This window comes from Collinsella aerofaciens, assembly GCF_015554145.1.
Lineage (GTDB): Bacteria > Actinomycetota > Coriobacteriia > Coriobacteriales > Coriobacteriaceae > Collinsella > Collinsella aerofaciens_AA.
In genome coordinates, this window is sequence record NZ_JADNHZ010000018.1 from 1 (window position 1) to 56,856 (window position 56,856).

The 56,856-nt window shown below is 61.1% G+C and carries 43 protein-coding genes and 2 tRNA genes; 35 read left to right on the forward strand and 10 right to left on the reverse strand.

Annotated elements, in window-relative coordinates:
• Positions 1-158: 158 nt before the first annotated feature.
• The 10 genes from ftsE (at position 159) to I2E13_RS07830 (ending at position 11,126) form a co-directional block, all read left to right on the forward strand.
• A complete protein-coding gene (gene ftsE, locus I2E13_RS07785) occupies positions 159-1,379 on the forward strand; it encodes a cell division ATP-binding protein FtsE (protein ID WP_117797451.1) in 1,221 nt (406 codons plus the stop codon).
• Positions 1,366-2,286 (forward strand): permease-like cell division protein FtsX, encoded by a 921-nt coding sequence (gene ftsX, locus I2E13_RS07790; RefSeq protein WP_195404736.1) that lies wholly within the window; start codon positions 1,366-1,368, stop codon positions 2,284-2,286. Before ftsE ends, ftsX begins: the two co-directional genes overlap by 14 nt.
• Before the next feature lie 135 nt (positions 2,287-2,421).
• Positions 2,422-4,557, forward strand: a complete 2,136-nt coding sequence (locus I2E13_RS07795; protein WP_195404737.1) for a ribonuclease R family protein — start codon at positions 2,422-2,424, stop codon at positions 4,555-4,557.
• Between the two features lie 177 nt (positions 4,558-4,734).
• A complete protein-coding gene (locus I2E13_RS07800; protein ID WP_055310347.1) occupies positions 4,735-5,340 on the forward strand; it encodes a recombinase family protein in 606 nt (201 codons plus the stop codon).
• 104 nt (positions 5,341-5,444) lie between these two features.
• Entirely contained in the window at positions 5,445-6,026 is a 582-nt protein-coding gene (locus I2E13_RS07805; RefSeq protein WP_195404738.1) for a VanZ family protein, read from the forward strand.
• 204 nt (positions 6,027-6,230) lie between these two features.
• Complete coding sequence (locus tag I2E13_RS07810) at positions 6,231-7,082, forward strand: MurR/RpiR family transcriptional regulator (RefSeq protein ID WP_099432014.1); 852 nt, start codon at positions 6,231-6,233, stop codon at positions 7,080-7,082.
• A gap of 10 nt (positions 7,083-7,092) precedes the next feature.
• Positions 7,093-8,016 carry an N-acetylmuramic acid 6-phosphate etherase gene (gene murQ, locus I2E13_RS07815; protein ID WP_195404739.1) on the forward strand — a complete coding sequence of 308 codons (924 nt, stop codon included), beginning with the start codon at positions 7,093-7,095 and terminating at the stop codon, positions 8,014-8,016.
• A gap of 57 nt (positions 8,017-8,073) precedes the next feature.
• Positions 8,074-9,504: a PTS transporter subunit EIIC gene (locus I2E13_RS07820; RefSeq protein ID WP_117634809.1), complete on the forward strand. Its 1,431-nt coding sequence runs from the start codon at positions 8,074-8,076 to the stop codon at positions 9,502-9,504.
• Between the two features lie 117 nt (positions 9,505-9,621).
• A complete protein-coding gene (locus I2E13_RS11215) occupies positions 9,622-10,674 on the forward strand; it encodes a MupG family TIM beta-alpha barrel fold protein (RefSeq protein WP_195404740.1) in 1,053 nt (350 codons plus the stop codon).
• A 92-nt stretch (positions 10,675-10,766) separates the two neighbouring features.
• Complete coding sequence (locus I2E13_RS07830; RefSeq protein ID WP_117583016.1) at positions 10,767-11,126, forward strand: arsenate reductase family protein; 360 nt, start codon at positions 10,767-10,769, stop codon at positions 11,124-11,126.
• A gap of 72 nt (positions 11,127-11,198) precedes the next feature.
• Here the strand turns inward: I2E13_RS07830 and I2E13_RS07835 are convergent, their stop codons facing one another.
• On the reverse strand, positions 11,199-11,609 hold the full coding sequence (locus tag I2E13_RS07835; protein WP_117564211.1) for a hypothetical protein: 411 nt from the start codon (positions 11,607-11,609) through the stop codon (positions 11,199-11,201).
• 265 nt (positions 11,610-11,874) lie between these two features.
• Between I2E13_RS07835 and I2E13_RS07840 the strand changes: the two genes are divergently transcribed.
• The 6 genes from I2E13_RS07840 (at position 11,875) to I2E13_RS07865 (ending at position 14,462) form a co-directional block, all read left to right on the forward strand.
• Positions 11,875-11,948: transfer RNA gene (locus tag I2E13_RS07840), tRNA-Gln, on the forward strand.
• 17 nt (positions 11,949-11,965) lie between these two features.
• Positions 11,966-12,042 (forward strand) — tRNA-Glu (locus tag I2E13_RS07845).
• Between the two features lie 97 nt (positions 12,043-12,139).
• Entirely contained in the window at positions 12,140-13,057 is a 918-nt protein-coding gene (locus tag I2E13_RS07850; protein WP_195404741.1) for a tetratricopeptide repeat protein, read from the forward strand.
• The gene (gene smpB, locus I2E13_RS07855; RefSeq protein WP_006235325.1) at positions 13,047-13,517 is read left to right on the forward strand and encodes an SsrA-binding protein SmpB; all 471 of its coding nucleotides are present in this window, start codon (positions 13,047-13,049) and stop codon (positions 13,515-13,517) included. Before I2E13_RS07850 ends, smpB begins: the two co-directional genes overlap by 11 nt.
• Positions 13,518-13,725: 208 nt before the next feature.
• Entirely contained in the window at positions 13,726-14,229 is a 504-nt protein-coding gene (locus I2E13_RS07860) for a flavin reductase family protein (protein ID WP_055251877.1), read from the forward strand.
• Positions 14,230-14,318: 89 nt separating this feature from the next.
• Complete coding sequence (locus I2E13_RS07865) at positions 14,319-14,462, forward strand: rubredoxin-like domain-containing protein (protein WP_055251878.1); 144 nt, start codon at positions 14,319-14,321, stop codon at positions 14,460-14,462.
• 388 nt (positions 14,463-14,850) lie between these two features.
• Here I2E13_RS07865 and I2E13_RS07870 read toward each other — a convergent pair whose 3' ends face one another.
• Together I2E13_RS07870 and gpmA are read right to left on the reverse strand one after the other, a co-directional pair.
• Positions 14,851-16,107: an Nramp family divalent metal transporter gene (locus I2E13_RS07870; protein ID WP_195404742.1), complete on the reverse strand. Its 1,257-nt coding sequence runs from the start codon at positions 16,105-16,107 to the stop codon at positions 14,851-14,853.
• A 75-nt stretch (positions 16,108-16,182) separates the two neighbouring features.
• Positions 16,183-16,956 carry a 2,3-diphosphoglycerate-dependent phosphoglycerate mutase gene (gpmA, locus tag I2E13_RS07875; protein WP_229057890.1) on the reverse strand — a complete coding sequence of 258 codons (774 nt, stop codon included), beginning with the start codon at positions 16,954-16,956 and terminating at the stop codon, positions 16,183-16,185.
• Between the two features lie 541 nt (positions 16,957-17,497).
• Between gpmA and gltB the strand changes: the two genes are divergently transcribed.
• From gltB to I2E13_RS07900, 5 genes are all read left to right on the forward strand, one after another.
• Positions 17,498-22,195: a glutamate synthase large subunit gene (gene gltB / locus I2E13_RS07880; protein WP_195404743.1), complete on the forward strand. Its 4,698-nt coding sequence runs from the start codon at positions 17,498-17,500 to the stop codon at positions 22,193-22,195.
• A gap of 5 nt (positions 22,196-22,200) precedes the next feature.
• Complete coding sequence (locus I2E13_RS07885) at positions 22,201-23,682, forward strand: glutamate synthase subunit beta (protein ID WP_195404744.1); 1,482 nt, start codon at positions 22,201-22,203, stop codon at positions 23,680-23,682.
• A gap of 424 nt (positions 23,683-24,106) precedes the next feature.
• Positions 24,107-24,814 carry a hypothetical protein gene (locus tag I2E13_RS07890; RefSeq protein WP_195404745.1) on the forward strand — a complete coding sequence of 236 codons (708 nt, stop codon included), beginning with the start codon at positions 24,107-24,109 and terminating at the stop codon, positions 24,812-24,814.
• Positions 24,815-25,091: 277 nt separating this feature from the next.
• Positions 25,092-26,168, forward strand: coding sequence for a hypothetical protein (locus I2E13_RS07895; RefSeq protein ID WP_195404746.1), 1,077 nt, complete (start codon positions 25,092-25,094; stop codon positions 26,166-26,168).
• 490 nt (positions 26,169-26,658) lie between these two features.
• On the forward strand, positions 26,659-28,029 hold the full coding sequence (locus I2E13_RS07900; protein WP_229057891.1) for an amidohydrolase family protein: 1,371 nt from the start codon (positions 26,659-26,661) through the stop codon (positions 28,027-28,029).
• Between the two features lie 133 nt (positions 28,030-28,162).
• On the opposite strand, the gene I2E13_RS07905 is transcribed toward I2E13_RS07900, so the two are convergent.
• The 6 genes from I2E13_RS07905 to I2E13_RS11220 all read right to left on the reverse strand — a co-directional run bounded on the left by I2E13_RS07905 (position 28,163) and on the right by I2E13_RS11220 (position 35,521).
• Positions 28,163-28,636 carry a hypothetical protein gene (locus tag I2E13_RS07905; protein WP_117716904.1) on the reverse strand — a complete coding sequence of 158 codons (474 nt, stop codon included), beginning with the start codon at positions 28,634-28,636 and terminating at the stop codon, positions 28,163-28,165.
• A 146-nt stretch (positions 28,637-28,782) separates the two neighbouring features.
• Positions 28,783-29,055: a metal-sensing transcriptional repressor gene (locus I2E13_RS07910; protein WP_055285698.1), complete on the reverse strand. Its 273-nt coding sequence runs from the start codon at positions 29,053-29,055 to the stop codon at positions 28,783-28,785.
• Positions 29,056-29,103: 48 nt separating this feature from the next.
• Positions 29,104-29,325, reverse strand: a complete 222-nt coding sequence (locus I2E13_RS07915; protein ID WP_006235338.1) for a heavy-metal-associated domain-containing protein — start codon at positions 29,323-29,325, stop codon at positions 29,104-29,106.
• A 147-nt stretch (positions 29,326-29,472) separates the two neighbouring features.
• On the reverse strand, positions 29,473-31,812 hold the full coding sequence (locus I2E13_RS07920; protein ID WP_195404748.1) for a heavy metal translocating P-type ATPase: 2,340 nt from the start codon (positions 31,810-31,812) through the stop codon (positions 29,473-29,475).
• 490 nt (positions 31,813-32,302) lie between these two features.
• On the reverse strand, positions 32,303-34,387 hold the full coding sequence (locus I2E13_RS07925; protein WP_195404749.1) for a protein kinase domain-containing protein: 2,085 nt from the start codon (positions 34,385-34,387) through the stop codon (positions 32,303-32,305).
• A 171-nt stretch (positions 34,388-34,558) separates the two neighbouring features.
• A complete protein-coding gene (locus I2E13_RS11220; protein WP_152068322.1) occupies positions 34,559-35,521 on the reverse strand; it encodes an FHA domain-containing protein in 963 nt (320 codons plus the stop codon).
• Positions 35,522-36,120: 599 nt separating this feature from the next.
• On the opposite strand from I2E13_RS11220, the gene I2E13_RS07935 reads away from it, so the two are divergent.
• From I2E13_RS07935 to I2E13_RS07990, 12 genes are all read left to right on the forward strand, one after another.
• Positions 36,121-38,343 carry a DEAD/DEAH box helicase gene (locus I2E13_RS07935; protein WP_195404750.1) on the forward strand — a complete coding sequence of 741 codons (2,223 nt, stop codon included), beginning with the start codon at positions 36,121-36,123 and terminating at the stop codon, positions 38,341-38,343.
• 621 nt (positions 38,344-38,964) lie between these two features.
• The gene (locus I2E13_RS07940) at positions 38,965-39,726 is read left to right on the forward strand and encodes a 4Fe-4S dicluster domain-containing protein (protein WP_117786968.1); all 762 of its coding nucleotides are present in this window, start codon (positions 38,965-38,967) and stop codon (positions 39,724-39,726) included.
• A 343-nt stretch (positions 39,727-40,069) separates the two neighbouring features.
• A complete protein-coding gene (locus I2E13_RS07945) occupies positions 40,070-40,582 on the forward strand; it encodes a PTS sugar transporter subunit IIA (protein ID WP_158549283.1) in 513 nt (170 codons plus the stop codon).
• 18 nt (positions 40,583-40,600) lie between these two features.
• Entirely contained in the window at positions 40,601-41,455 is an 855-nt protein-coding gene (locus I2E13_RS11225; RefSeq protein ID WP_233544294.1) for a PRD domain-containing protein, read from the forward strand.
• A gap of 99 nt (positions 41,456-41,554) precedes the next feature.
• The gene (locus tag I2E13_RS07955) at positions 41,555-43,171 is read left to right on the forward strand and encodes a PTS transporter subunit EIIC (RefSeq protein WP_195404751.1); all 1,617 of its coding nucleotides are present in this window, start codon (positions 41,555-41,557) and stop codon (positions 43,169-43,171) included.
• A 3-nt stretch (positions 43,172-43,174) separates the two neighbouring features.
• On the forward strand, positions 43,175-44,557 hold the full coding sequence (locus tag I2E13_RS07960) for a 6-phospho-alpha-glucosidase (RefSeq protein WP_117655571.1): 1,383 nt from the start codon (positions 43,175-43,177) through the stop codon (positions 44,555-44,557).
• Positions 44,558-44,813: 256 nt separating this feature from the next.
• Positions 44,814-46,646, forward strand: coding sequence for an NAD(P)-binding protein (locus I2E13_RS07965; protein ID WP_195404752.1), 1,833 nt, complete (start codon positions 44,814-44,816; stop codon positions 46,644-46,646).
• On the forward strand, positions 46,640-48,451 hold the full coding sequence (locus I2E13_RS07970; protein WP_229057892.1) for a [FeFe] hydrogenase, group A: 1,812 nt from the start codon (positions 46,640-46,642) through the stop codon (positions 48,449-48,451). The genes I2E13_RS07965 and I2E13_RS07970 overlap by 7 nt, the downstream gene beginning before the upstream one ends.
• Before the next feature lie 2 nt (positions 48,452-48,453).
• Positions 48,454-49,512, forward strand: a complete 1,059-nt coding sequence (locus I2E13_RS07975; RefSeq protein ID WP_195404760.1) for an ABC transporter substrate-binding protein — start codon at positions 48,454-48,456, stop codon at positions 49,510-49,512.
• A 3-nt stretch (positions 49,513-49,515) separates the two neighbouring features.
• Complete coding sequence (locus I2E13_RS07980) at positions 49,516-50,892, forward strand: ATP-binding cassette domain-containing protein (protein WP_195404753.1); 1,377 nt, start codon at positions 49,516-49,518, stop codon at positions 50,890-50,892.
• A 214-nt stretch (positions 50,893-51,106) separates the two neighbouring features.
• Positions 51,107-51,310 carry a type II toxin-antitoxin system RelB/DinJ family antitoxin gene (locus I2E13_RS07985; protein WP_117734431.1) on the forward strand — a complete coding sequence of 68 codons (204 nt, stop codon included), beginning with the start codon at positions 51,107-51,109 and terminating at the stop codon, positions 51,308-51,310.
• Between the two features lie 34 nt (positions 51,311-51,344).
• Positions 51,345-52,256, forward strand: a complete 912-nt coding sequence (locus I2E13_RS07990) for a CPBP family intramembrane glutamic endopeptidase (RefSeq protein WP_195404754.1) — start codon at positions 51,345-51,347, stop codon at positions 52,254-52,256.
• Here I2E13_RS07990 and I2E13_RS07995 read toward each other — a convergent pair.
• On the reverse strand, positions 52,253-54,388 hold the full coding sequence (locus I2E13_RS07995; protein ID WP_271817626.1) for a YgiQ family radical SAM protein: 2,136 nt from the start codon (positions 54,386-54,388) through the stop codon (positions 52,253-52,255). The genes I2E13_RS07990 and I2E13_RS07995 overlap by 4 nt on opposite strands.
• Before the next feature lie 268 nt (positions 54,389-54,656).
• On the opposite strand from I2E13_RS07995, the gene I2E13_RS08000 reads away from it, so the two are divergent.
• Together I2E13_RS08000 and fucO are read left to right on the forward strand one after the other, a co-directional pair.
• Positions 54,657-55,373 carry a YoaK family protein gene (locus tag I2E13_RS08000; RefSeq protein WP_195404756.1) on the forward strand — a complete coding sequence of 239 codons (717 nt, stop codon included), beginning with the start codon at positions 54,657-54,659 and terminating at the stop codon, positions 55,371-55,373.
• A gap of 165 nt (positions 55,374-55,538) precedes the next feature.
• Positions 55,539-56,705, forward strand: coding sequence for a lactaldehyde reductase (fucO, locus tag I2E13_RS08005; protein ID WP_195404757.1), 1,167 nt, complete (start codon positions 55,539-55,541; stop codon positions 56,703-56,705).
• Positions 56,706-56,856 lie beyond the last annotated feature (151 nt).

Genomic DNA, 56,856 nt, shown 5'->3' on the forward strand with positions numbered 1-56,856 from the left:
GGATTCGCGCCTCAGGACTCAGCGCAACGCGTTGCGCTGAGTCCTGAGCCTGTTGCAATGAAGATGAGAATCAAGGTGCTTCTTATGTGCAGCAAAGCTAATGCTGCTAAAATGTAAAGCGCTCATGTAGTTTAAACGCACGACGATAAGGAGCACCAGTGGGTAACCACTTCCGTACCTCCGGTGCGGGCGATGATGCCCCCAAGACGCAGACAGGCGTCCAGGGCAGTCGTTTCGCCACTCCGGATTCAGAGGGCCAGCCTGTTGCTCAGGCCCCCGCTCAGCCGGCAGATCAGGCACAGCCGGCATCCGATCCCTTTGCCTACAATCCCACCAGCGATGTTGCGCTTTCCGGCACGGCGGGTTTTGAGCCCGTTCAGGCTGTGACCGCTCGCGTGGAGCAGCCTCAGGCTGGCGCCGCCGCGCCGCAGCCTAGCATGGCCGGCATTCCCGACCCCATGGCTCCTGCGACACCGGCTCCTCAGCCTGCGCAGTCTGGCCTCTTTGCCGCTATTCCCGATCCTACGCAGCCTGCTGCCCCGGTGGTCGAGAGCGATCAGGCAGCCGAGGTCGCAAGCCTCGATAACGCGCTCAACAACCCCGATTTTACGTCGGTGTTTGCGCCCATCGATCCGCAGGCCAGCCGCAAGAAGATGGCCAAGCAGGCCGGTGTCGAGCCCGTCATCCTTATGGAGCATGTCACCAAGATCTATCCGGCACAGCCCAACAAGCCTGCACTCGACGACATCAACATCGAGATCTATCCGGGCGAGTTCGTCTTCCTGGTCGGTCACTCCGGCTCGGGTAAGACCACGCTGCTGTCGACGCTCAACCGCGACGTCAAGCCGACGAGCGGTCGCATCCTGGTTGCCGGTCAGGACCTCATGAAGATCAAGAACCGCAAGGTCCCGTTCCTGCGCCGCCAGATTGGCGCCGTGTTCCAGGACTTTAAGCTCCTGCCGCAAAAAACCGCCTACGAAAACGTGGCGTTTGCCCTGCAGTGCATCGGCAAGCCCAAGGGCGTCATTCGCAGCCAGGTGCCCGAGGTGCTGCGTCTGGTCGGTCTGGCCGATCAGATGGACTCGCTACCCGACCAGCTTTCCGGTGGCGAGCAGCAGCGCGTTGCCGTCGCCCGCGCTATGGTCAACCGTCCGCCGCTGCTGATCTGCGACGAGCCCACGGGTAACCTCGACCCGGCGATCTCACTGGGCATCATGAAGCTGCTCGAGCGTATTAACCGCACCGGCACCACCGTGATCGTCGCCACGCACGACCGCGAGATGGTCGATAGCATGCACCGTCGCGTGATCGCCCTCGAGGGCGGCCACGTTATCCGCGACCAGGAGAGGGGAGGTTACGGCAACTATGGCACCAACTAACGTGGGCTACTCCTTCAAAGAGGCAATCAGCCACTTCTTCCGTAACTGGACTACCTCGCTCGGCGCCGTTATCACGATCTTCCTTTCGCTGTTTATCATCGGCCTGTTCATCATGGGCTCCGCGATGCTGAACTCCGTGATCGGCACCGTCGAGGATCAGGTTGTCATCAACGCGTTCATTAGTGATGACGCCGATCAGGCCGATGTTCAGGCTTTTGAGGCCGAGCTTAAGACGTGGAATAACGTCAAGTCCGTGACCTATAAGGACAAGGACGACGCGCTGGCCGAGTATACGAGCAAGATGTCGGGCAACGCCGACGCCACCATGAGCGCGCTCGATGGCCAGAATCCGCTGCCGGCTTCGTTTGCAATTGAGATGGACGATCCGTCCAAGGTCGAGAGCACGGCAGTGAAGCTCAAGAAGGATACCGATTTCCAGAAGATCGCGGATGACGGCGACGTCAACGCGAGCGTGCTGTACGGCCAGGAGGAAGTGAGCCGCCTGTTCCAGGTGACCAACTACATCCGCATCGCCGCCGTGGTGCTCGTTGGCCTTCTGACCTTTATCGCATTCATCTTCATCAACAACACGATTCGCCTGTCCATCACGGCGCGTCGTCGTGAGATTGCGATTATGCGTCTGGTCGGCGCCAGCAACGGCTTCATTCGCGGCCCGTTTATCACCGAGGGCGTACTGCAGGCTATTTTGGGCTCGCTGCTTTCCATCGGCGTTCTGGAGCTGCTGCGCAATCTGATGATTCCGCGTCTGCAGGAGAGCATCGGCTGGATGTCGTTTGCCCTGCCGATGCAGTACTACCTGGTGACCTATGCTGCGCTGATTCTGGTCGGTGTGATTATCGGTCTCTTTGGTTCTGCCATAGCCATGCGCCGCTACCTGCGCGTGTAGGCATGCCTGGAATTCATCCCTTCCAACGGGTCGTCTCTTATGGGGCGGCCCGTTTTTTGATCCCTAGGGGACGGCAGGAAAGCGAATCATTTGGGTAGACTCTTTGGAGTTCGTCATCGATAGCAAGGAGGCGCCATGGGGCGCAATAACAAGCATAAGCGCGGTGCCCGCAATAAGCGTGGGCCGGTGCGCAGCGAACGCCGTCCGAGCCTGACCGGGCGCGTGCAGCTCCATGAGCATGGCGCCTATGTCATAACCGAGAGCGGCGACTACAAGGTTATGGGCCGCGGTAAGCGTGAGATCATGGATGGCGATACCGTTGCCGTGAGCATTAAGAACAGCCCGCACGGTGAGCGGCGCGCCGTGATCGAAGGCGTGGTTGAGCGCGCAGCCATAAGCGTGGTGGGTACGTACCAGACCGCTGGACCGCTCGGTGTGATCGAGCCGCTCGATTCGCGCCTGAAGGCCGACTTCTTCATTCTGCCCGAGGATACCTCGGCGGATCGTCTGGGCGTCCACCCGGGTGATGCCGTTGTCGCGCGCATTTTGACCTACCCGACGCGCCTGGAATCGGGCACCGTGACGATCGAACGCCGCATTGGCGGAGATGACGCGCCCGATTTGGGCGTTCAATACGTTATGGCGCGTTACGGCTATACCGATAGCTATCCCGAGGCCGCGCTGGACGAGGCCGAGGGGCTTTCGCTCGATGTGTCCGCGGCGCTTAAGGACCCGCTCCGCCGCGATCTGCGCGACCGTTTTGTCATCACGATCGACCCGGTCGACGCGCGCGACTTTGACGATGCCGTTTCGCTTGAGCGCACGCCCGAGGGTGGCTACAGACTAGGTGTGCATATCGCTGACGTTTCTCACTATGTGGCTTGGGACGGACATATCGATCTTGAGGCTCGCCATCGCACGACATCGGTGTATCTGGCCGATCGCGTGCTTCCCATGCTGCCCGAACGCCTGTCCTGTGACCTGTGCTCGCTTCGCCCTGACGAGGACCGTCTTGCGTTTACCGTTGACATTGAGCTCGATGCGCAGGGTCGCGTGCGGCATTACGATCCGTACCCCAGCGTGATTCGCTCGCGTGTGCGTATGGACTATGACGGCGCCGAGGCGCTGCTGGTGCGTGCCGGCGCGGTGGAGTATGGGGTGCTGGAGGGTGCGGCCGAGGATGTTGCGGCTGCTGAGGCCTCGCGCGAGGAGGCGCTTGAGCGCGGTCTTGCGTGCGAGAAGGCCGCCCGCGGCTGCAACGTCGACCTCGGTAATTTCCTTGTCGCCGCCAACGAACTCGCCGAACTTCGCCGTCGTATTCGTCGCGCCCGCGGCTCAGTCGATTTTGACACGGCCGAGATTCGCGCTCTATTGGATGAGGACGGAGTACCCGTGCAGATTGTGGCGCGCGAGCGTTCGTGTGCCACGTCGCTTATCGAGGAAGCCATGCTGCTCGCCAACGAGTGCGTTGCAGAGTGGCTGGCAGACCGTGATATCGAGGCCTGCTATCGCGTGCATGAGGATCCGAGCCCCGATAGCCTGCACGGTGCCGCCGTTGCGCTGGCGCAGCTGGGCATCATCGACGATCGCCGTGCTGCCGGTATCGCCCTGGGGAGTCCCGATGAGCTGCAGGCTGCAGTTGATGCTGCCGCCGGTACGGCAAACGCACCGCTCGTCAACACGCTGCTTCTGCGCAGCATGCAGCGTGCGCTGTACAAGCCGCGCAACGAGGGCCACTTTGCGCTCGCCGCGTCGTGCTACTGTCACTTTACGAGTCCCATCCGTCGCTATCCCGATCTGGTGGTGCACCGCGTGCTCAAACTGCAGTTGGCCTATGAGCAGCTCGGCGGCAAGGACGCCTTGGTCCGTACGCCGCGGCTGATCGGCAAGGGGCGCGAGTCGCTGCCGCGCATTCTGCCGCAGATTTGCCGTGCGTGCAGCGATGCGGAGCGTGCGGCCGATGCCGCCAGCCATGCGACGCAAAAGATCAAGATTGCCCAGTACTATGAGGATCGCCTGGGCGAGCGCTATGCCGGAGCGGTCTCATGGGCCAGCAGTATGGGCCTGTTCGTACGCTTGGACCTGACACAGGTCGAAGGCTTGGTTTCGATCAAGAGCCTGGGCAACGAGTGGTTCGAGTTTGACGAGGACGCGCTCACGCTCACAGGTGCCGACACGGGGACCCGCTATGAACTGGGGCAGCGTGTGATCATCGAGGTCTCGCGCGTCAATACCACGCGTGGGCACTTGGACTTTAAGCTTATCCATTAGCCAAATTCCGACTCATGGTGTGGGGGCGGAGAGCGGCCTTTCGGGACCGCCCTCCGCATTTGAATCGTGGCTATCTTGCCGTCTGCTCGGCCGCCCGCTTGCCTGCTATTGGAGAGGTAAAACCTACCAAAATAAACCTGTCCCTTTTTGGTAGGTTTACAAGAAAGCGGGGATGAGATGGCGACGGTGTACGGTTATGCGCGGGTGAGTTCGCGCGATCAGAATCTGAATCGGCAGCTGGATGCGCTGGGCGCCTATGGCGTGGGCTCGGCGAATATTTATGCCGACCATGCGAGCGGCAAGGACTTCGATCGACCGCGCTATCGCGAGCTGCTGCACGTCCTGGGAGACGGGGACGTGCTGGTGGTGCTTTCTATCGACCGACTTGGTCGTAATTACTCCGAGATTCTTGAGGAATGGCGACGCATTACCAAGGAGCTCGGAGTTGCCATTGTGGTGTTGGACATGCCATTGCTTGACACGCGCGCCAGGGCCAGCGGCGCGCCGGATGTGACCAATACCCTGATTGCCGATATTGTGCTACAACTACTGAGCTACGTGGCGCAGGTGGAGCGCGAGAATATTCATCGGCGCCAGGCGGAGGGGATTGCAGCGGCGCGGGCGCGAGGGGTCCGTTTCGGTCGACCTCGCAAGCCGTGCCCTCCTCAGTTTGAGCTGGTACGCGATAGCTATGAGGCAGGCGATATTACCCGCAGCCAGGCAGCAAAGTGCCTGGGCGTGTGCGTGGGGACGTTCGATCGCTGGATGCGCGAGGCGGGGTAGGGGTTTGCGTTGCTTTGGCGCTTCCTGTTGCGATTCAAATTTTGATACGGTGACGATGTCATTTGGGGCTACACTCGCTGATATTCAAAAAAGGAGGTAGGCCCTTGGCACGCGTAAAACAAATAATCGGATGGACCGCGATCGCTCTGTTCGCTGCAACGCTGGCGGGCATCTGGGTGCTGACGGAGCAAAACGCGGTGCAGACGTCGTTGCTGAGCGAGTCCACCGCGCGTGTGGTGGAGGGTCAGGCTACGGGCGTACAGGCTGCCGATGCCACGGGTGAAGCTCAGACCGAGAACGGGATGACCGGGGGCACCGATTCGGCTGCCTCGAATGTACGGTCTGGCCGACTTGCTTCCATTCGCATGTGGGTGGGCGCGAACGTCCGTCGCGTTGCCCATACCGTAGAGTTTTTCTTCGTCGGATTGTTCGCCTCGGTGGTCGTGGTTTGCTTTTCCGGGCGTCCGTGGAGCGTATGCTCCCGTTGCGTGCCCGTGTTGCTCTTTTGCGCCGTCTGCTCCGTTGGCGATCAGGTACATAAGATCTTTGTTCCCGGCAGGCATTTCGACGTTATCGATTTAGGATTCGATGCTGCGGGCTATGTCACCGCCATGCTGTTGGTATTGCTGGCAGCGGCGTTGGTGCGCTATGCGACTCGGCCGATCGGCGCCCATGCGAGGCGCTAGCCGGTAACAAACCCGTTTCTGATAATGCGACCTTGTTGAATTATTTTGTGTCGCGCGTATTTCCGAGCGGTCGGATTTGAGGGGCGAGCGGTAGAACGCTCTCCCTTTGTGCGCCACGATGCGGCACAATGTACCGCAAAAGCTGTTTGTATCCGGTACGAATCGTTCGTTGGTCTTTAATTCTTCTCAACGGAGGTGTTTGAGATGGCAAACGGATTGCTTTTGCGGCTTCGCGAGCGTGAGCTCAGCGCGAGCCCGGCGGAACGCAATGTCATCGCATATGTAAGCGCTCATCCGCACGAGGTGGTCGGGCTGTCCGTCCGCGGTCTTGCCGATGCCACGTTCTCCTCGCCCTCGAGCATTTTGCGCTTTTGCAAGCGCTTGGGTTTTGCGGGCTACAAGGAGTTCCAGCGCGAACTGATTGCCGAGCTGGCGCTCTTGGGTGACAAGAAAGACGTTGCCCTCGAGGACATCTCCATGGATGACAGCGTTGAACGTATCGTGGGGAAGGTGATGAAAAGCAACGTGCGCACGATCGAAGCGACGGCGCGAACGCTCGATTACACCGTCTTGGAGCGATGTGCGGCCTATCTTAAGCGGGCACGCGCAGTCAATCTGTTCGGTATCGGTGCCTCTCGTTTGGTCGCGCACGATCTGGCGCAAAAGCTCATGCGTGTCGACAAAGAGTGCCATCTGTACGACGACTGGCATGATCAGCTCTTGTGTGCCAAGAACATGCATGAGGGCGATATGGCAATCGCCTTTAGCTACTCGGGCTTGACGCAAGAGGTGCTGGACTGCACCGCCGAGGCCCAACGTCACAACTGTCCCGTTGTGGCCGTGACCAAAGTAGATGGATCATCCAAGCTTGCCACCATGGCCGATGCCGTGCTCGGCGTCGCTGCGAGTGAGCCCTTGGTCCGCAGCGGTGCCATGGCTTCGCGTATGGCCCAGCTTATGGTTGTCGATGCCCTGTACGCCGCTTACGTTGCCAGCGACTACGAGCGGGCGACGCATGTCATTAAGCAAAACTACATCGAGAAACAGGAAAGATGAGGTGAATGAAATGCTCGATTTAACAAAATTCACGACCGAACAGCGCAATCAAAGGTCTATGGACCTCGATACGATGACGTCGCTGCAGATCGTCACGACGATGAACGATGAGGATCTTCGTGCCGTCCAGTCGGTCACAAAAGTGCTGCCCCAGGTTGCCACAGCAATCGACTGGGGTGCTGAGGCACTCGAGCGCGGCGGGCGCGTCTTTTACATGGGCGCAGGCACCAGCGGTCGTCTGGGCGTACTCGACGCTTCGGAGTGTCCGCCCACGTTTGGCGTGTCACCCGATCTGATTGTCGGGCTCATTGCCGGAGGCGAGACGGCGTTTATCAAGGCTGTCGAAGGTGCCGAAGACAGCGAGGAGCTTGGCGCGAGCGACCTGCGGGGGCGTGGACTCTCGGACAAGGATCTTGTCGTTGGCCTGGCGGCAAGCGGTCGTACTCCCTATGTGGTGGGCGGCCTTATGTACGCCAAGGCAACTGGGTGCAAGACCATTGCAATTGCCTGCAACCAAGGGTCGAAGATCGGGGAGAGCGCAGATCTTGCCATTGAACCCGTGCCCGGTCCCGAGGTACTGACCGGCTCAACGAGGCTCAAAGCGGGAACGGTTCAAAAGCTCATTCTCAACATGATTTCGACCGGTGCCATGGTCAAGATCGGCAAGGTATACCAAAACCTGATGGTCGATGTGCAGCAGACGAACGAGAAGTTGGTGGTGCGCGGCCAGAACATCGTGATGGAGGCGACCGGCTGCACGCGCGAGCGCGCTATTCAGGCGCTTGCAGATGCCGGCGGCCACGTAAAAACCGCTATTGTCTCGGTACTGCTGGACTGCGATGCCGAGCAGGCTGCGGTAGCTCTTGAGCGAGCGCGAGGCCATGTCCGTGCTGCGGTGAGTGGCCATGAGAAGAGCAATGCCGATGCCCAATAGGTGCGCGGCGTGAGCTGATATGACATCCAGACGAGATACCCAATACAAGGAGGAGTTATGACGAACAAAGAGCTGGCTCAAAAGCTGCTGGACCTTTTGGGCGGTAAAGACAACGTGCTCGCAAACGCGGCGTGCATGACGCGCCTGCGCGTGACCGTCAAAGACACGGGCAGCGTCGACACGGAGGGTATTAAGGCACTCGACGGCGTGATGGGCTTGGTCGAGGACGACACGATGCAGATCGTGCTGGGGCCGGGCAAGGTGAATAAGGTGCTCGAGGAGTTCTCCAAGCTCACCGGCCTTGCGAAAGGCGTTGCTGACGAGAGCGTGGTTGACGCTGCGGCCACAAACAAGGCCGCGCAGAAGGCCAAGTACGAGTCCAAGCCGGTTCAGGCCTTCCTCAAGAAGATTTCCAATGTCTTCGTCGCCCTGCTTCCCGGCATCATTGCGGCTGGCCTCATCAACGGCATCTGCAACGTCATTAACGTCTCGACGGCAGGCGCGCTTGCAGGCGAGTGGTGGTACCAGGGCATTCGTTCCATGGGCTGGGCCCTGTTTGCCTATCTGCCCATCTTGGTGGGCTATAACGCGGCACGTGAGTTTGGTGGCTCCGCTGCGCTGGGCGGCATCGCCGGCATGATGTGTATCGCCAACAGTGCCATGCCCCTGCTTGCGCCTGGCGCGGCCGATCCTGCCACTGCCATTCTGCTGCCGCTCACCAATGCGCAGTACAACCCCGCAGCGGGCGGCATGATCGCGGCTCTTATCGCTGGCGCATTTTTTGCCTGGATGGAGCGTCAGATTCGCAAGGTTATGCCCAACGCACTCGACACGTTCTTGTCCCCGCTGCTGGTGCTCATCATCGGCGCCTTTGCTCTGATGCTCGTCATCCAGCCGGTTGGCGCATGGCTGACGACGGCGATCTTTAGCGTCCTTACCTTTATCTTCGAGAAGCTGGGCGTCCTGGGCGGCTATATCCTGTCGGCAGGCTTCTTGCCGCTGGTTTCCGTCGGCCTGCATCAGGCGCTCACGCCGATCCACGCTATGCTCAACGATCCCGACGGCGCTACCAAGGGCATCAATTACCTGCTTCCCATCCTTATGATGGCTGGCGGCGGCCAGGTCGGTGCCGGTCTGGCGCTGTACTTTAAGACCAAGAACGCCAAGCTCAAGAAGTACGTCGCAGAGTCCATTCCCGTTGGAATCCTCGGTGTGGGCGAGCCTCTGATGTATGCCGTTACGCTGCCGCTCGTTCGTCCGTTTGTGACGGCCTGCCTGGGTGCCGGATTTGGCGGCGCGCTCGCGGCGCTGCTTCACATCGGCACGGTTTCTCAGGGCGTTTCCGGTTTGTTTGGCCTGCTGATCGTCGTTCCTGGCCAGCAGCTCGGTTACGTTGCCGCTATGCTGCTTGCCTATGCCGCCGGCTTTGTCCTGACGTGGTTCTTTGGCGTCGACGAGCAGAAGATCAACGAGTTCTTTGGCGAGTAGTTTGATATCGCGAGCCGTGTTGCTCAGGGCTCGCGGCGCGCGGCAGATTTCTTGATGCTATGGTTGTGCCGGCGGGGCTAACTGCTCCGCCGGCCTTTTTTAAAGGAGTGTTGAAGCGTGAAAACGGGTATTTCGATTTATCTTTCCAGCCCTCTGCAGGATATTGAGCGGACGATTGAACACGGTGCCGCGGCGGGTGCGCGCTATGCGTTCACCTCGCTGCATATTCCCGAGGATGGGGGAGCGGCGTATACCGATAAGGTCCGTCATGTGCTGTCGCTGCTTTCCGCCCGCGGCATTGCGCTCATTGCCGATGTGGGGCCGCGCACGTGCGATTTGCTCGGGCTTGAGCGCATCGAGGACCTGCGCGATCTGGGGTTGGAATACCTTCGTTTGGACTATGGCTTTAGCGCCCGGCGGGTCGCGGAGCTGTCCGGTGTATTTTGCATTGTGGTCAATGCATCGACGGTGAGTTCTGATGAAATCGCATCGTGGCGTGAGGCCGGTGCCGATGTGACTCGTTTTGCCGCCTGTCACAATTTTTACCCCAAGCCTTATACCGGTTTAGCTCTGGAGGACATTGCTCGGGTGAATCTTCGTCTTGCGGCGCTTGGATTCGAAATCATGGCTTTTGTGCCGGGTGATGCCAACGTTCGCGGGCCGGTATTCGAGGGACTGCCGACGGTCGAGGCGCAGCGCGGTCGCGCGTCAAAGGTTGCTCTCAATATGCTTGAGCTTGCACATGGCGCCGATTGCGACATTGTGTTGGTCGGCGACCCCGATCTTTCCGATGCGGGCTGGACGCAGTTTGCTCATGTTTCCGCCGGATACGTGGACCTGCAATGCGAGCTTGAGCCCGGTTATGCCTATGTACGTGGGCAGATTCATCACGACCGACCCGATTCGAGCACCCTCATCTTTAGGTCTCAGGAGTCGCGTACGACGCTTAAGCCGGATTCCGTGCCGATGGATGCCGGTGCCGGCCTGTCACGAAAGACGGGGTCGATCGCTGTGAGCAATAGCGGCTATGGGCGCTACGAAGGCGAGCTTGAGATTGCGCGGGTCGATCTTCCCGGTGACGAGCGCATGAACGTTGCGGGTCATATCACGCCCGAGGCAATGGAGCTGCTGCCGTTCATCAAACGCGGATTCGGGGTACGGTTCGTTTAGCGTGTGACCCGTGGGCTACAATTGGCCCATCATGCGAAGGCGCCTCGTGTGGCGTGTGCCTGCGTTGGCCGATCTAAATTCGGAGGATTTCCATGACCGTACTGTTTGTTGAATATCCCAAGTGCTCGACCTGTAAGAAGGCCAAGGCATGGCTGGACGAACACGGGGTAGAGTATATCGACCGCGATATCGTTTTGGACAATCCCACGGCTGATGAGCTTGCGACCTGGATTGCTCGTTCGGGACTGCCGGTGCGGCGCTTCTTTAATTCGTCGGGCATGAAATATCGAGAGCTGGGCCTGAAGGCGCGTCTAGATGCGGGCATGACGGATCGGGAGTGCTACGAGCTGCTGGCGACCGACGGCATGCTGGTTAAGCGTCCGCTGTTGGTGGGCGACGACTTTGCGATTCCCGGCTTTAGGGAAGCAGCTTGGACCGAGGCGCTGCTGTAGCGGCTGCGGAAAGTGCGACCCGTTTTGAGTGCTCAGGGTGGGACGTGTTTTCCATCGGCGGGCTCGCTCGGCTCAATCCTCGAGCTGTGCCCATTCGTGCGGATCGTAGACCTTTACGTGCTTGTTGGGCTTGCCGCTCCAGTACTCCTCGTCCATAAAGGGCAGATATGCCTGAACACCGGGGCAGATAAAGGGGATCCGCTGCTGTTGCAGTCGCTCGCGCTGGCGCTGCTCCAGGTGCGCCTCGGATATGACGGTCGGCATACCGGACAGCTCGACGAGGCTTGCCTGGATTCGCTTAAGGTCGGGGAGTCCCGCGTGCCATGACATCCGCATGATCAAAAAGGATGCACGGCGGTATTTTGCCTGCATCACCGTGATGGCGGGGCGCAGAGTGGGATGGATTTTGTCCCGTTCGGGCCAAAGGTCAGCAGTGATCTCGAGGCCCAGGGTCTCCCATAGGTAATCAAGCTCTTCGTCCATGGCGCCTCGATATCCGTGTAATGATGACGGTTTGATTGTGCCATCAGCCGTGAGTGCTGCATTGTTGTAATCTACCAGCGGTAGATGTGGGATGTTTTACGGGCTTTGGCGCCGTACGTGTCGCTGGTGCTTCACAGGTCCTTCACGTGTCGGCCGTATTTGACTGAATTTCAAAAAAGTCAAAATTAGGGCTTGCGTCACGGCGGGACTTCCCGTATATTTCTTTCTTGCGCAAAGGCACAGCCGAGCGCAGCGATGCAGTCATTGGGATGTCGTCTAATGGCAGGACAACGGATTCTGGTTCCGTCAATGGGGGTTCGACTCCCTCCATCCCAGCCATTGCATTTGCTACATATGGCCCGTTCGTCTAGCGGTTTAGGACGCCGCCCTCTCAAGGCGGAGATCACCAGTTCGAATCTGGTACGGGCTACCAAAATTGAACGCCCGGGCCTCGTAAGAGACCCGGGTTTTGTGTATTGACCGATATTTAAGGCGCGCGTTGAGTCTGCCGCCCGGACCGAGGAGTTGTCATGGACCTGCCTATCAGCTTGGAAGATATCACGTATGCCGAGAACTATCTGGCGCAGGGCGACCTGGCTACGGCGACGCCGCTGCTGGAGCGTCTGGTGGAGCTTGCCGAGGAGTATATCGACGCTGAATGCAAGACGGAGGAGAAGCGCCAGTACTTTAGCTTCGACAGCAAGTTTGAGCGTCTGGCCTACCGCCGCGTGGAAAAGGATCCGCGCGAGCTGGTGCAGGTCGAGGTGCCCTTTGATCGCCTGTATTCCGACATGGCGTATGCCTACATTCGCCAGCAGGATTATGTGAGTGCTCGGAATGCCCTGATGCAGGCCGTGCGTTGGGATCCCATGAACTGCAACTATCGCTTGGACTTGGCCGAGCTGTTCCGCGCGCTCGAGGACAAGCAGGAGTGGGCATCGCTCTCGTTCTCGGTGCTGGAGCGCGCGAGCGACGGTAAGTGCGCCGCACGCGCTTATGCCAACTTGGGGCAGTACTTCTTGGAGCCCGAGACCGAGAATGTCTCGGCCGCCGTGGGTTGTGCGCGTTTGGCACTACGCTTAGCGCCTGGCGATGCGCATACGACGCGCCTGCTCAACAAGATTCATACTGCCTATCCCGATGCCGCCGAGGAGAGCGACGAGCACGTGATGGGTGAGCTCGCCCTGCAGGGCGTGCCGACCTCGCCTTCGGCCGAGATTGCCATTTGCCTGATCATGTGTGCGACCGATGCTGCGAGCGACGGCGACAAGCAGGAGGCGACGCGCCTGACGGTGCGTGCTCGCGACCTGGTGGGCGAGGAGGCCTGCGCAGCGATTATCAAACTGGTGCGCGAGAGCGACGCCGAGCTCAATGCTGAGCGCAAGGCAAAGCGCGACGCTGCGGGCAAGGGTTCCGATGGCGCCAAGGAGGCCGGCGATGCCCAGTAAGCGCGAGCGCAAGCTTATCTCCAAGAATCGCTCGGCACATCACGAGTATTTTATCGACGAGACGTTCGAATGCGGTATTGAACTGAGCGGCACCGAGGTCAAGTCGATTCGCGAGCGCGCCTGCCAGATCACTGACACCTTTGCGCTGATTCGTGGCGGCGAGTGCTGGCTCGTGGGCCTGCATATTCACCCTTACAGTCACGGCGGTGTGTGGAATCGTGATCCCGATCGCCGGCGCCGTCTGCTGCTGCATCGCAAGGAGATTGATTTTCTCGACGGCAAGCTGCGCAACCGCGGCTATGCGTTGGTGCCGTTGGAGCTCTACTTTAATACCGACGGCCGCGTAAAGCTGCTGCTGGGTCTAGGCCGTGGTAAGAAGCTCTACGACAAGCGCGAAGACATGGCCAAGCGCGACGTTCAGCGCGAGATCGACCGCGCCCTCAAGGAACGCAATCGCTAGGCGTTCTGTATAAGTTGCGGTGGAATACGGACTGTTTTGCCTGTTTGAGGGGCTATTCAGTCCTTATTTCACCGCAACTGCGGGCGTCTCATCTTGCTTATACTGTTTTGACACATATGTCTCAAAGGTGGTGTCCGTTGTGGGCGCCGCCTTTTTTGTGGGTACATACATCCATGAGGTTCCAACCCGCGTTAGGGGAGTGATTGTTATGGACAAAACTGCGTTCTTTACCATGCCGAGCGGTCTGTACGTGGTGAGCGCCGCGGCAGACGGGCTGCGCGCCGGCTGCGTCATCAACACTGCGGTGCAGGTGACGTCCATGCCGCCGCGCATTTCGGTTGCCGTGAACAAGGACAACGTCACCTCGGGCGTCATCGCTTCGGCCAAAGCGTTCGCGCTGACCGTGATCGATCAGACCGCCGATATGCTCTACATCGGTAACTTTGGGTTCCGCACCAGCAGCGATTATGACAAGTTTGCCAAATACGAGACCCGCGAGACGGCTCTGGGCATGCCCTATGTGCCCGAGCACGCGGCGGCCCTGTTTAGCTGCCATTTGATCGACACTGTGGATGTTGGCACGCATCTACTGTTTATCGGCGAGGTCGAGGATGCCGAGCGCTTGAGTGACGAGACGCCGCTCACCTACGATTACTACCATAAGGTCCTGAAGGGCAAGACGCCTCCGAAGGCGTCCTCGTATCAAGGCTAGAAATGTTTTAAAAATACTTGCATTATATTATTGAGAATCTATACTGATAAATGAAGTACATCACCAGTCGCGTTTGAGAGGAGAACATCATGGCTGAGGAGAAGAAGACGTATAAGTTCGTGTGCGTCGTTTGCGGTTACGAGGTTGAGGTCGATACGCCCGAGCTGCCCGAGGATTATGTGTGCCCGGTGTGTGGCGTCGGTCCCGATCAGTTTGAGCTCGTCGAGGAGTAGCTCGCAGACACACGGCTTGTATCAACGCATAGCTCTGTCCAAGGGCCTCGGTCGAATTCTCGGCCGGGGCCCTTTTCCTCCGTCCCCAAGGGATCACGGTTGCTGTTGGCCGATCCTGTCTGTTGTGAGTCCGGCCGACCTTTTGTCTCGATCTGTAACGTCTAACGGCTCAAAACGGGTCTTCCTGTTACAGATCGAGACAAACCAAAACCGTCCGGAAGAAGATCTCAATCTGTAACATCTAACGGTGGAAATTGGGTCCACTTGTTACAGATTGAGACAAACGGAGCTGTCCTTCGGAATGATCTCGATCTGTAACATCTAGACATCAAAAGCGGGTCTAGATGTTACAGATCGAGACGTTTGCCTGGGTAGGTGCCCCGTCCCATTACATTCCTGTCAACAACACGGCATCGAGAATCGTCACGATGGCACCGATCCCTACGAGCAGCGCGTTGAGTGGGCGCGAGTTGGCGTATTTGCCCATGATGCGGGGTGAACTGGTGAGCCGTATGAGCACAAAGACCGTAATCGGCAGTTGAAGCGACAGCAGTGCCTGACTCCAGATGAGACCTTCAAAAGGATTTGGGACGACCAGGCATGCCGTCACTGCGCCGACGAAACAGGCCGCCACCCCGATCGAGGAATGCCGGTCGTGGATGTCGTATTCCTCGTCGAACATGCCCGCGGTGATGGTGCCCGCCGCCATGCCCGCCGTCACGCTACTCGAGAGGCCCGCAAACAGCAGCGCCACGGCAAAGATGGTCGAGCTTGCCGGGCCCAGAATGGGGGAGAGCGTGGCCGCTGCGACGGCGAGGTCGTCTACGACCATGCCGTGCGCAAAGAAGGTCGTTGCGGCCAGGATGACCATGGCCGAGTTGATTGCCCAGCCCACGCCCATCGAAAAGAGCGTGTCGAAGAGCTCGTAGCGCAGACGCTCTTCGATAACCTGCTCGCCTTGGCCTTCGAAGTGCATGGATTGGATGACCTCGGAGTGCAGAAAAAGGTTGTGGGGCATAACGACCGCACCCAGGACACTCACGATAATCGTTGCCGAGTCGGCAGGCATGCTGGGGGTGATCCAGCTTGCGGTTGCTTGCGGCCAGTCGACTTTGACCAGCGCGAGCTCTGCTAAAAACGAGAGTCCCACCACACCCACGAAGGCGATGATCCAGCGTTCGGCGCGCTTGTAGGAGCTCGTCATGAGCATCGCCATCGATACTGCCGCCACGATGACGCAGCCCGCGCGCACGGGCAGCCCAAAGAGCATTTGAAGGGCAATCGCGCCGCCCAGGACTTCGGCCATGGCGGTGGCGATGGTCGCGAGATAGGCGCTGGCGAGCACCGTACGCCCGACGAAGCGGGGGAGGTAACGTGTCGTGGCCTCGGCAAGGCAGGCGCCCGTGGCGATACCCAGGTGAGCCGCGTTGTGCTGCAGCACGATGAGCATAATCGTGGACAGCGTGACGATCCACAGCAGCGCGTAGCCAAACTGCGAGCCCGCGGCCATATTGGAGGCCCAGTTGCCCGGGTCGATAAAGCCGACGGTCACGAGCAGCCCGGGGCCGATATGCCGCGCAATGTCTAGGCCTCCGTGACCGCCGGTGCGCCGGGAACCAAAGTGTTGTTTGAGATGGTTGAGCATGGTGCGCTCCTGTGTATGGGCGGCGTGACGTCGCATCTGGGCCGTGCGGCGCCACGCGTCGGTTTTGGGTTGGGGCTACTTGTGTGCTTTGCCCTGATTGGCCACGGCGTCGATCTTGGCGGCGATGGTCGCCGGGTCGCCGATGTAGCGCTTGTCGAGGACGTTGAAATCGGTGTCGAAGGTGTAGACGAGCGGCACGCCGGTGGGGATGTTGACCTTGAGGATCTCCTCGGGCGTGAGGTGCTCGAGCTTCATGACGAGTGAGCGCAGGGAGTTGCCGTGTGCGGCGATGAGTACGCGCTTGCCGGCGAGCATCTGGGGGCGAATCTCGTCTTCGAAATAGGGCCAGGCGCGGGCGATCGTGCCCTTGAGGCACTCGGTATAGGGCAGCTGATCGGGCGCGACGTCGCGGTATTGCTCCTGGGTGTGGGGGTCGCGCGCGTCGTCCGGCTCGAGTGCCGGCGGGCAGACATCGAAGGAGCGGCGCCAGATGAGCACCTGTTCGTCGCCGTGCTCCGCGGCGGCATCGGCCTTGTTGAGACCCTGCAACGCACCGTAGTGGCGCTCGTTGAGCTTCCAGGATTTGATGACGGGCAGCCACTCGCGATCCATTTGGCCGAGCACGATGTTGAGGGTGTGGATCGCGCGCTTGAGACGCGAAGTGTAGCAGACGTCAAAGTCGAAACCGGCTTCTTTGAGGGCGCGGCCGCCTGCCGCCGCCTCTTCGCGGCCCGTGTCGGTGAGCTCGACATCGGTCCAGCCGGTGAACAGGTTGAGCTTGTTCCACTCGGACTCTCCGTGACGGATAAGGACGAGTTGCATCGTCTGCTGGTCTGCTTGGTGCGCCATAGGGGCCTCCTTGATCTGGCACGGTGTGCGTGCCGTTTGCTTGACGCCGCAAAGGATACCCGTTTTAAGCTTAAAAGTTAACCAAGACTAACAAAATTGTTCTATTTGAATGGGATGGTGAAGGGGGGGGCTGCCGAAATGTCTCGATCTGTAACAACTAGGGATGGAAATTGGGCCTAGGTGTTACAGATCGAGACAGGAAGAAATGGTCCTATGGAAAATCTCGATTTGTAACAGCTGGCCGCCAAAACCGGCCCTTCGTGTTACAGATCGAGACAAACCAAAACCGCTCCGCAGAAAATCTCAATCTGTAACATCTAGGCGCCAAAATCCGCTCTTCCTGTTACAGATTGAGATGTTTGAAGTGGTGAGCTAACAGGCCGAACTTGGGGCCTATGTTGTCGCCCTTGAGGTCGGCGGTGTCCACTCGTGGGGCGTGCGTTACGCGATTGTTTCGAAACGGGCGGGAAACACAACGGGCCGGCGATGCTCCTACTATGCCTATTCAACTGACTGTCTAAATATCTAGGGGAGGATCGCGATGCAGGCAGATTCCGCTCAGCAGCAGGGCCTTTATCGCCCCGAATTCGACCACGATGCATGTGGCATCGGCGCGCTTGCCGATATCAACGGTGAGCGCCATCACCAGATTCTGGACGATGCACTGTCCATTCTGGTCAACTTGGAGCACCGCGGCGGTACGGGACTCGAGAAGAACACCGGCGACGGTGCCGGTATCCTGTTCCAGGTTCCGCATCACTTTTTCCGCAAAGAGGCTCAAAAGTGCGGCCAGATTCTGCCGGCAGAGGGCGACTATGGCGTGGCCATGCTGTTCTTCCCGCAGGACGACAAGGGCGTAGAGGATGCCCGTCGCGTGTTTGAGGAGGGCTGCGCCGAGGCCGGCGTGCCGCTGCTCTTTTGGCGCGAGGTGCCCGTCGACCCGCACGACCTGGGCGAGACGGCACGCGCCTGCATGCCCACCATTCTGCAAGCCTTTCTGGGCCGCCCCGACGATACGCCGGCGGGTGACGCCTTCGAGCGCCGTCTGTACGTATGCCGTCGCACTATCGAGAAGAAGGCCGATGCCGAGTTTGCCCTGCGAGACAAGATCTTCTACGTGTGCTCCATGAGCTCGCGCACCATCGTGTACAAGGGCATGCTGGTCGCCACGCAGATGCGCCGCTTCTTCATCGACCTCAACGACGCCGCCGTCAAGACGGCCGTGGCGCTCGTCCACTCGCGCTACTCCACCAACACCACGCCCAGCTGGGAGCGTGCGCACCCTAACCGCTTTATCATCCACAACGGCGAGATCAACACCCTCAAGGGCAACGTCAACTGGATTCGCGCCCGCGAACCCAACCTGTACAGCCCCGTGTTGCAGCACGATCTTGAGTGTGTGATGCCCATCATCAACCGCGAGGGTTCCGACTCCGCGATTCTGGACAACGTGCTCGAGTTTTTGGTCATGAACGGCCGTCCGCTCACGCGTGCCGCATCCATGCTGCTACCCGAGCCGTGGGACCACAACGACAATCTGAGCGAGGAACGCCGCGCCTACGACGCCTACCAGTCCATGCTCATGGAGCCGTGGGACGGCCCGGCGGCCATCGCCTTTACCGACGGTCGCACGCTGGGCGCCGCCCTCGATCGCAACGGCCTGCGCCCCGCTCGTTACTACGTGACGCGCGACGGTCGCTTTATGCTGGCAAGCGAGGTGGGCACCATCGAGGTGAGCCCCGAGAACATCCTGACGAGCGGCTGCTTGGGACCGGGCCAGATGCTCGAGGTCGACTTTGCCCGCGGGCGCGTCATCTACAATGACGAGCTGCGCGCCCGTTACGCCAAGGAAAAGCCCTACCGTGATTGGATTGCCGAGGAGACGCTGACCGTCGACGCGCTCGATGAGCCCGCCGCGCCCGCGTCCGCCGAGGATGCCGAGGTGCCCGCCGCTGTGCGCATGGCCAAGCTCGGCTACCACTGGGATGACGTCGATGAGGTCGTGCGTCCCATGGCCCAGCAGGGCAAGGCCCCGCTCGCCTCGATGGGCATCGACGCGCCGCTGGCTTGTCTGTCCAAGAAGACGCGTTCGTTCTTCGACTATTTCTATCAGCTGTTCGCTCAGGTCACGAACCCGCCCATCGATGCCCTTCGCGAGCACATGGTGACTTCGACCACGCTCTACCTGGGCAACCACGGCAACCTGCTCGAGGATTCCCGTACGGCCTGCCAGCTGGTTCGCCTGGAGCGTCCGCTGCTGAGCGAGGAGGAGTTCGACCGCATTTGCGCCATCGACCGCGTGGGCTTTAAGACTCGCCGTTTCCGTGCCGTCTACCGTCGTGACGCCGGCGAGGGCGCGCTGCAGGCTGCGCTCAAGCAGCTTGCAGAGGACGTTGAGGCTGCGGTCCGCGACGGCGTGAACATCGTGGTGTTGAGCGATCGTGCCGCTGCGGGCGAGGTGCCCGTGCCGTCGCTGCTCGCCGTGGGCTGTGTGCACAACCACCTGATTCGCGCTGGCGTGCGTACCTTTGCCGACATCGTGGTGGAGTGCGGCGATGCCGTGTCCCCGCACGACTTTGCGGCGCTGGTGGGCTACTCCGCAAGCGGCATCTATCCGTACAATGCGCATGCGTGCATCCGCGACTTGGCAGCACGCGGCGACCTGGACGTGACGGCCGAGCAGGGCATCGACAACTACAACAAGGCCGCGACGGCGGGTATCGTCTCCATCATGTCCAAGATGGGTATCTCCACGGTGCAGAGCTATCACTCCGCGCAGATTTTCGAGGCCGTCGGCTTTACTCCGGAGTTCGTCAACGCGTACTTCGCCGGCACGGTGAGCCGTGTGGGCGGTATGGGTGTCGAGGACGTTGAGCGCGAGCAAAACGAGCGCTATGACGCTGCGCTCGCCATCCTTAAAAGCCCGGCTCCCGATCAGCTGCCCACGCTGGGCCTGACCAAGTGGCGCCCGCTCGGCGGCGAGGAACACCTCATCGACCCCCAGGCCGTCTACCTGCTGCAGAACGCCTGCCGTGAGGACAGCTACGACACCTTTAAGGAGTACAGCGCCCGCCTGCACCGCACCGGCCGTGCCGTGCGTCTGCGCGACTTGCTCGACTTTGATGCCAGCGGCCGCACGCCGGTTTCGCTCGACGAGGTCGAGCCCGCGCTCAACATCGTCCGCCGCTTTAACACCGGCGCCATGTCGTACGGCTCCATCAGCAAGGAAGCACACGAGTGCATGGCCATCGCCATGAACCGCCTGCACGGCCGTTCCAACTCCGGCGAGGGCGGTGAGGATCCGCGTCGCGAGACCCCGCTGGCTAACGGTGATTCCAAGAACTCCGCGATCAAGCAGGTGGCAAGTGCGCGCTTTGGCGTGACGAGCCGCTACCTGTGCAGCGCCTTCGAGATTCAGATCAAGATGGCCCAGGGCGCCAAGCCCGGCGAGGGTGGCCACCTGCCCGGCAAGAAGGTCTACCCCTGGATTGCCGAGGTCCGTCAGTCCACGCCCGGCATCGGCCTGATCTCGCCTCCGCCGCATCACGACATTTACTCCATCGAAGACCTGGCCGAGCTCATCTTTGACCTTAAGAACGCCAACCCTGGCGCACGCGTGTCGGTCAAGCTGGTCAGCGAGGCCGGCGTCGGCACCATCGCCACCGGTGTGGCCAAGGGCGCTGCCGACAAGATCTTGATCAGCGGCCACAATGGCGGCTCGGGTGCCGCTGCTCGCGATTCGATCTGGCACGCCGGTCTGCCGCTGGAGCTTGGCCTTGCCGAGGCCCAGCAGACGCTGCTGCAAAACGGCCTGCGCTCGCGCGTGGTGCTCGAGGCCGACGGCAAGCTCATGGACGGCACCGATGTTGCCGTCGCCTGCCTGCTGGGCGCCGAGGAGTTTGGCTTTGCGACCATGCCGCTCATCTCGATGGGCTGCCTCATGCAGCGCGACTGCCAGCAGGATACCTGCCCCGCCGGCATCGCCACGCAAAACTGCCGCCTGCGTCGCGGCTTCCGCGGCAAGCCCGAGCACGTCGAGCACTTTATGCTCTTTGTTGCCGAGCAACTGCGCGAGGTCATGGCGAGCCTGGGCTTCCGCACCGTCGACGAGATGGTCGGCCATCCCGAGTGCTTGCGCCAGATTGAGGTCCCGGGCAACCGTAAGGCCAACCTGCTCGATCTGTCGCCCGTGCTGGCGAGCGCGACCTGCGAGTTCGGTGCCCATATCCCGGGTGCCGACGGTCGTCACTTCCTGCCGCAGATGGCCGCGGACAGCGAGCTCGACAAGACGCTCGACTCCACGCTGTTCGTGCCCTATACGGCCGATGCCCGTGCCCACTTGCGTCCGATTCGCTTCCGCGCTGATATCGCCAACGTCAACCGTTGCGTGGGCACCATCCTGGGTAACGCGGTGACCAAGGCACATCCCGAGGGCCTGCCCGTCGGCTCCATCACCATCGATTGCGATGGATCGGCCGGTCAGAGCTTTGGCGCCTTCCTGCCGCGCGGCATTACGCTCAACGTGTGCGGCGACGCCAACGACTACTTTGGCAAGGGCCTTTCGGGCGGCGAGGTGTCGGTGCGCCCCAACCCGCATGCGACCTATAAGTTCGACGAAAACATCATCGTGGGCAACGTTGCGTTCTTTGGCGCCACGAGCGGCCGTGGCTTCATCAACGGCCTGGCCGGCCAGCGCTTTGGCGTACGCAACTCCGGTGCCACCGTGGTGGTCGAGGGTTGCGGCAACCACGGTTGCGAGTACATGACGGGTGGCCTGGCGCTCATCCTGGGCGAGGTCGGGCAGAACTTCGCTGCCGGCATGACGGGTGGCGTGGCTTATGTCTTTGACCAGTACGGCACGCTCGATGCCCGCGTGAACCACGAGAGCGTTGAGCTCAAGGCCCCGACTGCCGGCGAGCTGGCGCAGATTCGCGAGCTCATCCAGGAGCACGTGGACGCGACGCAGAGCCCGCGCGGCATCAAGCTGCTCTACAGCTTTGAGACGATGAGCAAGCACTTTGTGAAGGTCATTCCGACCGAGTACGAGCGTGTGCTGGCGATTGTCGCCGCGAGCGAGGCTGCCGGCAAGACACATGCGCAGGCAGAGGAGCTGGCGTTTGACATCGTGACCGGTCGCGCGAGCGCCGCGGATGTCGCTCGCTTCGATATTGCGGGCGGTGCTGCGGGTGCTGCGTCCGTGGACGCCAGCTCTGTTGCTTCGACCAAGAAGGAGGCGTAAGTGCCATGGGTAAGCCCGGTGCTTTTCTTGATATCGATCGCGTGACCCACGAGCTTCGCCCCGTGGAGGAGCGCAGCCGTGATTTCGATCCGCTGTACGTGGAGCTCGACGACGACGCACGTCGCGCCCAGGCGAGCCGCTGCATGATGTGCGGCGTGGCGTTTTGCCAGATGGGCGCGAGCTTTGGCAAGGCACGTCCGAGCGGCTGCCCGCTGCACAACTTGATTCCCGAGTGGAACGAGCTGGTGTACCGCGGCCGCTGGGATGAGGCTGCCGAGCGCCTGTCGCTCACCTCGCCCATGCCTGAGTTCACGGGCCGCGTGTGCCCGGCACTGTGCGAGGCCGCGTGCAACCTGGGCTCGGTCGACGGCCAACCCACGACGATTCACGATAACGAGCGTGCGATCAGCGACCATGAGTGGGCCAACGGCGGCCCACGTCGCTTTGAGCCGGCAGGGGAGGATGCGCCCACGGTCGCCGTGGTTGGTTCTGGACCGGCTGGTCTGGTGGCTGCATGGGAGCTCGCGCGTCGCGGCGCCCGCGTGACGGTGTTTGAGCGCGACGACCGCCCGGGCGGTCTGCTCATGTACGGCATTCCCAACATGAAGCTCGAGAAGTCTGTGGTCGAGCGCCGTGTAGCGCTCATGCGTGAGCTGGGCATTGTGTTTGAGCTTGGTGCCGACGTGAGCGATCCCAAGGTTACCGCCAGGCTCGACGACTTTGACGCCGTCGTGGTGGCTGCCGGCGCTCGTGCTCCGCGTGGGCTTTCGGCTACGAATGTGGATGCGCCCGGCGTGGTGTACGCCGTGGACTACCTGACGGCTTCGACCGTCTCGGTGCTCGATGGCGGCGAGCCTGCTATTGACGCGCGCGGCCTGGACGTCGTGGTCATTGGCGGTGGCGATACCGGCAACGACTGCGTGGGTACCGCGGTGCGTCAGGGCGCGCGCAGCGTGCGCCAGTTTGAGTTCTTGCCGGCTGCGCCCGATAAGCGCGCGGTAGGCAACCCCTGGCCGCAGTGGCCCAACGTTAAGAAGACCGATTACGGCCAGCAGGAGGCTATCGCTGCGATGGGTGGCGAGATGCGTGCCTGGGCCGTGGATACACTCGAGGTGCTGCTGGACAAGAAGGGTGCGGCTGCGGGTCTGCGCGTGGTCGATCTGGACTGGTCGGCGGGAAAGCCCGAGCGCATCGCGGGCTCCGAGCACGAGGTGCCAGCGCAGCTGGTGCTCATCGCCTGCGGCTTTACGGGTCCGGAGTACGGTGTGTTCGATGCGGTGAGCGTACCTGTTGCCACCGCTGGTCGTCCGCTGCCGGTGATGGCTGCCGAGGGCTCGCATCTCGCGGCTCGCACGGAGGGCGTCGCCGCGGATGCCGCGCCGGTGTATGTGGCGGGTGATGCCCGCAACGGCAGCTCGCTCGTGGTGAGTGCCATGGCCGATGCCCTGGCCTGCGCAGCCGAAGTCGCCGAGGCGCTGGAGCTGTAAAGTAGTCACGGAGATATTCAGCAATCGAATCGGCAAGGGCTGTCCCTAACTGCCGGCACAAAAGGAACGTCCCTAAGTGCCGGCAGTTAGGGACGTTCCTTTTCCATCGGCATTTGGGGACACTCCTTGCGGATTTCCGAGCAGTTTGCTCGTTTGTCGACGTGCGGGTGTTCATTTGTCGACTTCTTGGGCTGTGGTCACCTGTTGTTTATGTGGTGGCTGCGGGCATCTGGCTCAAAAGGGCGGGTTGGCCGTCGATGTTTACCTGCGGTTTTGTTGCGGCGCGCATTTTCGGTCAAGCTTTTCGTCAAGTGTTTGGTCAGCATCTGGTTTGCAGCCGGAGGCCTATTTTGCCCGCGCTGGTCGTGGCTGCCCACCCTCCTCGTAAGCTCAAATTGAGGTCCATCAGTTTGAGGAGGATGCCATGACTGACCACGCTTTTGACCGAGCAGAGCTGGCTGAAGCCGTCGGCAACGATATTGCCGACATGGCCCATTTTTGGATGCTGCGGAAGTTTCAATTCCTGGAGCCGGCGCGCGAACAGTTCGAGATCATTGTCGACCCGTGGCTCAGCTATTGCACCGAGCCTTCGCAAAACGAAATCATGGCCTACAACATGGCGTTTACCGATTGGCTGCTGTTTGAGCGCCCCTATCGCCATGGCAAAACGCTGCTCGAGCTATATGTTGACGAGCCGCCGGCATCGCTTTCGCCTGCCTCGCTCAAGCGGCTCGAGCAGGTACGCGACACGCAGTATTTCTCGCGCTTTGGCATTTTGGACAAGGATCCTGCGTCCGGCATGGTCGTGCTGAAGGACACGCGCACCGATCATCGCTTTGATGTCTACGATCCGCATATCGTGCAGAAGGAGCACTGGAGTGACGGCGCGATTGCGGTGCGCCTCGCCTGCGTCGATGATGTCTGGCTTACGGCGGGACAGCTCTACCTGTATGACATCGCGCGGCTGAGCGATACGGCGGTCGATGGGCCGGGTGCGGTGCATCCGGAGGACCTGCAGGACGGCTTTGACACCTCGTGCATCAGCTTCTTCTTGCGTCTGGTCCGCGACATCATGGGCGCCCAGGGGCGTTACGTAAAGTCGCTCAATATTTACGAGCAAGAATGGGAGTAGGGGATGGGCGGTTGTCGCCTGCCTCGCCTTCTGCCTTTATGTCTCGATCTGTAACGTTTGGGGACAAAAAACCGGTCTACCTGTTACGGATCGAGACGAATGCTTGGGCGCCGCTGGTTTGTCTCAATCTGTAACGTTTAGGGGTCTGGAGAACGGTTTACTGTTACAGATCGAGACGTTTGGCGTCTGGCTGGGGGAATGTCTCAATCTGTAACATCAACAGGCCAAAAATCGGTCTTCCTGTTACAGATCAAGACATTTGTCGGCGGAGGCAACGGTGACGATGGTCCATTTGTCCGATGTGGTGGTGATGGAAGTGTCTAATACCGTTTTCAAGCACAAGCATACGACTCGCAACACGTTGGCGCGGAATAGGATGCTCGCGCGACTCACGGAGGCGACCGAGCAAGGTGCGCTGCTCGCAACGCACGACAATGCCGAGCTCATGTGGCTGCGGCGCCATGTGGGCACAGACGATATTGCGGAGCCCGAATCGCACCTATTCTGTTTTCAGCATGAATGGGATGCGTTGACGCCGCCGGAGCGGGTGCGGTGGACCATCAAGGGGCTTGCGGAGTTTCACCCCGATTGGGCGTTTTGGGGGTATGACGCCGCGCTGATATGGGGTCTGGAGGTGCCGAATGATCTGCTCGGGCCGCGTTACTTGGTCAAGACGGGTTGTTCGGTGGCGTTGAGTACGGGATATAGGCTGCTGCGTCCGCAGGCGGCGGGTGCGCTTGAGCGCGTCGACGGCGTGCAAGTGACGCCGTTTTGGCGCACGGTGGAGGATTGTCTGCTGCGTGCGCCGTTTTCGTATGGTCTGGCGATCGCCGATTCTGCGTTGCGGGCGAAGGGCATGTCGCGCGACGACCTGTGCGAGCGTCTCCGCTCCGATTGCGAGGGCAGACGCGGGTATCGCAGGGCTCAGGTGGTCGCGTCGTATGCGGACGGGCTGTCCGAAAACGGTGGCGAGTCTCGGTTCCGAGCGTTCTTTATTGCATACGGTTTTCCGGTTCCGGAGTTGCAGGTGGAGTTTCGCGATCCGCTCGATTCGAGCCAGGTGTTTCGGGTCGATTATTTCTGGAGGCTCGAGGACGGGACGTGCGTGATTGGCGAGCTCGACGGAAAGGGGAAGTATACCTTGCAGAACGGCGAGGGTCGGGAGTCGGTCGACCCGTTCGTGGCAGAGCGTCAGCGGGAATCTCATCTGACAATGCTCGGGTACAAGGTGCTTCGGTTCACGTTTGATGAACTCAAGAACCCGGGGAAGCTGGCTGAAAAAATGAGGCTGGCGGGTATTTCGCAGCGGGCCGATTTGGCTGAACAATGGAAGCGTCAGTGGTATGGGCACTGAGGGGTACGACTAACGCGGATGTGGTTGTTCCGGACGAGTTTGTCTCAATCTGTAACAACAAGGGATCGTTTGGCCTCGTAACTGTTACAGATCAAGACAAAAGGTTGGCTACCGCTAAAAGATCTCAATCTGTAACATCTAGAGGCCGAAAATCTGTCTACTTGTTACAGATTTAGACGTTTGACGACGGTGCTGGAGAATATCTCGATCTGTAACATCTGACGGCCAAAATTCGACCTAACTGTTACAGATCGAGACAAAGGTTGGACGCGGTGCCGAAAGATCTCGATCTGTAACATTTGGAAGGGTAAAGACGGTCTATCTGTTACAGATCGAGACATGTTGCTGGAACGACAGAAGCATCGCTGCACTGGCCTGTTTGTTCTCACGCCCTTCTCTTCCTCCCGTTAGCCGATATGTCCGCAGTAACCCTGTCGCGCTGGGTGATAATGGACAAATGTTCAAGTTAATCGTGAGGGAGGAGCTCGATATGGCATCTGCCGATCGTTCTACGTTGTTTATCAATGCGACCATTCTGGATGGTTCGGAACATATGGAGCCGCAACCCGATATGGCCGTGACTGTTGAGCGCGGCGTCATCACCTGGATGGGGCCGAGTGCTGTGGCACAGGCGCCTGCAGGTGCCGAGGTTATCGACCTGGGTGGTGCGTATCTCATGCCCGGTCTCATCAATATGCACGTGCACCTGTGCGGTTCGGGCAAGCCTGTCTCGGCCGGCGATGCGGGAGCGCTGATGAAGAAACTCGATAATCCCGTGGGCCGTGCCATCGTCCGCCGCATCCTCAAGGGCAGTGCCCAGCAGCAGCTGGCAAGCGGCGTGACCACGGTGCGCGGCGCGGGCGACCCGTTGTTTGCCGACATTGCCGTGCGCGACGCTATCGACGCCGGCAAGTATCAGGGTCCGCGCCTGGTAGCGCCGGGAACGGGCGTCACGGTGCCGGGCGGCCATGGCGCGGGCTTGTTCGCCCAGGTGGCCAACAGCCCCGTCGAGGCAGCCGAGCAGGTGCGCGATCTGTATGCGCGCGGTGCCGATGTCATTAAGCTGTTCGTAACGGGCGGTGTGTTCGATGCGACCGAGGTGGGCGAGCCGGGCGTGCTGCGTATGCCGGTGGAGGTTGCCGCGGCGGCGTGCAAGGCGGCGCACGAGGTGGGTCTGCCGGTTATGGCTCATGTCGAGAGCACCGAGGGCGTGAAGGCCGCGCTTGAGGCCGGGGTCGACACGATCGAGCACGGTGCCCCGATGACGCCCGAGATCCTGGAGCTGTATCGCGGCGCCGCGGGCACACAGCTCGAGGGACGCGCGCCGAGCGTGACCTGCACGATCAGCCCGGCGCTGCCGTTTGTATTGCTCGACCCGGAAAAGACCCATTCGACCGATACACAAAAGAAGAACGGCGACATCGTGTGCTCGGGCATCATCGAGAGCGCCCGTGCCGCACTGGAAGCTGGCATTAAGGTGGGCCTGGGCACGGACTCAAGCTGCCCGTTCGTGACGCAGTACGACATGTGGCGTGAGGTTGCCTATTTTGCCAAGTATGTCGGTGTGAGCAACGCCTTCGCGCTGCATACGGCTACGCAAGTCAACGCCGAGCTGCTGGGGCTGGGCGGCGAGACCGGTACGATCGAGTGCGGCAAGGCCGCCGATATCCTGGTGACGCGCAAGAATCCGCTCGATGACCTGTGCGCTCTGCGTGAGCCGACGCATGTGATGTGTCGCGGTGATCTGGTACGCAAGCTCAAGGTGAAGCGTATTCCCGAGGTGGACGCCGAGCTCGACGCGATTATGGCCATGCCTGCCGAAGCGCTGGCTGAGGAGCTGGCCCGCGACGGTGTGGCGTAGATGTGACAAAGGGGCAGCTCCGTTGCCGCATGCAAAAAGCCGAGGTCTCAACACGAGGCCTCGGCTTTTTTATCGAACAAATACTTAAGATTTGGGACAAACAAACCTGATTAATTTGTCCCGCGTGCGGGCGCTAGGAGCGGGTTTCCATCTTGGCGTGGCACTTGGGGCAGGTGACGCGGATCTTGCCTTTGCCCTTGGGGACGGAGAGCATCTGGCCGCAGTTGGGGCACTTGAGGTATGCCGTGGTCTTGCGACCCTTCCACATCTTCTTGGCCGTGCGCTTGGCACGCTCAAAGTCTTCCTTGCTGGTACCGGCCGTGCGCGAGGCGTTGGCAGCCGCGGCGCCGCTACCCAAGCTCGCTACGAACTTGCCCAGGCCGGGGACGTTAGCGGTCGCGGCGACAAAGGCCGCGTTTTCCTTGCGACGTGCGTCGATGTTTTTGGACAGGCCGCGCAGCACGCCAATCACGATTACGGCGATGGCAATCCAGCTGAGCCACTGGATATGGGCTATCGATCCGATCATCGCGATGACGATGCCGACAAAGCCCATAACGATGGTGAGCTCATCGGCGCCATTGCGGCCCTTCATAAAGTCATTCATGCAAATTGCCTTTCGTTCGATATGCTGCACGCCTTTATACCCGATTTAGAGCAAGGGGGACAGGTCAATCTGCACCAAGGTGGTGCAAACATACCTGTCCCCGATGCACCAAGAAGGTGCAAAGCAGTCCGTCCCCAATGCCCCAATTACTTGGAGAGCTTGTCGACGACGCGTTCGATCTCGGCGAGCTTGGCGGCTTTGAGGTCTTCGTCGCCCGATTCGATTGCCGAAGTCACGCAGCCCTCGATATGCGCCTTGAGCACATCGGCGTTGATGCGCGCAATGAGCGCCTGCGTTGCCATGAGCTGCGTGGAAATATCGACGCAGTAGCGGTCCTCATCGACCATCCGCAAGATGCCGTCGATCTGGCCGCGTGCCGTCTTGAGCATGCGGGTCACCGATTTGTGGTCTGCCATCATGGCGGGTCCTCGTTTCTGGTCGATGGGGTCGAATGCTTCTGGTAGCTGCTACGCGGCGGTCACGGACAGGGCGTGGAACTTCTCGCCGGCGCCCTCGACGGCGGCAGCGAGCTGCTCGGCGGTCACGGTGTCGGCGCACTCAACCTGGACGGTCTGGGTCTCGTGATCGGCGTCGGCGTCGGTCACGCCGGCAACGTTGAGCAACGCCGTCTCGACGGTGGCGTCGCAGTGGCCGCACATGAGGCCGGAAGTCTTGATTGTGTAACGCATGGGTATTCCTCTCTGCTGTGTCGGCTTTCCCAGGCACCCGACCTTGACCTTCAAGCCGTCGCTCGCGTACCAAAGTACGCGTCGCTCCTCTTTCAGGTCAATCTCTGGCACCTGGAAAACCCGTTCTAAATGGACGTAATAGTGAGCCTATTTTGCCACTTTAGGCTTAAAGGTTCGCAGGCGCAGCGCATTGCTTACGACGCATACGCTCGACAGGCTCATGGCCGCGGCGCCGAACATCGGCGAGAGCTGCCATCCGGTGAGCGGGAAGAACACGCCCGCCGCCAGCGGAATGCCGATGCCGTTGTAGAACAGCGCCCAGAACAGGTCCTGCTTGATGTTGCGGATCGTGGCGCGCGAAAGCTCGATGGCGCGCGCAACATCCATGAGGTCGCTACGCATGAGCACCACATCTGCCCCTTCTTTGGCGATGTCGGCGCCGGTGCCGATCGCAAGGCCCACGTCGGCGCGCGCCAGGGCGGGGGAGTCGTTGATGCCGTCGCCCACCATGGCGACCTTGCCGCCCGCATCCTGCAGTTCGCGCACGTGGCGTTCTTTGTCGGCGGGGAGGACGTCGGCGATGACCTGTTCGCTGGTGAGTCCCACGCGGCGGGCGATTGCTTCGGCCGTCACGCGGTTGTCGCCGGTGAGCATGCGCACGTCGACGCCAAGCGAGCGGAGCGCGGAAATGGCCCCGGCGCTCGTCTCCTTGACCTCGTCAGCCACGGCAATGGTGCCGGTAAGCTCGCTGTTCTTGGCAAAGAACAGCGGTGTTTTGCCCTCGGCGGCAAATTGCTCGGTAAGACCCGCGGGCACGGTAACGCCCAACTCGTTCATCAGGCGTACGTTGCCGGCGGCGATGACATTCTGCCCCTCGCGCGCCGTTACGCCACGACCGGGCACGGCGGCAAAGTCCTCGACCATGCGCGCGACAATTCCGCGTGCCTCGCACTCGGCCATAATCGCCTCGGCCAGCGGGTGCTCGCTCGAGCGCTCCAACGCGGCGGCCAGCTTGAGCAGCGACTTTTCGCTCATGGCGGGCGAGCCGTCAGCGCGCGTGGCTACTACGATATCGGTCACGGCAGGCTTGCCGCGGGTGACCGTGCCCGTCTTGTCGAGCACCACGGTGCCCACACTGCGCAGATTCTCCAGCGCCTCGGCACTCTTGAACAGAATGCCCATCTCGGCGCCCTTGCCGGTACCCACCATAATGGCGACGGGCGTGGCCAGACCCAGTGCGCACGGGCAGCTGATCACCAGCACGGCCACGGCGGAGGTGAGCGCCTCGTTCATGCTGCCGGTCAGTGCCATCCACACTACAAAGGTCACGACCGAGATTACAAACACCACGGGCACGAACACGCCGGCGACCTTGTCGGCCATGCGGGCGATGGGCGCCTTGGTGGCGTTGGCGTCCTCGACGAGCTGGATAATCTTGGCGAGCGACGTGTCGGCGCCCACACGCGTGGCGCGGAAGGTAAACGAGCCCGTGCGGTTGACCGTGGCCGCGTTGACAGTGTCGCCGGCGGTCTTTTCCACGGGGATGGACTCGCCGGTGAGCGCGCTCTCGTCCACGGCCGAGCTGCCCTCGAGCACCACGCCATCGACGGGGATGGACTCTCCGGGGCGTACGCGCAGGACCTGGCCGGGAAGGATGCTGTCGACGTCGACGGTGGTCTCGGCGCCGTCCTCTGCCACGACGGTCGCGCTCTTGGGCGCCAGGTCGATGAGCGCCTCGATGGCGCCGCCAGTCTTGGATTTGCTGCGTGTCTCGAGGTATTTGCCCACGGTGACGAGCGACAGGATCGTGCCCGCACTCTCAAAATACAGGTTGCCCATGCTCGTCATCATGGCCTCGTGGATTTGCCCGGCGGCCAGCTGGTCGGCCATGATAAACATGGCATAGAACGACCAGGCGACGGAAGCGGTGGCGCCCACGGCAATAAGGGCGTCCATGGTGGGCGCGCCGTGCGCGAGCGATTTAAACCCGTTGATAAAGTACGCGTCGTTGACATAGACGATGGGGATGAGTAGGACGAGCTCGGTGAGGGCGAGCGTCATACTGTGGGTGTGGTCGGTGAAGACGCCGGGCAGCGGCCAGCCGAGCATGTGCCCCATGCCTATGTAGAACAGTGGGATGAGGAATACGATCGAGACGATGAGACGAGTGCGCATGGCAGAGGCGGCGGCCTCCAGTTTTTTGGTGGGCGACTCCATATGGGCGGCGCCGGACCTGGCTTGCGTACTGCCGCTTTGGGCGGCGTCGGTGTCCGTGCTGACGGGTGAGGCCGAGTAGCCAGCGCGATCGACGGCGGTGCAGATGTCGTCGGGGGTGATCTGCGCGGGGTCGTAGTCCACCAGCATAGAGCCGGCGAGCAGATTGACCGCGACGCTCTCGACGCCGTCGAGCTTGCTCACGGCACGATCCACGTGCGCCTGGCAGGCGGCGCATGTCATGCCACCCACGTCGAACTTATCTTGAGCCATGGCTTCTCCTTTCTGTGGTTCGCTGTTGGAATTGTTAACCTGCTGATACTATACACCCATACCCCCTGGGGGTGTCCAGTAATGGTTGGAATGTATGACTTTTCATTACAGATGAGGGTGGCTGCTCAATCGGTGGCCGTCCCAACCAATCATCTCAATCTGTAACATCTGGTCCAGTCGTTGAGCCGTAACTGTTACAGATTTAGACAAACATTTCAGCCGAAAACTAACGTCTCGATCTGTAACATCTAGACCCCGTTTTACCGAGTATTTGTTACAGATCAAGACAAACAGTTGGCAGGAAACTCAATGTCTCGATCTGTAACATCTAGAGAAGTTTTAACCCCTTACTGTTACAGATTGAGATGTTGTCTCGCGGGGCTGGGGTTTTGTCTCGTTCTGTAACATCTAGACCTGTATCTGCCGAGCTGGTGTTACAGATCGAGACAATTGCCGGGGAGGGGTCCCGTCACGGCAAGACGCCCGCCGCCTAGATACAGAACCCGGGGATCACACAGGTTCGCTTATTTGGCTTGTCCGCAGGCGTTGCGTACGTAAAGACGTCGCCGTCGTGTCCCACGCGATTCAAATAGAGTGTGCCTCCACTCTCCGATGTGTCAGGGCTCACCGTGCGCTCCCACCAGCAGGTGTCCTTGCCCTTCCACTGGCGGACCATCGTCTCGTTCGTGGAATACGGGCTCACCTTGAGCTCGCGGAAGAGCTGATACTCCTTGCCCTCGCCGTTGTAGATGTCTGCCAGGTAGTGATAGCCCTCGGCAAACGAATCGGGCGGTTGCGTACCGCACAGCTCGACCATGGCGGGCAGCCAAAGGGTTGCGGGCAGCTCGCTCAGACACGATGCACTGTTGGCGGCGCCAACGTTATTCGAGACCTTTTTGACAGATTTGATGAGCGCGCGCAACTCGTTGGGCAGCAGCTTAAGGCCGTCGCCGTCGAGCCATTCCCGCAGCTCGCAATCTGCCCAGCCGGCGCTCGGCGGTTCAGTCGCAGCATCGCGCTCGGCAATACCCGCGTCGAACATAAACGTCAGCCCGGCCTTGCCCGTCCCGTCCAGAAGCTCATCGTGACGGATGCCCACAAGCTGAGCGCCGACCTCCAGCCCGTTGGCGAGCTTCACACGTTTGGTGCACGGATAGGGGATATGCCCGTCAACGTCGAGCAGGTGGTAGCGCTTGGCAATCTCGCGTGCCTCGCTACGGGTCTCGGCGGCCTTAATCTTGAGCGAAATCTCCTGCAGCTGAGCCCAGGTGTAGTCGTCAAGCGAACCGCGGATGCCGTCCAGGTAGTCGGGGATGCCAAAGCCATGGGTTGCCGCCCCGATAACGCCGAGCCCCGCAACGGCTGCAACGACGCCGCCGATGACAAAGCGGCGGCGGGTCATGGCATCGTGACGGGCCTGCTCCAGGATCTCTCGTGCGCGCTCGCCGGCGACGTCGACCTTAAGGTGCGTGCCAGAATCGATATCAATTGCGGCCTCGTCTCCTGCACCCTCGCGGTCCTCAGATTCTGCAGCGGGGAGGTATGCCGAGAGCGCCTCGAGCATCTGCTGCTCGGTGGGGCGATTGCCCTGTTCGACCGAGATGCCTTTCATGATGATCTGGACGAGCGCTTCATCGTCCTCGCAGCGCGGCTCGAGCGGTGCCGGCTTGGTCTTGGTCTTTACGAGATAGAACGAGCCGGTTGCAGCGGCGTCCGTCGACTCAAAGTCAAACGGTTTGCGACCGCTGTAGAGCTGGTACAGAATGCTCGAAAGCGCATAGACGTCGATTGCCGGCGAACGGCGAAGGGCCGCGATGCCTTCGATATCCTGCGTGAGCATCTCGGGCGCGGCGTATGCGGGCGTGGCAAAGCGCCAGATGTCGGCGCGCCGGGTGATCGTGTCGTCGCCGAGAGCCATGGTCGCGGAGCCCATGTCGATGAGGCAGGGGTCAAAGGAACAATCAGCAATCTGCTGCTCGAGCGTTCGGCTGGTGGTGCGGAACATGATATTGGCAGGCGACAGGTCGCGATGGATGACCGGATTCACGAGGCCTTGGGTCATCAAGAGCGCACGAAGCACGGCGTTTCCGACAGCGGCGACCATCTGGGTGGTCAGCCCGCCCGAGGCGTCGTGCGGAAGCAGGGGCAGCGCCTGCTTGAGTGAGGTGCCCTCGACCCACTCCATGAGGATGAGCGGGTCGTCCTCGCACGATCCGTAGCCATAGACGCGCGGAAATCCGCGCAGGTGCGAGACGGTACACAGATGACGGTACTCCTCGAACAGCGCAGCGGTGTTGGCCAGGTGCGCGGCCGATTGCTCGGCGGAGCGGTCGGGGGCTTGGCCGGAAAGGATGGCGTTGTCCTTGAGTAGCTTGACGGCAAAGACCTCGCCGCTCGTGTTGGTCGCGCGCAGCACGTGCCCGATGTTGCCGTTGTTGCGGTGGGCCGTCTGGAGAATAAGCGTCATAAACCGACGCTTGGCGTCGTCCTCGGCGCTGGGGTCGACCGCCACGGCGGTGTCGAACGTATCGAGACGGATGAGTTTGTCGCCATAGGCGCTATTGGTAGTATCCATGGCGTTCCTTTGTCTGGCATGGGTTGCCGCGCGTACACGTGAGCAGTGCGGATATCGGTAAAGTACCATGATAGCCGCACTGCTCACGTGTACCGCTGAGTATTGTCGTTTACGACGCAGAAGGTAGAAGACGAAAGACGGACGGCGACCGTCTTCCGATCGCCGTCCGTGCTAGTCCACAATGACAAGGAATGTCGTGTAGAGACCCAGATGGAGCCTGTCACTGTTGGCGATTTCCACGGGGGGATAGACTTTGCCGGGCTCGCGTTGGTCGCGCGGCGGCTCAATCACAATATCGCCGTCGCCCGCGCCCGATTCGAGCACTGTGCCGTTGGTCGATCCAAGGCCCTGGGCGTACCAGTGCTCACCCTCGAGCCAAATACGAAGATGCTCGCGCGAGGCGTCGGCGCCTACATCGGTGATGCTGGGCGAGGTTTTGGGCAAAGAACCAATCACGGTGCCGCGCGGATCGCGTGTGAGGGGATGGATTTGCATGTCGGCGCAGTTGTCGGCATGGGTTCTGAGCAGGCCGAGGTTGGGAGCGACGGTGTGCGGCTGCTCCAGGCTGCTCATAAAGCCACGTCCGACGGTAGTTTCGGTGGTGCCAAAGTGCCCGCCCGTCTTGCTGTCGCAAAAGCGCTCGACGGTGGCCACGCCCTGAACGGGATCGGCGAGCGCCCCCGTTGCCACAAAGAGCATCAAGAAGAGCGTGCTTTTTTCGCGCACGGCATTGCCGTCAAAGTTGTCGATGCGATTGAGGGCATTTGCATATAGGCGGCTGTCCAGCTTGTAGCTGGCGAGAGCCGACATCATTTCGTTGGCGGCCGGACCGCGATAGTGCTCGGCGATTGCCTGATAGGCGGACTCGCCGCCGCCGAGCTTGCTGCAGATTGCCGCGGAAAGGTTGAGCGTGGTGACGGTAAAGTCGCTGTAGATGGCGGGCGCGCACTGGTCAGGCTTGCGATGGACGATGTAACGGGTGAGATACGAGCGGTTGGAAGAGCATTTCTCGAGCAGGGTACTGCCGAGATAAGAGTTTCCATTGATGAGCATTCGGGCGATCTCGAGATGTTTAAGACCGCCGAACGAGCGAATATCGTTATAGAGGACCGAGCAAGGCGTCTCTGCTGCCACGGATACCTCCTTTGATTGCTTCCTAGCCAATATGGCGATAGGAATTAATGGCCCCCGGTGGGCGACGTATTAAATGGCTGCGCAATATATAGCGTAACCAAAGCAACATTATAGGCCACATGTTCAAAATTGCAGGAAGCCTGAGAGATTTGGTTTGGACTGGACGGAAATCCCCCTCTGTCTTGATCTATAACAATTAGGACCGATTTTACTCGGTAACTGTTACAGATTGAGACGTTTGTGAACCGTGTCGACCGTTTGTCTCAATCTGTAACACGTAGAGGAAGATTTGCCCTGTAGATGTTACAGATTGAGACAATCGGCCGGGCCCACCTCGAGCCCGCCTCGTCCACCTCGTCATCTGTGGTTTACGTGGGGGCATGCGATGCACGGGTATACTAACCAGCGGCGAATCTGCTCCATCGCTTAGAGCTGCTGCGTCTGGACGGCGCGTGATAAGGCTGCCAAAGCGATCGCCAGCGTGCTGAGCAACGTCCTCTCTGTGCGCACCCGTTTTTGTATGTATTAGCGCACTACCAAGCACGCCCGCGCGGCCGCATGCCGCGCCCATTGCGCGTGCAGATAAGGAACAACAACATATGCGTAATTCTGTATCCGACGTCACCGACGCCGAGATCCTGGACGAGACCCGTGAGGCCATGACCCAGGCTGCTTTCGATGCCGCCGATGAGGCCAATGCTGCCCAGGCCGTCGAGTCCGCTACCGAGAACCTGCCCGCCTTTGACGAGCTGGGACTTTCGGACGAGATACTTCGTGCTATCGAGAACCTGGGCTACACGGCGCCGACGCCCGTTCAGGCCGGCTCGATCCCCGTGGTGCTCGAAGGCCGCGACCTGCTTGCCGCCGCTCAGACCGGCACCGGCAAGACGGCTGCCTTTTTGCTGCCGACCATGAACAACCTGGAGCACATCGCTCCGCCCAAGCCCGTGCGTGAGCGCGGCGGCCGCAACCGCCGTCGCGGTGCCAAGAAGCCCGAGGGCAACGGCCGCGGCCCCGTGATGCTCGTCATCACCCCTACGCGCGAGCTTGCCCAGCAGATCGACGAGGTCGCGAGCAAAATCGCCGACGTCACCGGCCATGTTGCCGTGACCGTCGTGGGCGGCGTGAGCTACAAGCCCCAGACCGCTGCCCTCAAGTACGGTTGCGACATCCTGGTCGCCACGCCGGGCCGTCTGGTCGATCTGATCGAGCAGGGTGCCTGCCACCTGGACGAGGTCAAGGTGCTGGTGCTCGACGAGGCCGATCGCATGCTCGACATGGGCTTTTTGCCCGCCGTCCGCCGCATTGTGCGCGAGACGCCGGCCGAGCGCCAGACGCTGCTGTTCTCGGCGACGCTCGACGAGGAGGCCGTGGGCGAGATCACCGACCTGGTGAGCGACCCGGCCCGCGTGGAGATCGCGCCGGCCACGTCGACCGCCGACACCGTCGATCAGTTTGTGTTCCCGGTGTCCATCGAGGCAAAGAACAACCTGCTGCCTGAGTTCCTCAAAAAGGAGGGCCCGGAGCGCACCATCGTCTTTATGCGCACCAAGCACCGCGCCGACAGCTGCTGCCGTCGCCTTGAGCGCAAGGGTATCAAGGCCGCCGCGATTCACGGCAACCGCAGCCAGGCCCAGCGCGAGCGCGCGCTTTCTGCCTTCCGCGACGGCACCGTCGACGTGCTGGTGGCAACCGATGTTCTCGCCCGCGGCATCGACATTAGCGACGTGCGCTACGTCGTGAACTTCGACGTGCCGGCCGAGCCGACCGACTATATCCACCGCATTGGCCGTACGGGCCGCGCCGGCGAGCTGGGCTGGGCCATTACGTTTGTGACCGAGCAGGACGTCGACGAGTTCTACGAGATTGAGAAGCTCATGGACAAGACGGCCGATATTTACGAAGCGGGCGACCTGCACGTGGGTCCCAACCTGCCCGCCGTTGACCCCGAGCGCGATCCTGCCGCCTTTAAGGTGAAGAAGAAGACCAAGCGCGGCAAGTCCAAGAGCAAGAAGAAACTCGAGCAAGCGCGTCGCGACGGCAAGCGCAACGGCGACGATTACGGCGACGTGGCTGGTCGTTCCAACCGCGGTCGCGACGAGCGCCGCGGCGACGGCGAGCGTCCGAGCCGTCCCAAGCGCGGCGGCAAGACCCGCGTGCGCGAGGGCGTTCAGGCTCGCGTGGACGAGGCTGTTGAGAGCGTGGCCCGCGAGGTGGCTGCCGAGGAGCGCGGCGGTGCTGCCGCCGTCGAGCAGGCCCCGCGCGGTAACCGTGCCGAGCGTCGTGCCAAGCAGTTCCAGGGCGAGGCGCATCGCCGTCGCCGCGAGGACGAGGACCGCGGTGGCCGTCGTCGTGTCGAGCGCGAGGACGAGGGCCGTGGCTCGCGTGGCGGCAAGCGCGGCTCGGGCGACCGTCGTCGTTCCGGTCGCGATGACGAGCGCGGTGGCCGTGATAAGCGTCGCGGCGGCGAGGGTCGCGGTGAGCGAGGTGCCCGTGGCGGTGAGTCCCGTGGCGGCAAGTGCTTTGAAGAGCGCGGTAGCCGCGGCGGCGAGCGTCGCGAGGGTGCTCGCGGCAATGGCGGCCGCAGCGGCGCTGGCCGTTCTAACGAGTCGCGCGATCGTCGCGATGACTGGCGCAACTACGACGATACCCGCGAGGAGCGTCGTGGCGGCTATCGTGGCGGGCGTGGCGGCAACCAGGCCGGCTCCCGCGGCGGCCGCGCCGGCGGTCGCGATAACCGTGGCAGCTATGGCAACAGCCGTGGCGGCAAGCGCGGCGGCAGCTCCCGTCGTCCCGGTGACGGCGGCGGCAAGCGCAAATAGCATACGCATCGCCCACTAGAGCGAGGTGAACCAAGGGCCCTGAGCAACTACGCTCGGGGCCCTTTTTGTTTGCCGTATCCGATCGCTAGTTCAAATGTGATTTCCTCGGGAATGCATCTAGAGGATGCCGTGGGCCTGTTTCCTGCCATGCGGCAATGGGTCCCATGGGGTGCGCCGTGCATTTTTTGGAGTATTCTGTAGTTCGAGTTGTCTGCATATGATTCGACGTCGCCAACGGTGGTCTTCGGATATCCCTAGCGAGCGTTTTGAGCCAGATTTCGCCGTTTTCCGGAGCAGGGACGCGTTATTCTAGCCATGTCGGGACTTAAAATGATACGGCGCCCTACAGTTTTGCCCACCCGCGGCGGTGCTGGCGCGGTCACGTTGCAGAATACTCCGTTTTTTGCACGGGCCAGGATGGGGTACCTCGGGAGAACACGGCGGTATCCCGTAAATATATACAATCTGTACCGTAATTTATACAAAACGGAGAGGCAGACAGCGTAGGGTGGGTGCATTGGGGTGCTTGGTGCATTAAAACGGGGACCCTACGTGCCGTATACTCTGGCTGGATGTGAAAACGGCTTGACGCGTTGCCAGGCGTAGGGGGAGGGTGTCTAGATGAGCGTATTCGAAATTGTGTTTAGTCCGACGGGTGGAACGCAGAAGGTGTCTGGCCTTGTGGCTGGAGCGCTGGACAAAAAGACCGTTACCGTCGATCTGACCGATAGCGGGTTGGATTTCCACGAGGTCTCGATGACGAAGGACGACGTGGCTGTTATCTCCGTGCCAGCGTATGCCGGCAGAGTCCCTGCCGTGGCGGTCGACCGACTGAACATGGTTCACGGCAACGGAGCGCGGGCCGTTCTGGTGTGCGTCTACGGAAACCGCGCGTTTGAGGACACGCTCGTGGAGCTGGAGGACGTTGCGAAGCATGCGGGATTCCGGGTAATCGCGGCAGTTGCAGCCATTGCAGAACATTCCATTGCGCGACAGTTTGCTGCCGGTCGTCCGGATGCGCAGGATGCGGCGCAGCTCGCAGAGTTTGCGCAGCAAATTCAGCAAAAGCTGTTGGCTGAGGATACATCCGAGCCCTCTATTCCCGGCAATCGTCCTTATAAACAAGCCAGAGGTCACCGCATGGCACCTGAGGCAACAGAGGATTGCGTCTCCTGCGGTGCATGCGCCGCGGCGTGCCCCGTTTGTGCTATCGACAAGGGTGACCCCAAACGAGCAGCTGGCGAGGCGTGCATCTCCTGCATGCGCTGCATTGCCGTATGCCCGCGAGGCGCTCGTAAGCTTGATCCCAACAAGCTATCCGCTGTTTCCCAGATGCTGAGCAAGGTTTGCGTCGTGCGGAAGGAATGCGAGCTCTTTGTCTAGCGCATACGAAATTGGTGCAATGGGGCCAGGTTAATCTGCACCAACCTGGTGCAAACAAACCTGTCCCCAATGCACCAGAGTGAGGAGTGTCCCCGAGTGCCGGCAGAAAAGGAACGTCCCCAAGTGCTGCCTAAATACCGTTTATCGAAGAAAAAATACCGCTCACCGGTCATAATGATTGTTCTGGCTTTGGGCTTGTCTACAATAGCTCCCGTAAAAAGAAATGCGGAAGGTTACCGAGTCCCTCGGACGTGGGTCTAACCAAAGTCTTTGAACGGATGTGTCTCTATGGACGCATTCGCTTGATTTTGGTTGGGCTATATTTATGAAGGGACATGCCACCATGGGTTTCTTTTCTCGCCTGATGGGCGGTTCGGATGAGCAGAAGACTGCAACTTCCGAGTTCGAAATCCTCGCTCCTGTTTCCGGCGAGCTTGTTCATCTAGAAAATACCAATGACCCCGCTTTTAGCAGCCGTGCCGTGGGCGATGGCGTTGCCGTGGTTCCCCAAGAGGGAACGGTGTGCGCTCCTGTTTCCGGTACCGTCGCGGCGCTGTTCCCGACCGAGCATGCACTGGGCATCATGTCCGACGACAGCTCTGCTCAGGTGATGCTGCATATCGGAATCGACACTGTTAAACTTGAGGGCAAGGGCTTCCATGCGCTTGTTGCCCAGGGTGACCATGTCGACGCGGGCCAGCCCCTCGTTGAGGTCGATTTTGACGCGGTCCGCGCCGCCGGCTTCGATCCCACGGTCTTCGTTATTGTATGCGAGCGTTCGGAGAACTCGACTCTTCGTGAGCATGCTTCCGGCCCTGTTGCTGTTAAAGAGCCTGTCGTCTGGCTTTCCGAGTAAATTCTTGTGGTGGGTACCGTGGTTATCAAGCGAGTTTTCAACAATAACGTCGCAATGGTCACTTCGGACGATGGCTCCGAGCTCATTGTCATCGGTCGAGGCCTCTGCTTTGGCCGTCATGCCGGCGACGCTATCGATGAAGCATCGGTCGAAAAGACCTATGCGCTGCAGGAGGGCACTTCTCAGGATTCGCGTACGATTGACCGCTTGGCACATCTTTTGGAGTCCATTCCCACCGTCAACCTCGTGATTGCCGAGGACATTGTTCAGATGCTCCGTCGAGAGCTCAATGTTGATGTCAACGACAAGATTCTCATTGCTCTTGCAGACCATATCAGCCTTGCTTTGGAGCGCGAGCGCAAGGGCGTCTCCTGCGAGAATCCGTTGCTGCTCGAGATCCAGCAGTTCTATCGCAAGGAGTATGCGCTTGCGGGCCGTGCGCTGCAGATTGTCAAGGAGTATATGGGCTTCCAGATGAGCGAAGAAGAGCAGGGTTTTATTACGCTGCATATCGTCAACGCCACCATGCCGCAACGCTCCGACCGTCTCATCATCTCGGTCCAGCTTGTTCGCGACGTGCTCGCGATTGTTTCCGAGCGCTATGCCACGACCCTCGATGACACCTCACTGCCTTACGAACGTTTCGTTCGTCACCTGCAGTTTTTCGCGCAGCGAGCGCTCGATCCTGCGGCCGGGCAAATCAATGGTGACGCGCTGTTCCGAATCGATGAAACGGTGTACCCGTGCGCATTCTCGTGCGCGGACGCCATAGCCGCCCACTTGTCGTCTACCTATAACGTTGTCGTTACCAATGCCGAGAAGAGTTATCTCGCTTACCACATTGTTAACCTGCTTGGAGAACCTGGTCTCTAGGCATAACGTGCCCACACATCGATTGATATGAGGCAGGGCTTATGGCCTTGTCCAGGGCACATCTGTCTTAATTTGCGGAAAAGGAAGGGGAGTACCGCTATGACCGCAAAAAAGAAGTTTAATTTCAAAGCGCCGTTGGAGGTGTTCGCGAAGTCAATCGTTCAGCCGATGATGTATCTCTCGGTTGCCGGCATTCTGCTCATCGTGGGCATTATTCTGACCAACAAGACCATTTGCGCCTTGATCCCCGTACTGGGCTCCGGTCCGTTCCAGCTTGTGGGCGCCGTTGTCTATCAGTCGCTGATGTTTATCATCAACAACCTCTCGATTCTGTTCTGCGTGGGCATCGCCGGCGCCATGGCAAAGAAGAACAAGGGCCATGCTTCGCTGATCGCCCTGATGTCGTTCTTCCTGTTCCTGCAGGCTAACAACATCGTGCTCAACGCCACCGGCTCTCTTGCCGAAGCGAGCGGCATGCTCGGTCTTACCGGAACCGGTCAGAGCACCGTTATGGGCATTCAGGTGCTCGACACCGGCGTGTTTGGCGGCATCATTCTTGGTTGCATCACCGGTGCCGTGTTCAACAGGTACTCGAACAAGCAGTTCCCCATTGCCCTTTCGATGTTCTCGGGCGTTCGTTTTCCGTTCCTGATCATGATCATCATTTCCTGGATCATGGGTGCTGGCTTCTGCATCGTTTGGCCTCCGGTTCAGGGTGCCATCTCCTCCGTCGCCGGCATTATTAAGGAATCCGGCAACATCGGCCTCTTTATTTACGGCATGCTCAACAAGCTGCTCGTTCCTACCGGTCTGCACCACCTCATCTACACCCCGTTCCAGTTCTCCGATGTGGGTGGCACCCTGACGCTGGGCGATCAGGTTATCGCCGGCGCCTATCCCATCCGTGTCGCCGAGATGGCAATGACGGGCCAGCCCTTCTCCGATAGCACCTACTTCAACAGCTACACCTTCAACAACCTGTGGCCCTACATCGGTATCGGTCTCGCCTTTATCTTCACCGCTTACAAGGGGAACAAGGATAAGACCAAGGCCGTTATCATCCCGCTGATCATCACCGCCGTGCTCTCCTGTGTCACCGAGCCCATGGACTTCCTCTTTGTCTTTGCCGCTCCCGTGCTCTTTGTCGTTCACTCGGTTCTTTCCGGTATCTTCCTGGTCCTGCTCAAGGTTCTCTCCGTGCCCGCTTCGACTGCAGGCGGCATCATCAACATCGTGGTTTCCAACCTGGTCCTCGGTGCCGACAAGACCAACTGGCCGGTTATGCTGGTGCTTGGAGTCGTCAACGCCGCGCTGTACTTCTTCCTCTTCACCTTCCTTATTAAGAAGCTCAACCTCCACACGCCTGGTCGCGAGGAGGAGTCCGAGCTCGCCGAGTCCGTTGCCGAGGGCGAGGCCGCCGCGTCTGTTGCGGTGAAGCAGGGCGCTGTTGCCGCAGCTCCCGCAGAGGGCGTCGATGCAGGCATTGCCGACCTGGTCGCAGGTCTTGGCGGCAAGGACAACATCGAGGAGCTCGAGAACTGCTTTACGCGTCTCCGCGTGAACGTTAAGAACCCGGACCTCATCGATGAGAACCTCATCAACCACGTGCCCAACAGCGGCATCAACCGCAACGGCAACAATATCCAGATCATCTTTGGCATGAAGGTCGCCGAGATGCGCGACAAGGTCGAGAACGCAATTGAGAAGGAGCAGTAAACAATGATCATTACTCTGTGTGGTGGCGGATCCACCTTTACCCCCGGCATCGTCAAGTCCATTGCCCTGCGCAAGGACGAGCTCGACGTTGACGAGATTCGTCTGTACGACATCAACGAGGAGCGCCAGCGCAAGATCGGCGTGCTCGTGGACTGGATTTTGCACGAGGACCTTGGCCTGGACATCAAGCTCACGGTGACCACCGACAAAAAGACGGCTTTTACCGACGCGAGCTTCGTGTTTGCCCAGATGCGCGTGGGCGGCTACGCCATGCGCGAGCAGGACGAGAAGATTCCGCTGCGTCACGGCTGCGTTGGTCAGGAGACCTGCGGTTGCGGCGGCCTTGCCTACGGCATGCGCACCATCTTCCCCATGGTCGAGCTGATCGATGACGTCGAGAAGTACGCCAAGAAGGACTACTGGATTCTCAACTACTCCAACCCTGCCGCCATCGTGTCCGAGGGCTGCCGCGTGCTGCGTCCCAACGCTCGCATCATCAACATCTGCGACATGCCGATCGCGATCATCGACGTGGTTTGCGCCGCGCTCGATATCGACAAGAAGGATGTCGAGTACGATTACTTTGGCCTCAACCACTTTGGTTGGTTCACCTCGATTCGCCACAAGGGCGAGGAGGTGCTCCCGCAGCTGCGCGAGTACATCAAGGAGCATGAGATTCTGCTGCCCGACTCCTACCTCAAGGGCATGGGCTCGCTCATGGCAAAGAAGCCCGAGGAGGCCACTGACGAGCACCCCGAGCAGAACCGCCACACCAAGGGCAGCTGGTACTACGTCTGGAAGGGCGAGTACGAGATCATGGAGTGCTTCCCGGAGTACCTGCCCAACACGTACCTGAACTACTACCTGCAGCAGAAGGAGTTCGTCGAGCATTCCAACCCCGAGCGCACCCGTGCTAACGAGGTTGAGGAGACGCGTGAGAAGAACCTCTTCGACGGCATCGACCACTACGAGAAGACGGGCGAGATCGACGAGAGCACGTTCTATGCGGGCAGCCACGGCGACTGGATTGCCGATCTGGCTATCGCTCTGAAGAACGACACCAAGCAGCGCTTCCTGGTCATTTGCGAGAACAAGGGCGCTATCCCCAACATGCCCTACGACGCTATGGTCGAGCTGCCTGCCTACATTGGCAAGAATGGCCCCGAGGTCATCAGCCGCGACAACATTCCTCTGTTCCAGCAGGGCCTCATGATGCAGCAGCTGAACTCCGAGAAGCTCGTGGTCGAGGCTACGATCGAGGGTTCTTACGAGAAGGCGCTCAAGGCCTTTACGCTGAACAAGACCGTGCCTTCGATGAAGGTCGCCAAGGAGGTTCTCGACGACATGATCGAGGCCAACAAGGGCTACTGGCCCGAGCTTAAGTAAAAGCAACAGGGTCGCTGGCCGCATACCTGGAGCAATGCCCCGTCCACGTGATTGCGTGGGCGGGGCATTGTCATTTGGTAACGCGTTTTATCAAATATGGCATTTATCTGCGGTAATGTTCTATTTCACCGCCGAGGGTGACATTTCATACCGCCTGCCGAACTGCGTGGAGACCTAACAACTTTTTAGGTCAGTGTTGTGCGTGTAGCAACTTCGCCCGGCCTCGCCTCCGGGCTGCCATGTGAGAGGGGATCTTATGGCTCGACTGCACGTAATGGAACGCAGCCACGCTCAGGCCGTCATGGACGACCTGCACGATGCGCTCGGACGTCGTCTGGCGGTGAGTTCGCTCGCCCCGTGCCCCGTTGAGTTTACGGCAGCGCTCGTCAATCTGTGCTCCACCCAGAGCTGCGGCAAGTGCACGCCCTGCCGCGTGGGGCTGAGCGCGCTGAGCGACCTGCTCGCCGATGTGCTCGAAGGGCGCGCCGATGAGTCCACGCTCAACCTGATTGAGCGCACGGCCCGCACCATCTACCTTTCGAGCGACTGCGCCATCGGCTACGAAGCTGGCGCCATGGCACTCACGGCCATTCGCGGCTTCCGCGACGATTTTGAGCATCACATCCGCGAGCACTCCTGCGGCTTTGACCGCGAGGCCCGCGTCCCGTGCGTTTCGGGCTGCCCGGCGCACGTCGACATTCCCGGGTACATTTCGCTGGTCGAGGCCGGCCGGTATGCCGACGCCGTCAAGGTCATCCGCAAGAACAACCCACTGCCGCTCGTCTGCGGCTTGGTGTGCGAGCATCCCTGCGAGATGCATTGCCGCCGTGGCATGGTCGACGACCCCATGAACATTCTCGCCCTCAAGCGTTTTGCCGTTGAGCACAGCGACCTCAACGACCACAAGCCGCATGTAGTGGACGACACCGGTAAGCGCGTCGCCGTGATCGGCGGCGGCCCGGCCGGCCTTTCCTGTGCCTACTACCTGGCCGTGATGGGTCATAAGGTGACCATCTTTGAGCAGCGCCACCACCTGGGCGGCATGCTGCGCTATGGCATCCCCAGCTATCGTCTGCCGCGCGAGCGCCTGCAGGCCGAGATCGACTGGATCTTGAGCGCCGGCATCGACGTGGAGCTCGACCACTCCGTCAACGGCGAGGAGCTTGCCCGCCTGCGCGACGAGTTCGATGCCGTCTACCTGGCCATTGGCGCCCACAGCGATAAGAAGCTCGGCCTTCCGGGCGAAGAAGCTCCCGGCGTGGAGTCGGCCGTCAAGATGCTGCGCGCCATCGGCGATGACGAGCTGCCCGACCTGAGCGGCCAGCGCGTGTGCGTCATCGGCGGCGGTAACGTGGCCATGGACGTGGCGCGCTCCGCCGTGCGCTGCGGTGCCGAAAAGGTGAGCATCGTCTACCGCCGTCGCATCTGCGACATGACGGCCCAGGACGCCGAGATCGCCGGCGCCCAGGCCGAGGGCTGCGAGGTGCTGGAGTTGACCGCCCCGCTCGCTATCAAGACGGGCGAGGAAGGTCGCGTGAGTGGCCTGCGCGTGCAGCCGCAGATTATCGGCGAGCCCCGTCGTGGGCGTCCGGCCCCGCGTGCCGCCGCCACGCCCGAGCGCGTCATTCCCTGCGAGCGCGTGTTTGTGGCCATTGGCCAGGACATCGATTCCAAGCCGTTTGAGGACATGGGCATCGCTTGTAAGTGGGGCTGCGTGGTCACCGATTCGGATGGCGCCGTGCCCAACTTCGATGGCCTCTTTAGCGGCGGTGACTGCCAGACCGGTCCCGCCACCGTCATCCGTGCCATCAACGCCGGCCGCGTGGCTTCGGCAAATATCGACCGCTACCTGGGCTTTGACCACAAGATCAAGCTCGAGGTCGAGCTGCCGACCGTCCAGTTTAAGGGCAAGCATGAGTGCGGCCGCTGCGAGCTGGGCGAGCGCGAGGCCGGCGAGCGTATTCACGATTGGGATCTGGTCGAGCAGGGTCTCACCGAGCAGGAGGCGCGCCAGGAGGCGAGCCGCTGCCTGCGTTGCGATCACTTTGGCTTTGGCGCGTTCCGCGGAGGGAGGAACCTGGAATGGTAGAGCCCAACAACACCACCGTCAGCGACAACACCGAAAATGGAGCGCATAACATGGTCAAGCTCACTATCGATAATTGCGAGGTCGTGGTTCCCGAGCACACCACGATCCTGGATGCGGCCAAGTCCGTCAGCATCCAGATTCCCACCCTGTGCTACCTGCGCGATCTAAACGAGATCGGCGGCTGCCGCGTATGCGTGGTCGAGGTTGAGGGCTGCGACCAGCTGGTTGCCGCCTGCAACAACTACGTGCTCGACGGCATGGTGGTCCACACCAACAGCCCCAAGGCCCGCGAGGCGCGTCGCACCAACGTGCAGCTGCTGCTGTCCCAGCACGATTCGCAGTGCACGAGCTGCGTGCGCAGCGGCAACTGCAACTTGCAGACCATCGCCAACGATCTGGGCATTTTCTATCTGCCGTATCAAAGGCATTTGGCGGGCGAGGGCTGGGATTTCGATTTTCCCATCATCCGCGAAAACGACAAGTGCATTAAATGCATGCGCTGCATCAAGGTGTGCGAGAGCGTACAGGGCCTAGGGATTTGGGCCCTGACCAACCGCGCCACGCATACCGCCGTGGGTACCCGCGGGCGCGCACCGATCGGCAAGACCGATTGCGTCGCGTGCGGCCAGTGCATTACACATTGTCCGACGGGCGCCCTGCGCGAGCGCGACGATACCGAGACCGTGTTTGACGCGCTCGCTAATCCCGACAAGATCGTGCTGGTGCAGATCGCGCCGGCCGTGCGCAGCGCCTGGGGCGAGGAACTCGGCATATCTCGCGAGGAGGCCACCGTTGAGCGCCTGGCCTGCGCGCTGCGCCGCGTGGGCTTTGAGTACGTGTTCGACACCGATTTCTCGGCCGACCTCACCATTATGGAGGAGGGATCCGAACTGATCGAGCGCCTGGGCGCCGCCGCCAAGGGCGAGGGCGACAGCCGCGGCTGGCCCATGTTTACGAGCTGCTGCCCGGGCTGGGTGCGCTTTGTGAAGGCGCGCTATCCGGAGTTTGTCGACAGCCTGTCCACGTCCAAGTCGCCGCAGCAGATGTTCGGCGCTATTGCCAAGACCTACTACGCCAAGGTGCTGGGCGTGGGGTCCGAGCGCCTGTTCGTGGTGTCCGTTATGCCGTGCACGGCCAAGAAGGCCGAGTGCGCGCTGCCGAGCATGGTGGGCGAGGGCGGTGTGCCCGACGTGGACGTTGCGCTGACGGTGCGCGAGATGGTGCGCATGATCCGCGCGAGCCACGTGAGCGTGGACACGCTGGTCGAGGAGCCGCTCGATACGCCGCTGGGCTTTGGCACGGGCGCGGGCGTGATCTTTGGTGCCACGGGCGGCGTGGTGGAGGCCGCCGTGCGCTCGGCATATTACCTGGTGACGGGCAAGAACCCCGACGCCGACTTCTTTACCGATGTGCGCGGCCTGGACGGCTGGAAAGAAGCCGTGGCCGATATCGATGGCACCAAGGTGCGCGTCGCCGTGGCACACGGGCTGGGCAACGCCGCGCGTCTGCTCGACGCGATTCGCGACGGCCGTGTGAGCTATGACTTCGTTGAGGTCAAGGCATGCCCGGGCGGCTGCGTCGGCGGCGGCGGTCAGCCCATCCACGACGGCTGCGAACTGGCGGCCGAGCGTGGCCAGGTGCTCTGGGGGCTGGATGCCGCTGCGGACATTCGCTTCTCGCACGAGAATCCCGATGTCCAAGCGTGCTATAGCGAGTTTTTGGGCGAGCCGCTCTCACCGCTGGCCGAGGAGTTGCTGCATACCGACCATCACGCCTGGTCGATGCCTAACGAGGGGACGTGCTAGCGATGCGCGCGTTTGATTTTGAGCTGTCGCGCCGGGGGTTTGCCTCGGCGCTCGCCGCGGGCGCTCTGTCGCTTGCACTCGCGGGCTGCGGCAGCGGAGCCGTGGGGGTTGGGTCTTCTGCGGGCTCGGCTGCCGGGTCTGCCACTGACGGTGCCGCTGCCGAGCCGGTCGAGGTGCACGTCGCGTCGCTCAAGGGCCCGACGTCGATCGGTCTGGTGAGGTTTATGGACCAGGCGGCGAGCGGCGAGACGGATAACGAGTTCGACTTTGCGATCAGCGCCGCAGCCGACGAGATCGTGCCCAAGGTCATTCAGGGCGATGTCGACATTGCCCTGGTGCCCGCCAACGTGGCGAGCGTGCTCTACAACAAGACGGAGGGCGCGGTGCGGGTCATCGACATCAACACGCTGGGCGTGCTGAGCGTTGTGACGGGCGACGCGAGTGTGACCTCGTTTGGCGATCTGGCGGGCCATACCGTCTATATGACGGGCAAGGGCACCACGCCGGAGTACGTCATGAACTACCTGCTGGAGCGCGCGGGCCTGACCGGCCAGGTGACGCTCGAGTTTAAGAGCGAGCCCACCGAGGTGCTGTCGGCCCTGCTTGCCGATCCGTCTGCTGTGGGCGTGCTGCCCGAGCCGTTCAAGACCGCCGCCATCGCCAAGAGCGAAGGCAAGCTGTCGGCTCCGGTAAGTCTGACCGATGTGTGGGATGAGCTGGCAGGTGACACGGGTTCGCGCCTGCTGACGGGCGTGACCGTGGTGCGCCGCACGTTTGCCGAGGAACATCCCGAGGCCGTGGCGGAATTCCTGAGCTGCCACGCGGCGAGCGTTGAGGCCGTGAACGCGTCGCCGGCGGACTGGGCCCAGGCCGTGGTCGATGCGGGCATCGTGGATAACGTCGCGATTGCCGAAAAGGCGATTCCCGGGTGCATGCTCGTGTGCCAGACGGGGAAGGATATGAAGGCGGCGCTCGGTGGGTATCTGCAGGTGTTGGCCGATGCGGACGCGAGTGCCGTTGGCGGCAAGCTCCCGGCTGACGATTTCTACTACATGGAGTAGCCCGTGCGTGCGTTTGCTCGACAAATGACAGAGCGCATGAAGGCGGTGGCGGCAGCAGGTGCCGTTGCCGCCTTTTGGCTTGCCGTGTGGGTGCTGGTGGCGGGTCTTGTGGCACAGCCGCTGATTTTGCCGGGGCCGGGCGCTGTCGTGGTATCGCTGCTGCGCCTGGCGTGCGATGGCGGTACCTGGGCGATTTTGGTGGGCTCGGGCGCGCGGATACTGGGCGGGCTGGCGCTTGCCGCGGTGTGCGGCGGCGTGCTGGCGGGAGCCTCGGTGCGGTCGCGGACGTTTGCCCGCCTGGTGGCACCGGCGCTGTCGTTTGTAAAGGCGACGCCGGTCGCCTGCGTGGTGGTCCTGTTGCTTATCTGGCTGGGATCGGCGCGCGTGAGCATCGCGGCGGTTTTTTTGATGGCGCTGCCGGGCGTATATTTCTCACTGGTCGAGGGCTTGGCGCAGGTTGATAAGCCGCTGGAGCAGATGCTCCGCCTGCATGGCGTGCGGGGCTGGCGACTGTTTTGCGCCCACACCTGGCGTGAGGTGCTGCCGTTTGTGCTTTCGTGCGCGAAGGCGGTCATCGGCATGAGCTGGAAGGCCGGTGTAGCGGCGGAGCTCATCGGCATGGCGACGGGCACCGTGGGTGAGCGCATCTATCAGGCAAAGCTTTTGATTGAGACGGCAGATCTGCTGGCGTGGACCGTGTTGGTCGTGGCGGCATCGTGGACATGTGAGCGCGTGCTAGTGTGGCTGCTGCGGGTTTCGGGGCCCGTGGCGTGGCGCGCGGCCGTGCGGGCGCATGGGCATGGATTGCGTGGGCGTGCGGGGGCTGCGAGCGATGGCACTTCAGCGGAGCTTGCGCTTGCTGTGGGCGATCGTGCGCCCTGGGCGCCGGCGCTCGACGGACTGGTACTTCATGTGTCTGCCGGTGGGCGCGCCTGCGTGATGGGCGCCTCGGGCGTGGGCAAGTCGACGCTGCTTGCCCTGGCGGCGGGGGAATGCGCACCGTGCTCCATGGTGTTTCAGGATGCGCGCTTGGTCGAGGACGCCTCGGCGCTGGGTAACGTGCTTGTGTGCGCCGATGCACGCGTGGATGCCTCGAGTGCCGCTGCCTTGTTGCGCCTGCTGGTGCCGGGGATCGACGTGCATGCGTGCGTGGCCGAGCTCTCGGGCGGGCAGCGCCGTCGCGTCGAGATCGCTCGCACCCTGCTGTGCCCGGGCGGCGCGGTGATTCTTGACGAGCCCTTTACCGGTTTAGATACCGCTGCGCGCGACGCATGCGCCGAGGTCGTGCTCGACTTGCTCGACGGCCGTATGCTGCTGCTTGCCTCGCACGATGTCGCCGACGCTCAGGCCCTCGATACCTCGGACATCATCACGCTCTAAATACTAACTCAGCAACAAAATGATTCGTTTTCCTCTGCTCCCATGGGGTCGGGTGTGGTATTCTATCAGCGGGGTAATACTTAGGAATACCAAGTAATACCAATGCCGCAAAACAAACTCCAGATGCGGGCCAATCGGGTTGCCTTCACAGCCCGTCGCCCAGCCGCGTGGCCCGCATCTATCCGCACCACCGTCGTTTCAAAAAGGAAGCGCCATGGCAGAACACATGACCCCGGTTGTCGCGAAGGTCTTGCCCGAGGAAAAGGCGGCCTTCGCGGCGGCAACCCAGCTCGTGGGCACCACGCCGTCCAACGCCATCCGCATGTTCATCGCTGCGTTCAATCGCTGCGGCACCTTCCCGTTCGACATTTCGCCCAACGGGGCTTTTGGCACTGCGCCCGATTCTCATCAACAATGACTGTCCCAAACTGCCGGGTTTTGAGGAGGTTGGCATGCTCAATGCGCTGGTTTGGGCGCTTGCCTGTTTTGGTGTCGTCGCTGCCGATATTGCCCTGAGCATTGTTTTGTTCTCCGCGCTGGACATCGTGTCGGCACTGACGGGTTTCCCGATCGACAATCTCGATATTCAATGGTTTCAGGCCGCCGCTCAGACGGCGTCGTTTTTGATGGCGCTGCTGTGGTGGCGCTATCTGTGGCCCCGCTCCTTCATGGCGCGCCGGCAAGGTGAACGCCCGCTCGGCGGGGGAGCAAATACTGCATGGAAGCGCATCGCATACGTTGTCGTGATCGGCCTATCCATGCAGGTGGTCATTAGCTACCTATGCGACGGCGTGCTGTCGCTGCTGCCCGAGGTTGCGGCGGACTATAGCGAGCTCGTCGAGGAAACAGGCTTGGGCGATACCAACCTTCTTGCCGTCCTGACCACGGTGCTCGGCGCCCCATTTTGTGAAGAGCTGCTGGTGCGCGGCATTATTTTTGAGTTTTCGCTCCGAGCGTTTAATCCGCAGTGCCGCCCACTTTGGAAGTGCCGGCGTCGTGTGAGCGCGCAGAGTGGCGCCATGGTGCCCTGGGCGGCCCCAAGCACGTGGGGTATCGCCGCGGCGATTGTGCTGCAGGCGGCGATCTTCGGTTTTATGCACATGAATTGGGTACAGGGTTGCTACGCGGGTGCCGCCGGCCTCATCTTTGGTTGGGTGCTCGTGACGACCGGAAAGCTCCGCTACACGATCCTGCTGCACTTTGCCTTTAATGCCGGGTCGTATTTCATGACGTTGCTCTGGTTTGTGAACACACCGCTCGACGTGATAATCACGGTCACCATAGCTGGCATAATCCTCGTGGAGACGATGCGCTCACTGCGCCACGCATGCGAGACGGGCATAGCGACAGCACCGCTGCCCTAGTTGCGGCGTCCGCCTCCGTTGGCACCCTGACGCCCCTGAGCTGCACGGTTGCGCCCGGCAGTGTTTTGCGCGCGCGACATGCCGCCGTGCCCCTTGCTGCCTTTGGGTCCCTTGCCGCCAGCACCACCGTGCGGCTTGCCGCCCTTCTTGCCGGTGCCATGCCCACCGCCAGCAGATGTCTCGCCCGGGCGCGGCGGCACGGGGCGGATTAGACAGTGTTTGGTGTAGCCGATCAGGTCACGACGGCCGGCTTTTTCCAGCGCCTCGCGTACGAGCTTGTAGTTCTCGGGCTTGCGATACTGGATGAGCGCGCGTTGCATGGCCTTCTCGTGCGGGTCGCGTGCCACGTAGATCGGCTGCATGGTGCGTGGGTCCACGCCGGTGTAGTACATGCAGGTCGACATGGTGGACGGGGTGGGGTAGAAGTCCTGCACCTGCTCGGGCATATAACCCATGTCGCGTACGGCCTCGGCCAGGTCCACGGCTTCCTTCATCGTCGAGCCAGGATGGCTCGAGATCAGATACGGCACCACGTACTGCTTGAGTCCGTATTCGCGGTTCAAGCGTTCAAATTTGCGGCAGAACGCGTCGTAGACGGCTCGGCTCGGCTTGCCCATTACGGAGAGCACCGCGTCGCTCACATGTTCGGGCGCTACGCGCAGCTGGCCCGAGACATGGTGCTCCAGCAGCTCGCGCAAAAACTCGTCCGAGGCGTCGGCCATGGTGTAGTCAAAGCGGATGCCGCTGCGGACGAAGACCTTCTTGACGCCCGGCAGCTGGCGCAGATCGCGCAGCAACTGTGTGTAGCCGCTCTCGTCGACCACCATGTTCTTGCACACACTCGGCCACAGGCAGCGCTTGTTCTTGCACACGCCATGCTTGAGCTGTTTGTCGCAGGCAGGGCGGCTAAAGTTTGCCGTCGGTCCACCCACGTCGTTGATGTAGCCCTTAAACTCGGGATCGCGCGTGAGCAGCTCGGCCTCGCGCATGATCGAATCGTGGCTGCGCATCTGTAGCACGCGGCCCTGGTGGAAGGTGAGCGCGCAAAACGAGCACTCGCCAAAACAGCCGCGGTTGGAGCTAATGGAAAACTTGATCTCGGCAAAGGCCGGCACGCCGCCTGCCGCGTCGTAGTCGGGATGCCAATCGCGTGCGTAGGGGAGCTCGGCCACCTCGTCCATCTCATCGGTGGTGAGCGTCGCCGACGGCGGGTTCTGCACCACATAGACGCTGTTGGGGTAGGGCTCTACCAGACGATGCCCGGTGATGGGGTCCATGTTCTGCTGCTGCACATTAAAGCTGCGCGCGTAGTTGAGCTTGTCAGCGGCAAGGTCGTCCCAGCTGGGCAGCAGGTCGTAGTCGTAGACCTCGTCGAGCGAACCCGTGCGGTAGACGGTACCGTTGATATAGGTGATCTGGTCGACGGGCAGTCCCGCGTCGAGCGCGTCGGCGATCTCGACGATCGCATGCTCGCCCATGCCGTAGATGAGGATGTCGGCGCCCGAGTCGAGCAGTACCGAGCGCTTGAGCTTGTCCTGCCAGTAGTCGTAGTGGGCCAGGCGGCGCAGGCTTGCCTCGATGCCGCCGATGATGATGGGAGCGTCCTTGAACGTCTGGCGGATGAGGTTGCCGTAGACCGTGACGGCTCGGTTGGGACGGCGCCCCTCCTCGCCGCCGGGGGTATAGGCATCGGTGTGGCGGCGGTGCTTGGTCACCGAATAGTGGTTGACCATGGAGTCCATGTTGCCGGCGCTGACGAGAAAGCCCAGGCGAGGCTCGCCGAGCACCGTGATGCTGGCGGGGTCGGTCCAGTCGGGCTGGCAGATGATACCCACCTTGTAGCCATGCGCATCGAGCACGCGGCTGATGATGGCCATGCCAAAGCTCGGATGGTCCACGTAGGCATCGCCGCAGATGTAGACAAAGTCGCACTGGTCCCAGCCACGCGCATCCATGTCGGCGCGGCCGACGGGGAGGAACTTGTCGCGGCCCGGTCGCCAGGGGCGGGCGAGCGCTGCCGGGGCATGCGCGGGGCGCGAGCCCTGGGCCTTGCCGCCACGCTTTTGCTGCTGGCCCTGTTTGCCCTGCTGACTGCGCTGGTTGTTCTGAGCGTGCTGAGGCTTTTTTGCCACGATCCCTCCCGGTGTTTGTATGCTGCACGTAATTGTAACCAGTCTTTTTGGGACGGGGCTAAAAAGACTGGTGGAGTACATGAGCTGGCGGATCGGCGTGTCGATGCGGGTGTCGGCGCCGCGCCCGCCGTTTGTTTCCAGACTGTGTATCCGCGTGTTGGGGAACTCGTCTCGCGCGCACGCCATGTTGTCAATGGGTTACAGTATGAACGGCGGCTATGTTTCCGCCAACGCACGAGAGAGTTGTCAACAAGGAGGATGCACGACGATGCAGCGTGCCAAACAGATATCGGAGTCTATTGAGCTGGGCATCATCTTGGCGCTCGCCGGTGGCTTTATGGACGTTTATTCGTACATTGGGCGCGATCATGTTTTCGCTAACGCGCAGACGGGCAACATACTGCTGGTGGGTGTGAGCATCTCGGAGGGCAATTGGGCACTTGCGGGGCGTTACTTCTTCCCTGTGGTTTCGTTTGCTGTGGGCATTATGCTTGCCGACCTGGTTCACGAGCGGTTTGGCAGTGTGATTCACTGGCGTCAGGTGACGGTGTTCTTTGAAGCCGTCATCTTGTTGGGCGTGAGTTTTATTCCCGGTGGCGATTTCAACCTGCTCGCCAACTGCCTCACTTCGTTTGCCTGCGGTATGCAAGTCGAGAGCTTCCGCAAGATCCACGGTCACGGCATCGCCACGACCATGTGCATCGGCAACTTGCGCAACGCGCTGCAAAACGTGGATGATTACATCATCACCCACAAGCGCGGCTTTTTGGAAAACGGCCTGCTGTACTTTGGCGTGATCTTTACCTTTGTGTTTGGCGCCGTGCTGGGCAACTGGTGTATTGAGCGCATGGGGCTGCACTCCATTGCGGTGGCGAGCGTGCTGCTGTTTATCGCGTTTGCCATCATGTTCATCGACCGCGAGCGCGACTTGCGTTTTCGCTGGAAGGTTGCGGCCGAGGCTTGGAAAGAGGGCTGTCGAAAGTAGAGGAATGCGGCAGAGGGGTTGTCCCTTTGCCGCATTATTTTTCATCATATGTTGAAACGCTTTAACACTTTTGATGTTCTCGCGTGTTTTTTGTTTCAAAAGCGTTAGGATGGGACTCATAGCGCGGGGCGTAATGGGTGCCCCGCACACGATAGGAGGCTATCAATGGCTAATCGTTTCGTTCTCAACACCATCTCTTATCATGGTTCCGGCGCCATCAAGGAGATCCCCGGCGAGCTCCAGCGTCGCGGCTACAAGAAGATCTTCGTCTGCTCCGACCCCGACCTGGTCAAGTTTGGCGTTACCGCTAAGGTGACCGACGAGCTTGACGCCGCTGGCATCGCTTGGAGCCTCTACTCCGAGATTAAGCCCAACCCCACCATCCAGAACGTCAAGGACGGCGTCGAGGCCTTCAAGGCCGCCGAGGCTGACGCTATCGTGACCATCGGTGGCGGCTCCTCCATGGACACCGCCAAGGCTATCGGCATCATCATCAACAACCCCGAGTTTGCCGATGTCCGCAGCCTCGAGGGCGTTGCTCCCACTAAGAACCACGCCGTGTTTACCATCGCTGTGCCGACGACCGCCGGTACCGCTGCCGAGGTGACCATCAACTACGTCATCACCGACCCCGAGAAGGTCCGCAAGTTCGTGTGCGTCGACACCAACGACGCCCCCGAGGTCGCCGTCGTCGACCCCGACATGATGGCTTCCATGCCCGCCGGCCTGACCGCCTCCACCGGCATGGACGCTCTAACCCACGCCATCGAGGGCTACACCACCAAGGGCGCTTGGGAGCTCTCCGACATGTTCCACTTTGAGGCTATTAAGCTGATCAGCGAGAACCTGCGCGACTCCGTCGCCGAGGCCAAGTCCGGCCAGCCCGGCTCCGGCCGCGAGGGCATGGCTCTTGGCCAGTATGTCGCCGGCATGGGCTTCTCCAATGTCGGCCTGGGCATCGACCACGCCATGGCTCACACCCTGTCCGCTCACTACGACACCCCGCACGGCGTCGCTTGCGCCATGCTGCTGCCGATCGCCATGGAGTTCAACAAGCCGGTTTGCGCCGAGCGTCTGGCCAAGGTTGCCGTCGCCATGGGCGTTGACACCACGGGCATGAGCACCGACGAGGCCGCCGACGCCGCCATCGCCGCCGTCAAGCAGCTCTCCGCCGACGTGAACATCCCGCACGTCTGCGAGGCCATGAAGGCCGACGAGATCGAGGTCCTGGCCAAGGACGCCATGGCTGACGCCTGCTTCCCGGGCAACCCGCGCGAGGCGACGCTCGACGACGTCATCGAGCTCTTCAAGGAGATTTGCCCGGCTGAGTAAATTACTCCCGTCGGCGGTCCCGGGCTTCCCTCCGGGCGCGTCCTCGGACATGTAAAAGGCCCCGCTGCGCGCGTTGAACTGCCTCCCATTTCTTGGACATGAGAAATGGGAGGCTTTCTTTATGCGCGTTGATTTGAGAGTGAAGCATGAT

Excerpts from the sequence above, each read along its gene's own strand:
- ftsX (WP_195404736.1), top strand. The coding sequence starts at position 1,366 with ATGGCACCAACTAACGTGGGCTACTCCTTCAAAGAGGCAATCAGCCAC.
- I2E13_RS07795 (WP_195404737.1), top strand. The coding sequence starts at position 2,422 with ATGGGGCGCAATAACAAGCATAAGCGCGGTGCCCGCAATAAGCGTGGG.
- I2E13_RS07800 (WP_055310347.1), top strand. The coding sequence starts at position 4,735 with ATGGCGACGGTGTACGGTTATGCGCGGGTGAGTTCGCGCGATCAGAAT.
- I2E13_RS07810 (WP_099432014.1), top strand. The coding sequence starts at position 6,231 with ATGGCAAACGGATTGCTTTTGCGGCTTCGCGAGCGTGAGCTCAGCGCG.
- murQ (WP_195404739.1), top strand. The coding sequence starts at position 7,093 with ATGCTCGATTTAACAAAATTCACGACCGAACAGCGCAATCAAAGGTCT.
- I2E13_RS07820 (WP_117634809.1), top strand. The coding sequence starts at position 8,074 with ATGACGAACAAAGAGCTGGCTCAAAAGCTGCTGGACCTTTTGGGCGGT.
- I2E13_RS07830 (WP_117583016.1), top strand. The coding sequence starts at position 10,767 with ATGACCGTACTGTTTGTTGAATATCCCAAGTGCTCGACCTGTAAGAAG.
- I2E13_RS07835 (WP_117564211.1), bottom strand. The coding sequence starts at position 11,609 with ATGGACGAAGAGCTTGATTACCTATGGGAGACCCTGGGCCTCGAGATC.
- I2E13_RS07850 (WP_195404741.1), top strand. The coding sequence starts at position 12,140 with ATGGACCTGCCTATCAGCTTGGAAGATATCACGTATGCCGAGAACTAT.
- smpB (WP_006235325.1), top strand. The coding sequence starts at position 13,047 with ATGCCCAGTAAGCGCGAGCGCAAGCTTATCTCCAAGAATCGCTCGGCA.
- I2E13_RS07860 (WP_055251877.1), top strand. The coding sequence starts at position 13,726 with ATGGACAAAACTGCGTTCTTTACCATGCCGAGCGGTCTGTACGTGGTG.
- I2E13_RS07865 (WP_055251878.1), top strand. The coding sequence starts at position 14,319 with ATGGCTGAGGAGAAGAAGACGTATAAGTTCGTGTGCGTCGTTTGCGGT.
- I2E13_RS07870 (WP_195404742.1), bottom strand. The coding sequence starts at position 16,107 with ATGCTCAACCATCTCAAACAACACTTTGGTTCCCGGCGCACCGGCGGT.
- gpmA (WP_229057890.1), bottom strand. The coding sequence starts at position 16,956 with ATGGCGCACCAAGCAGACCAGCAGACGATGCAACTCGTCCTTATCCGT.
- gltB (WP_195404743.1), top strand. The coding sequence starts at position 17,498 with ATGCAGGCAGATTCCGCTCAGCAGCAGGGCCTTTATCGCCCCGAATTC.
- I2E13_RS07885 (WP_195404744.1), top strand. The coding sequence starts at position 22,201 with ATGGGTAAGCCCGGTGCTTTTCTTGATATCGATCGCGTGACCCACGAG.
- I2E13_RS07890 (WP_195404745.1), top strand. The coding sequence starts at position 24,107 with ATGACTGACCACGCTTTTGACCGAGCAGAGCTGGCTGAAGCCGTCGGC.
- I2E13_RS07900 (WP_229057891.1), top strand. The coding sequence starts at position 26,659 with ATGGCATCTGCCGATCGTTCTACGTTGTTTATCAATGCGACCATTCTG.
- I2E13_RS07905 (WP_117716904.1), bottom strand. The coding sequence starts at position 28,636 with ATGAATGACTTTATGAAGGGCCGCAATGGCGCCGATGAGCTCACCATC.
- I2E13_RS07910 (WP_055285698.1), bottom strand. The coding sequence starts at position 29,055 with ATGATGGCAGACCACAAATCGGTGACCCGCATGCTCAAGACGGCACGC.
- I2E13_RS07915 (WP_006235338.1), bottom strand. The coding sequence starts at position 29,325 with ATGCGTTACACAATCAAGACTTCCGGCCTCATGTGCGGCCACTGCGAC.
- I2E13_RS07920 (WP_195404748.1), bottom strand. The coding sequence starts at position 31,812 with ATGGCTCAAGATAAGTTCGACGTGGGTGGCATGACATGCGCCGCCTGC.
- I2E13_RS07925 (WP_195404749.1), bottom strand. The coding sequence starts at position 34,387 with ATGGATACTACCAATAGCGCCTATGGCGACAAACTCATCCGTCTCGAT.
- I2E13_RS07935 (WP_195404750.1), top strand. The coding sequence starts at position 36,121 with ATGCGTAATTCTGTATCCGACGTCACCGACGCCGAGATCCTGGACGAG.
- I2E13_RS07940 (WP_117786968.1), top strand. The coding sequence starts at position 38,965 with ATGAGCGTATTCGAAATTGTGTTTAGTCCGACGGGTGGAACGCAGAAG.
- I2E13_RS07945 (WP_158549283.1), top strand. The coding sequence starts at position 40,070 with ATGGGTTTCTTTTCTCGCCTGATGGGCGGTTCGGATGAGCAGAAGACT.
- I2E13_RS07955 (WP_195404751.1), top strand. The coding sequence starts at position 41,555 with ATGACCGCAAAAAAGAAGTTTAATTTCAAAGCGCCGTTGGAGGTGTTC.
- I2E13_RS07960 (WP_117655571.1), top strand. The coding sequence starts at position 43,175 with ATGATCATTACTCTGTGTGGTGGCGGATCCACCTTTACCCCCGGCATC.
- I2E13_RS07965 (WP_195404752.1), top strand. The coding sequence starts at position 44,814 with ATGGCTCGACTGCACGTAATGGAACGCAGCCACGCTCAGGCCGTCATG.
- I2E13_RS07970 (WP_229057892.1), top strand. The coding sequence starts at position 46,640 with ATGGTAGAGCCCAACAACACCACCGTCAGCGACAACACCGAAAATGGA.
- I2E13_RS07975 (WP_195404760.1), top strand. The coding sequence starts at position 48,454 with ATGCGCGCGTTTGATTTTGAGCTGTCGCGCCGGGGGTTTGCCTCGGCG.
- I2E13_RS07985 (WP_117734431.1), top strand. The coding sequence starts at position 51,107 with ATGGCAGAACACATGACCCCGGTTGTCGCGAAGGTCTTGCCCGAGGAA.
- I2E13_RS07990 (WP_195404754.1), top strand. The coding sequence starts at position 51,345 with ATGCTCAATGCGCTGGTTTGGGCGCTTGCCTGTTTTGGTGTCGTCGCT.
- I2E13_RS08000 (WP_195404756.1), top strand. The coding sequence starts at position 54,657 with ATGCAGCGTGCCAAACAGATATCGGAGTCTATTGAGCTGGGCATCATC.
- fucO (WP_195404757.1), top strand. The coding sequence starts at position 55,539 with ATGGCTAATCGTTTCGTTCTCAACACCATCTCTTATCATGGTTCCGGC.